Raw genomic sequence first — 57,671 nt, 5'->3', positions numbered from 1 at the left:
CTGTTGTCGACCGCCGTGGCCGGCCACAAGCTGATGGTGGGCGCGGAATACCAGCACGATTACCGGCTGCGGCTCCTCAATTTCGACCTGGCGCCCTACCAGTTGTACCTGAACGAGAACCACGCGGGCCAGCGCTACGGCCTGTTCGTGGCCGATGAGCTGCGACTGGCCGCGCCGCTGCTGCTCAACGCCGGCCTGCGCTACGACCACCACACCAGCACGGGCGGCGTGCTCAATCCGCGCGTCGCCCTGATCGGCCAGCTGGCGCCGGACACCACGCTCAAGGCCATCTACGGCAGCGCCTACCGCACGCCCAACATCTACGAGCGCTACTACGCCTTCATCGGCGACGGCGGCCAACTGGCCAACCCGGCGCTGGCGCGCGAACGCATCCGCAGCACGGAACTGGTGCTGACCCACCAGTGGCAAGCCAGCCGCCGCCTGACCGTGAGCGTGTTCCACAATGAGGTGTCGGGCCTGATTTCGCAAGTGACCGACGCGGCCAGCGGCCTGCCCATCTTCCTCAACACCGGTTCGCCGTCGGCGCACGGGCTGGAAGCCGAATATGAGCATAGCTGGAGTCCCGAGGCGCGGCTGCGCGCCAGCTACAGCTGGCAACGGGTGCAGCGCGATGGTGTCGACACCGTCAATTCGCCGGTTCAACTGGCCAAGCTCAATCTCACGCTGCCGCTGCACGGACCATGGCGCGCCGGCCTGGAAGCCCAGTACGTGGGCCCGCGCGACACCGTGCGCGGTGCGCGCACGGGCGGCTTCCTGCTGGCCAACCTGAACCTGTTCAGCGTCCGCCTGACCCGCCACACGGACCTCGCCATCACCGTCCACAACCTGGGCGACCGGCGCTACGCCGACCCGGTGGCCGACTCGCTGGCCATGGACACCGTGACCCAGGATGGCCGGCGGCTGGGCGCCCGCCTCACCGTCGACTACTGACGCCATGAGCCAGCGCGCCGCCACGTTCCCCCAGACACCCCGCGCCAGCCGCACGCTGTCGCGGCGCTGGCTGCGCGGACTGCTGCTGGCGGCCTGCTGCGGCTGCACCTTCGGCCCGGCCTCGGCACAGGTGACGGAATACGCCGTCAAGGCGGCCTTCGTGTTCAACTTCGCCGTATTCACGGAATGGCCGGCCGAAGCGCTGCCGGGCGGCGCGCCGCTGCAGTTGTGCGCCTATCCGGGCAATGCCATGCAGGGCGCGCTGGCCGCGCTGGGCGACAAGCAGGTCAACGGCCACCGGGTGCAGTTGCGCCAGCCCGGCAGCGGCGCCGCGGCGCGCGCCTGCAACATCCTGTTCCTCGATGGCCAGGACCGCGAACGGTGGAACAGCCTGCGTCCGGAACTGGCCGGGGCCAGCGTGCTGACCGTGGCCGACGACCGCGTGATCGGGGCCGGCGGCGCCGTGCTGGCACTGGCCATGGACCACGCGCGCGTGGTGTTCGACGCCGACCTGGCGGCCGCCCGCCAGGCCCGCCTGACCATCAGCTCCAAGCTGCTGCGCCTGGCCAGGAGCGTGCAATGAAGACGCGCGCCAAGATCACCTCGCGCGCGCTGGGCCGGCGCGTGGCGCACCTGAACATGCTGGCCGCCGGCGCCGCGCTGGCGCTGGCCGGTATCCTGCTGATCGTGGTGCAGTTCATCGCCTTGCGCGGCGCGCTGGTGGACGACCTGCAGGTGCAGGCCCGCATCGTGGGCAGCAACAGCAGCGCCGCCCTGCTGTTCCAGGACCGCAGCGCCGGCGCCGAAACGCTGGCCGGACTGGCCGCCTCGCCCAACGTGCAAAGCGCCGCCATCTACGGCCCGGCCGGCGCGCTGCTGGCCAGCTATCAGCGCCTGCCCGCCAACACCGTGCCGGCCTCCGGCTTGCCGCTGCCGGCGCCGCACCATGAATTCAACGCGCGCCACGTGGAAGTGACGGAACCGGTGGAGGCCAACGGCGCGCGCATCGGCACGGTGCTGATCCGCGCCTCGATGGCGCCGCTGTACCGGCGCCTGGCCAGCTTCACCGGCTTCACGCTGGTGGTGGCGGCCGGCTCCTACGCGCTGGCCTGGCTGCTGGTGGCGCGCATGCGGCGCGCCGTGCAGCGGGCCGAAGACCACCTGCACTACCTGGCCCACGTCGACCCCATCACCGCCCTGCCCAACCGCAACGCCTTCAACGACAAGCTGGCCACGGCGTTGGAACACGCGGACCGGCAGGAGACCAGCGTGGTGCTGCTGCTGCTCGACCTGGACAACTTCAAGGTGGTCAACGACACGCTGGGCCACAACAGCGGCGATGCGCTGCTGCAGATGGTGGCGCGGCGCCTGACCGACACCTTGCGCACCACGGACGTGATCTGCCGCATCGGCGGCGACGAGTTTGTCGTCATCGTCGAGCCGCACGAGGACGAAACGGAACCGGACGCCGTGGCGCGCAAGATCCTGCACGCACTGGCCACCCCGTTCCAGCTCGAACATCACCTGCTGTACGTCAGCGCCAGCATCGGCGTGAACGTCTACCCGCAGTACGCGCGCGACGAGCAGGCGCTCATGCGCGGCGCCGACACGGCCATGTACTACGCCAAGAACAGCGGCAAGAACGATTACGAGACGTTCAAGCCGGAGATGGAACAGCTGGCCCGCAAGCGGCTCAAGCTGGAGGCCAACCTGCGCCGCGCGCTGGAACGCAATGAACTGAGCCTGCACTACCAGCCGCAGATCGACGTGCGCAGCGGCCGCATGACGGGCCTGGAAGTGCTCACGCGCTGGACCTGCCCGGAACTGGGCCCGGTCAGCCCGGCCGAATTCATCCCCGTGGCGGAGGAAAGCGGCGTGATCGTGCCGCTGGGGCGCTGGGTGCTGCAGACTGCCTGCCGCCAGGCCGCCGCCTGGTACCGGGCCGGCCTGCTCGACGAGATCAGCCACGTGGCCGTCAACCTGTCGGCCTGCCAGACCCGCGACAACGACCTGATGGCCGACGTGCACGCCATCCTGGGCGAGACGGGGCTGCCGCCGGCGCTGCTGGAACTGGAGATCACCGAAGGGGTGCTGATGGAGAACGTGCACGCCAACCTGGCGCTGATGCAGCAGATCCAGATGGCCGGCATCCATCTGTCGATCGACGATTTCGGCACCGGCTATTCATCGATGGCCTACCTGAAGCGCTTCCCCATCGACCAGCTCAAGATCGACCGCAGCTTCGTCAACGACGTGCCCGGCGACGGCGCGGCCATCGCCACGGCCATCATCGCCATGGCGCACAGCCTGAACTTGAAAGTGGTGGCCGAAGGGGTGGAGACGGAGCAGCAGGTGCGCTTCCTGCGCGAGGCCGGCTGCGACGTCATGCAAGGCTATTACTTCGCCAAGCCGATGGCGCCGGAGGTGCTGGAACGGCTGTTGTCCGAACGGCGCCAGTTCCTGGCCGCCTGAGCGACATGCGGGGCAAAAAAAATCGGGGACGCACCCCGATTTTTTTTTGCCGCCGTATTTGCGCCGCCGGGTCAGGCCAGCTTGGCCGAGTGCTCGCGCGTGGCGTGGAACTTCAGCTTGGGCCAGCGCTCTTCCGTCAGGCGCAGGTTGACCGACGACGTGGCCAGGTAGGCCATGTTGCCAGCCGCGTCGTAGGCCACGTTGTGGCCGAGCGCCGCTTCGAAGTCGGCCAGCGCCTTCTTGTCGTCGCTCGACACCCAGCGCGCGCTGCTGATGCTGGTGCCTTCGAACACGGCGTCGACGCCATATTCGTTCATCAAGCGGCTGGCCACCACTTCGAACTGCAGCACGCCGACCGCGCCCAGCACCAGTTCACCGCCCTGCACCGGCTTGAACACCTGCACCGCGCCCTCCTCGCCCAGCTGCTGCAAGCCCTTGTGCAGCTGCTTGATCTTGAGCGGGTTGCGGATGCGTACCGAACGGAAGAAGTCCGGCGCGAAGTACGGGATGCCGGTGAAGGTCAGCATCTCGCCTTCCGAGAAGCTGTCGCCGATCTGCATGTTGCCGTGGTTGGGCAGGCCGATGATGTCGCCGGCATAGGCCTCCTCCACCTGCTCGCGCGACGATGCCATGAAGGTGACCACGGACGAGACCTTGATCTCGCGCCCCAGCCGCAGATGCTTGACCTTCATGCCGCGCTCGAAGCGTCCCGAGCACACGCGCAGGAAGGCGATGCGGTCGCGGTGGGCCGGGTCCATATTGGCCTGGATCTTGAACACGAAGCCGGTGAACGGCTGTTCGACCGGGTCCACCTCGCGCACCGTGGCGTCGCGCGGACGCGGTGCGGGCGCCCAATCCACCAGCGCCGACAGGATCTCGCGCACGCCGAAGTTGTTGATGGCCGAACCGAAGAACACCGGCGTCTGCACGCCCGACAGGAATTCCTCCAGGTCGAACGGGTGCGAGGCGCCGTGCACCAGCTCCACTTCCATGCGCAACTGGTCCATCTCCAGCGGGAACATCTCCTGCAGGCGCGGATTGTCGATGCCCTTGATGATCTCGAACGCGCCGTCGGCCTTTTCCTCGCCGGCCTTGAACAGCATGATCTCGTCCTTGAGCAGGTGGTACACGCCGCGGAAGTTCTTGCCCATGCCGATCGGCCAGGTCACGGGCGCGCACTGGATCTTGAGCACCGATTCCAGCTCGTCCAGCAGTTCCAGCGGATCGCGCGTCTCGCGGTCCATCTTATTCATGAAGGTGACGATCGGCGTGTTGCGCATGCGGCACACGTCGAGCAGCTTGATGGTCTGCGCTTCCACACCCTTGGCCGCGTCGATCACCATCAGCGCCGAGTCCACGGCCGTCAGTACGCGGTAGGTGTCTTCCGAGAAGTCCTGGTGGCCGGGGGTGTCGAGCAGGTTGATGACGTGGTCGCGGAATTCGAACTGCATCACCGAGGAGGCCACGGAAATGCCGCGCTGCTTCTCGATCTCCATCCAGTCCGAGGTGGCGTGGCGGCCGCTCTTGCGGGCCTTGACGGTGCCGGCCATCTGGATCGCACCCGAGAACAGCAGCAGCTTTTCGGTCAGCGTGGTCTTGCCGGCGTCGGGGTGGGAGATGATGCCGAAGGTGCGGCGACGCTGCACTTCGCGCGCGATCAGGGCCGGGGTTTTGGCGCTGGTTGAGGGAGTTGCGTCGTCGATCTGGTCAGGTGTTGTGTTTTCGGTATCGTTTGCCATATTGGTGACCATGATATGGCCCCGCAAAAAACCCACGATTTTACCGGCAGTCGGCCCGTTCGTGTGAATTGTTTGCGGGCGCGGGCCGGCCTGCACCGCCCCGCCCGCCCCTTATCTGCCTCCCAGCTGCCCCTCACTCGCCCTTCACCCGGCGCCAGCCCACCCGGTGCGCCTCGGCCGACTTCAATTCCTGCAGCGAGGTGGTCTTGGTTTCGCCGGTGGCCATGGTGGAGATCATCTTCAGCCCACCAGCCGGCAGGCGGATGATGATGAAGCCCACCGCCGCCGAAGTGTTCGACAACGTGGCGCCGGCCGGACTACCGGGAATGGCGTTGCCGGTGCAGACGTCGACCTGGTAGGCATTGCTGGAGCCGCCCACCTGGCACGAGGACGAGGACGACGGGATGTTGGTCACCACGTTGGCCACCCCGCTGACGATCTGCGGGTCCAGGTTCATGCGCTCGCCGGGATTCAGGTTCCAGTCGAAGAACCAGCCATCCTTCTGGGTCAGGTCGACCGGGTTGCTGGTGATGGCGTAGGTGTGGGTGTTGCTGCTCGACCCGGCCACGCTCAGGGTCTGCTGCACCATGGTGGCGCCGCGGATGTTGGTGACGGTGCTACCGCTGTCCTTGAGCAGGTACAGGCTCTGGGTGTCCGTATCGCTGATATCGGGCAGGTCCAGCAGGCGCCCCGTGCCATACAGCACCACGCGCTGGGCACTGGTGGTCGTGGTGGTCACGCCGCCCGTGGTGGTGGTGTTCTGCACCTCGCACAGGGTCACGTCGGGCCGGGTGGTGATGGGCTGGGTGGTGCCGGCGTCGCCCATCTTCAGCACCGTCACGGCGCCGCTCGGGCTGGTCAGGTCGAAGCGCCACATCTGGCCCTGGTTGTCGCCACCGTAGATGTAGGTGGTATTGGGGTCGATATTGGGATCGGTGCTGATCGAGGTGATCTTGGCCAGGCCCGACGGCGTGGTGGTGTCGCCCGAACCGGTGGAGATCTTCTTCAGGATGGCCCCGGTCTTGACGTCGACGATGAACAGATAGCCGAGGCCACTGCCGCCGGCCACGCCATCGACGCCAGGCACATTGTTGTAGCCGGAAGTGAGGAACACCACCCACTTGCCACCCCATACCCCAAATTGCGGGTTGCCGAAGGACAGGCCGATATCGGGATCGCTGTGGGCGCACACGGTCGAATCGGCGCACAGTTCCCACAGCGCTTGCGGGTTGGCCGGATCGGTCACGTCGAGCGCATAGTAGCCGCGCCCGCCCCCGTTCAGGCCCGCCACCAGCACCGAGGCCCAGTTGGTGCCCAGCTTGACGTCGGCCAGCTCGGGCGAGCCGTCCGTGCTGAACTGGTGGTTGGTGCCGTAGGTGGTGCTGGCCAGCGCGTACAGCTTGTGCTGGGTGATGCGCGGCACATAGGCCCACACCTCGTTGCCGCTGGCCGCATCGAACGCGTGCAGCATGCCGTCGTTGGCGGCCGTGAACACGGTGCCGGGACGGCCCGCATGGTCCTGCTTGAACTGGGCGTAGGTGGAGTCCGGATAGTTCTTGCGCGGGTCGCGCAGGTAGGCCGGCTTGGACGAGGCGATGTCGCCCAGCACGATGGGCACGGGGCCGGTGGCGCCGGCCGGCGTGTTGGTGGTCATCGTGTAGGCCCGGAAGTGGGTATTGTCGGCGTACTGCTGGCGCCCGCGCAGCCAGCCGATCAGGTTGTCGCCGGCGTTGACGATGGCCTTGTCGGCGGCCGACAGCAGCGTGCACTGCGACAGGGCCGCGCACTTGTTGTCGAACCAGGCCGTCTGGGTGCCCGACATATTGCTGTAGTAGAAGTCCGTGAGGGCCGTGTTGGACTGGTCCAGCATCAGGATGCGGCGCGTGTCCGTGCTGGCGGCCACCTTCTGGCCCACCGTGTCGGAGCTGATCCAGCTGTAGGCGGAGCCCACGTCGCCGGTGGTGGGATCGATCTTCTTGTCCGACAGTTCGCCATACCATTTCACGGTGGTGAAGGTGTCGGAGAAGATGTCGTTGTCCTGCAGCGAGATGTTGGGCGTGGAGGTGGCCGCGGCGGCCGCCGCGCCGAGGCGGATCTGCATGTTGGCCAGCGCCGCGCTCAGGCCCTGCACCACTTCCTTGGGCTGGGACGCGCTGAAGTACTTGCCGTGGCCATTGATGGCCGCGTGCCACAGGTCGTCCACCCGCTCCTGCACGGTGCTGGCGGTGTTGGTCACGTCCGGGTCGGGCCACACGTAGGCGCCGCCGCCGTTCCACTGGCAGCCCGACGACACGCGCGTGATCAGGTTGTAGAAGTCGCCGCCGGCCTTGGGCGCCGTATCGTAGTTTGGCTCGTAGGTCATCACGCCATCCACGCCCAGGCCCAGCGTGTAGGTGTTCATGTGCAGGTGGGTGTTCTCGCCGGGGCCGGCCGGCACCGAGCCGGGCTTGCTCATGTCCGGCTCCAGCGGCGGGCGCAGCGACACGGTGCTGGTGTCCGACCCGCCGTTATACCAGTGCAGCGACACGTCCGAGATCGAGGGCTGCGACTGGGCGCGCGCGTCCACGCAGCCGCGCGCGTAGGTGCAGAAGCGGCTCGCGTTCTCGACGTTGTCGTTGTTGACGACGTTGTTGGTGGAACTGCCGTTCCAGTAGCCGTCCGTGGTCAGGATCATGAAATTCTGCTGGCACGGGTACTGCACCACTTCCGAACCGGCCGCATAGTTGTACGGGCTGAGGTTGGCGAACATGCGGCCCACATTGTCCATCGCCGTGCGGATCGGGGTCGAGCCGGAGGTGGTGGTGTTGTACAGCGTGGTGTACCAGGTGGCGCGCGACGAACCCGTGAAGTCGGCCGGCACCATGTCGATGGCCGCGCCGGCGCCCGCGTTGGACAGCTTGACGTAGCCGACCTTGTAGTTGGAGGTAATGGCGGAAAACGCGATGCCGACCGAGGTCTTCATCATCTGCAAACGGGTCTTGTAATACACGTACCAGTTGGCGAAGTTGGTCATCTCCTCGTTGTAGGTGCAGACGCCGGGCGAGGCCACGCAATCAACCCGGTCGGTGCCCTTGGGATAGGTCTGGCCCAGCACCAGGTTGACGCGCGTGAAGGTGCTGGGCGCGCCCGAGCCGGTCGACAAGGCGGCCGTGGTGGTGGGGATGGCATCGGGCGCGCTGGTGGCGGCCGTGCCGGTGAAGGTCACGTTGCTCAGGCCCGAGGCCGAGGGCGTGGCGCCGTTGGTGGTGGCCGAGGTGTCGAGCAGGCACAAGGTGCTGGGCGAGGCCGCCGCGCAGATCGACGTGATGGCGTTGCCGCCCGGGTAGGCGCGGTAGGTGCCGGTCGCGCCGATGGCCGTCGCCAGCGTGGACACGATGGTGGTAGCCGGGGCGCTGCGGCCGATGGCCACGTTGCTGATCACGGTGGCCGTACCCAGCTTGACGCTGGAGACGGTGGGGCTGCCGCTGTTGGCCGTGGTCCCCGATACGGCCAGCAGGGCCGTGGGCGGCACGCCCGTAGTGGCCGGGGTCGGCGTGACGGACGGCGCGGTGACGGTGATGCCCCAGCCGGCGCGCGAATTGTCGGTGATCGTCACGCAGTTGCTCAGCGACTTGCTGCCGCTGCAGATGACGGGCACCACGGCCACCACGTTGTCGGCCGTCAGGTTGATGCCGAAGGCGCTGGAACAAGTGGGCACGGACGGCTGGCCGCTGTTGGCTGTTTTGACGCAGGCATAGTACTGGTTGGTCAGGCCGGTCCTGGCGATGATGCTGGCCGCCAGCGCGGCGGCCATGTTCTGCTGCTTGATGGCGGTGTTGGTGCCGGTGCTGGCCGTGACGGTGCCGCTGGTGATGGTGCGCGCCGTGGTGGGGTCGGGGATGGTCACCGACGAGATGGTGAGCGAGGACGAGGAGGCCGAGGCGCCGATGGCGATGGTGCCGTAGGCGGCCACGGCGCCGCTGCCCGTCGAATAGCTGGGATAAATGTAGCTGCCCACGCGCTTGGCCTGGCAATTGGTGAGCAAGGTGTTGTTACACCAGCGCACCTTGGCCGGGATCGGATAGCCGGCCGGCGCGGCCGCCCCCGCCGAAGTCGACACGCAACTGGTCATGGTGGCGTCGGAGCAGTACTGGGCCACGCCGATGGTGTAGTAGTACGGCCCGGTGCTGATGGCGACGGGGCTGGTGAAGGTGCTGTCCGGGTAGGTGTAGGTGGCCGTGTTGGTGTGGCACGAGCTGCTGTTGCTGGGGTCGCACCACTTCAGGTCGGGAAAACCGCTGACCAGGTTGATGGCCGTCGAGCTGTTGCCGTACAAGTCGGTCTTGTGGGCATTGAAGCCGTCGCCACTGACCACGGTCCAGCTGCTGGTGTTGGCCGAGGTCTGTTCCGGGTAATAACTGCCGTCGGAGCGGATCGGCGGCTGGTAGCGGATGGCCGGGTTGTAGTACTGCTTGTTGAAGTCCGGGCTCATGAACGGCGGATGGCCGACGTTGCAGGCCGTCACGCCCTGCGCCAGCGTGGAGCGCGAGCGGCACAGGTTGTCGTTCACGTAGTCGGGCGTGTAGGACTGGTCCATCGAGCCCGAATTATCGAACAGCAGCATCAGATTGGGTTTGACCGTCCCCGTGCCGGTGATGTTAAGCAAAGGCACCTGGGCGATCTGGGTCTGGCCGGCCCATGCCATGAGCGGCGCCAGCAGGCAGGCGCCCAGCGTGGCGCGGATGAGATTGGGCAGGGAGTTCATGAGCGTTCCTATCTGAAAAAGCAGCCTTACGGCCCCATCATCACAACGGCCTGGGTCACCACATTGCCGCCGCGCGGGCCGGCAATGCGGGCCGTGACCACATAGTGCAGTTGCGGCTGTCCCTGGTAGCTGGGCGCGTTCGAGGCCAGGCTGGAGCCCACCGGCGTGGGCGCGGCGACGGCCGACTTGGCCGCGCTGAGCATGCAGTTGTTCTTGGGCGGCCCCACGTCGTTGTACGCACCGGCAAAGTCGCACATGCGGTGGATCACGTATTCGACCTGGTTGCCGGCCGTGTCGGCGATGGTGACGGAGCCGGCCCAGAACGCCGGCGAACTGACGGTCCAGGCCCCGTTCAGGGTGGCCACATAACCTTGGGCTGGCACGTCGGCCGTCAGCACGGCCTTGCTGGGCAAGCCCTTGAGCCAGGCGAAGGCCGTGTGCACGCCCAGGTCGGCCGCCTTGCTGAGCGAGGAATCATAGGCCAGGTTGGCCGTCGTGAGCGTGGTCGAGGTGCTCGACTTGAGCAGGTAGATGCTGCCGATCAGCATCACGGTCAGCATGATCAGCATGACCGGCAAGGCGACGCCGGCCTGGCGGCACGCGCGCGGCATCGTGTGTGGCAATGACATCAGGGCCTCCATTCCGCGTTACGCAGCGATACGATGGTTTCGAACACCCGGTAGCGGTAGCACTTCCAGTCGATGGGGTCGCCGGCGACGGCCACGTTGACGGTGACGGGCACCGCCGTCACCCCGGCCGGGGCGGCGCTGGTGAACACCTGCGGCTGGGCCGTGGTGGCCGAGCAGCGGCCGTGGCTGTCCGGCTTCTCCGCGCTCTTGCTGCGCGCCACCACGGCCAGGCGCACGGCCGCGATGCGCTGGAAGTCGCCGGCGCCGCCCGTGTCGGCGTCACCGTCGGCGTTGATCATGGTGCTGCTCCACTGCCCGACCTGGATGCCATCCTTGTCCGGCGCCGGATCGTAGCTTGGCAGCACGCGCGTGTCGAAGCCGTACTGGGCCTTGATGGACACCACGTTGTCGATCACCGACACCGGCTGCTGCGAGGCGCCGGCCAGGTCGGTGGCGCGTAGCAGCAGGATGCCGTTGTTGACCGACCAGCTGTGGAAGGCCAGCCGGCTGCCCGGTCCCAGGTTGTAGATGCGGGCCTGGCTGGGCTGGAAAGTGGCGCCCAGCCCGGCCGCCGTGTTGAAGCGGTAGGCGCCGCCCGGCGAGAAATCGATCGTGTCATCGTTCGGCGCGGGCAGGATGGACGCCACCTGCGCCAGCGCGCAGCGGTCGGCGCCGGCCGGTTCCGGCGCCACCAGCAGCACGTCGCCCGGATTGAAGTTGTACGGCGGGCGCGAGGTGGTGCGGATGCTGCTGCCGCCCGTGTACTGCTGGGTGTTCTTGACGGAACCGACGGCCGCCGGCGAGCTGCCCGTGTAGAAGCTGATGCGATCGGGATTGGCGCCGCCATCCTCGATGATCACGGCCGACATCGGCGTGATGTCGACGCCGTTGCGCGGCGCCGGCGCCAGCGTGTAGCCATTGGCGTCGGTGAACACCGTGTCGCAGCCGGCCACCAGCGGATCGTTCAGGCCCCAGCCGGCCTGGGCCGCGTCGTTCTGCATCGAGAACAGGGCCAGCATGCCGTTCTGCATGGCGTCGGAGCCGCCCAGCGAGGCGTTGCGGTTGACCTCGGCGTTGGTGATCAGGCGCGTGGCGAACAGCAGCGCCAGCATGCCGACCACCACGCTGACCATCAGTTCAACCAGCGAAAAGCCGCCGCGCCGGCGCGGGAAAAGAGCAGTCGTCATGTCAGAAACCGATGTAGGAGGTAACGCGGTGCACGTTTTCATCGCCGCCATTCTTGCGCGTCCAGCGGATGGCGATGTCGACCTGGTAGCGCCGGTCCTGGCCCGCCACGGCCACCGTGATGATGGCGCCCGGAATATAGCGCTGGGTTTCCTCCACCCATGGCGCCAGCGCCGTGCTGGGCGCGGCCGAACCGTCGAACACGTAATTGCCGGCAGCCACGTTGACCAGGTCGGCGTTCATCACGCCCAGCAGTTTTTCCGTGGCCATGGTGGCCTCGGCCCGCATGCTGGCGTCGGACAGGGCCGAATAGGCGCGCGCCTGCAAGCCTATGGTGCCCAGCAAGCCTATGCCCAGCAGCAGCACGGCCAGCATCACTTCCAGCAGGGCCACGCCGCCCTGGCGGCGCAACGCAATCGTGTTCATGGTGGGCACCCCCGGGAATCGCCGTCGGCCACGGTCGGATCGCACTTGCTGGCCATGCCGGCCAGCGTGACGGCCACCGCCACCGTGGGCACCGCCTTCACGTAACGCGGACCGGGATCGAGCCGCAGGCGCGTCAGGTTGAGCGCATAGCTGGTGTCGACCCAGCCCAGCGCCGTGTAATAGATTTTTGAAGCGCCCTCGGGCGCATAGGTCGGCGTCAGCACCTCGGTCGATGGCAGGCTGTCGGCCGCGCGGAACACGGACTTGAAGCCGTTGGCCCCTTCGGGATCGTTGTCGGCCGGGGTGGTGACAGTGGACCAGCCGCCCGCGCCGTCATTGCACGGCAGGCCAGGCTGGGGAAAACAGATATCGACCTGCCAGTCCATCTGGCCGCTGGTGGCGTTGGTGGTCAGCACGATGCGGCTGGCCGCGTTGTGGCCCACGGCCTGGCGGCGCGCCATGCTGAAGCCTTCCTGGTAGAACTCGCTGGCCGCGCGCGCCTTGCTGCTGAGCACCCAGGTGCTCATGGCCGGGATGCCGACCGCCAGCATCACGGCGAACACCGTGAGCGTGATCAGCACCTCGATCAGCGTGAAGCCCTTGTTCAGTTGGAACATGTGCCGCCCTTGTGGTCGACCCAGCACGTGGTGCTGGTGCCCCAGCCGGCGGGGCTGGCGTCCGTGGTGCGGGTGCCGTTCTGGTCTATCGTGTAGACGAAGCCGGCCACCTTGCCAATGCCGGTGGCCGTCACCTTGTAGGCCGAGGCCGATGCGCCGCTCAGCGCGTAGGTGAAGTTGGCGGTGCCGGCCGGGAAGTTGACGGCCGTGTCAAAACCCACATAGGTGCGGTTGTTGGACCAGAACTGCTCGGCCGCCGGCTGCGCCGTGCCCAGCGCCGAGAACGCCTCCGTCAGGCGGCCGCGGATCACGTAATCGTTGTAGGCCGGCATGGCGACGGCCATCAAAATACCAACGATCACCACCGTGACGAGGACTTCGACCAGGGTAAAACCGTGCTGGATACGCTTCATGTGCCATGCTCCCAAGATTGATGCGGGCCGGCACCGCGCCGGCAAACCATCTGCTTGCGAGTATGGTAGCGCCCCCAGCTTGCATTTCCCTGAGGAAATGCTGACAAATCACTGACAAATGGCAAGCGCTTGCTTTTTTATGCATGCGCCAGTGGTCCCGGCAGGGTTCCAATGGCGGCCGCCGCAGCGGTGCTGCGCCACTCAGGCGGGAAAACGCACCTCGAAACGGGCGCCACGGCCATCGGCGCCGGCGTCGAGCGTGATGGTGGCGCCGTGGGCCTGCGCGATGTCGCGCACGATGGCCAGGCCCAGGCCGCTGCCATGGGTCTTGTCGTCCAGGCGCACATAGCGGCTGAACACCTGGTCGCGCTTGGCCGGCGGGATGCCGGGGCCGGAATCCTCCACCGCCAGCATGCCGCCGCCGGCGACCGGGTGGCAGCTGACGGTGACCGTGCCATGCGCGGGCGTGTAGCGGATGGCGTTGTCGATCAGGTTGTCGATCAGGTCGCGCAGCAGGAAGCGGTCGCCCTGCACCAGGGTCGGCGCCAGGTCGAAGCCCAGGTCGATGTGCTTGAGGGCGGCCTGCTCGACGAAATGCTGGACCGCCTCCTCCACCAGGCTGGCCAGCGCCACCGGCTCCAGCCGGGTCTTCTCGAAGTGGCTCGGTTCGGCGCGCGCCAGCGCCAGCAACTGGTTGGTCTGCCGTATCATGCGCTCGGTGGACGACAGCATCAGCCGCACCGACTGGGCCGTGTCCGGCTCGGCATGGCGCTGGGCCAGCCATTCGAGCTGGGTCTTGAGGCCGGCCAGCGGGGTGCGCAACTGGTGCGCCACATTGGCCAGGAAATCATGCTGGGCCCGCGCGCCATCGCTGACCCGGTCCAGCAAGCCATTGAAGGCCAGCACCACCGGCCCCAGTTCGAACGGCACCCGCTCGGCGCGGATCGGCGACAGGTCGTCGCCAGCGCGCGCGTTCAGGTCGGCGCGCATGCGGTTCAGCGGCGCCAGGCCATTGGTGACGGAAAACCAGATCAGGCCCACCGAGGCCAGCGTGAAGGCCGCCTCCAGCAACAGCAGCACGCGCACGATGGCGGCGCGCACCTGGCCGCGCTTGCGCAGCGTCTTGGCGACCGTGATAACGGGGCCGTCCGGCGCCGGCCGCAGCGCCACTGCCCGCACGGCTTCGCCGCGCATCACCGTGTCGTAGGCCGGCGACACGCCCTGGACCGCGCCGCTCACGTGGGCGGCCGGCGGCGCCGGCACGTCGGCGTCGCCGGCCAGCAGTGCGCCGGCGCTGGCGCCAGCGCCGGCGCGCACGGCGAAGAACACGGCATCGGTCTGGTCGTTGCGCAGCACCTGCTCGGCCTGGCGCGGCAAGTCGATCCGCCAGCGCCCGCCGTCATCGCGCGCCAGGCGCGCGCCGAGCGCGCCGGCCGCATCCGACAGCGACTGGTCGAACGCGGCCTGGGCCGGCATCCACGCCAGCAGATAGGTGAGCGCGCCGCCGGCCAGGTTGAGCAGCAGGATGGGCCCGATCAGCCAGCGCAGCAGGCGCAGGCGGATGCTAGGCATGGTCGGGCGCGACCGCTTCCAGCATGTAGCCAAAGCCGCGGATGGTGCGGATGCTGATGCCGGCGTCGGCGATCTTCAGGCGCAGGCGCGAGATGTAGACTTCCACCGCGTTCAGCGTCAGGTCGTCGCCCCACGGCAGGATGGCGTCGATGATCTGCTGCTTGGACACCACGCGCGAACCATGTTGCAACAGGTATTCAAGGACGGCCCATTCGCGCACCGACAACTCGATCACACGTTCGCCGATGCGGGCGCGCTTGGCCGTGGTGTCGAGCGTCAGGTCGCCCAGCGCCAGCACGGTGGGCTTGGGCGCGTTGCGGCGCGCCAGGGCACGCACCCGCGCCACCAGCTCGGCCGTGGCGAACGGCTTGACCAGGTAATCGTCGGCACCCAGCTCCAGGCCCTGCACCCGGTCCTCGATGGCATCGCGCGCCGTCAGCAGCAGCACCGGGATGGTGCCGCCGCGCAGGCGCAGCCGGCGCACCACTTCAAAACCGTCGATGCCGGGCAGGCCGATGTCGAGCACCACCACGTCGGCCGCGCCGGGCCGCTGCAACAATTGGTCGGCCTGGTCGCCGTGGCGCACCACGTCCACCGCCATGCCGTGCCCGGCCAGCGCGCGCGCCAGCCCGTCGGCCAGCACGGCATCGTCTTCCACTACCAGTACGTGCATGCTCTCGATCGCAGTGAGGGAAATCCAAGGAAAAAGGGGCGCACGCCGGGGACGGCCTGCGCCTGTTGCTCGCATTATGCGGCATTTGTTGCACAGGCCCCAAGCAAAACCACATGACGCGGCGGCGCATGAGGGAAATTCATCATGCTGTCATATTTGCCGTGCATTATTGCATTGAAGAAACACCAATTCAATTATGGAAAATACATGACTGCCCTTCTCCAGCCTGCCATCGCCCTGATGCAGCGCCTGCGCCTGCTGCCCAAATTCACCCTGATCTGCCTCGTGTTCCTGTTGCCGCTGCTGCTGGTGACGGCCATGCTGATGCAGGAACTGCACAAATCGATCGCCCGCACGGAACAGGAACAGCGCGGTGTGGCCTACATCGTGCAATTGCAGGAAATCACCCGGCTGACCCAGCAATTGCGGGCCCAGGAGCACCTGCGCCACGCCAGCCCGGCCAACGCGGCGCCGGCGCCCCAGCGCAACGCCATCACCGAGCGCATGCGCCAGCTCGACACCTTCCAGGCCGACGCCGGCAGCGTCGCCGCCCTGCCCGAGTGGCAGGCGCTGAAGAAACGCTGGGACGAGCTGCTGCAGCGCCAGGCCACGCTGGACGCCAAGGACAGCTTCGCCCTGCACAGCGCGCTGGTGGCCGACATGGCCCACCTGACCACGCTGGTGGCCGACCGCGCCAACCTGAGCCTGGACCCGGAAGTGCAGACCTATTACCTAATCGCCTCCTTCCTCAAGACCTTCCCCGACATCGCGGAAGGCTTGTCGGTGATCGCCGGCCGCGGCGCCGCCTTCATCGACACCGGTCTGCTTGAAGGCAACGAGGATCAGTTGCTCAACGCCACGGCCATGATCGCCCACCACGACCTGGAGCGGGTGCCGGCCCAGTTCGACGCCGTATTCCGCAACAATCCCCAGCTCAAGCCCGTGCTGCAGCCGCAACTGGGCGCCGTGCCGGCCGCGCTGGCCTTCCTCGAACGCGCCAAAAACGAGGTGACCAACTCCTACAACCAGACCTCGGGCAAAGAATTCAACGCCGCCGGCAACCAGGCCATCGACGGCCTGTACGGCTTCTCGTCGGCCTCGGCCAAGGTGCTGGACCAGCTGCTGGCCGAGCGCATCGCGCGCGACCGCCTGCGCCGCAACCTGATGCTGGGTGCCGTGCTGGCCGTGGCCGCGCTGGCCGCCTGGCTGTTCGCCGGTTTCTACATCTCGTTCTCGCGCGACATCGTCCACCTGCGCGGCGCCGTGCAAAGCGCGGCGGCCGGCGACCTGACTGAACGCATCAGCTCGCGCGGCCACGATGAGATCGGCGGCCTGGTCAACGCCTTTGGCGGCATGACGGGCGCGCTGGCCACGCTGGTGGCGGAAATCCGCAGCGGCGCCGGCGCCATCGCCGGCGCCACCGACGCCCTGGCCGCCGGCAACGCCAGCTTGTCGCACCACACCAGCAGCCAGAGCGAAGCGCTGGCCGACACCGTGGCGTCGATGCGCCAGCTGACCGGCACCGTGCAGCGCGGCGCGGCCCACGCCCAGCGCGGCCACGAGCTGATCGTGTCGGCCTCGGAACTGGCCCAGCGCGGCGGCCACACCGTGGGCGCCGTGGTCGACACCATGGCCTCCATCCGCGGCAGCTCGAACCGCATCGTCGACATCATCGGCGTCATCAACGGCATCGCTTTCCAGACCAACATCCTAGCCCTGAACGCGGCCGTGGAAGCGGCCCGCGCCGGTGAACAGGGACGCGGCTTCGCCGTGGTGGCCGGCGAGGTGCGCAACCTGGCCCAGCGCTCGGCGGCCGCCGCGCTGGAAATCAAGCAACTGATCGGCGACTCCGTGGCCCAGGTGGAAGCGGGCAGCGAACTGGTGGCCGTGGCCGGCAGCACCATGGACGAGGTGGTGCAAGCCGTGCGCGAGGCGGCCGCCGTGATCGAGCAGATCAGCGCCGCCGAGGCCGGCCAGAGCGCCGACATCGCCCAAGTGGGCGCGGCGCTGGCCCGCATCGACCAGATGACGGGCCAGAATGCGGCCCTGGTGCGCCAGGCGAGTGACGGTTCGGATCGCCTGCACGCGGAGACGGCCCAGCTGGCCCAGGCCGTCAGCCGCTTCCGGCTGGACCGCGGCGACGACGCCCCCGCCATCGGTCATCCGGCCTCGGGCGCGGCCAGCACGACCGCCACGGCCGGCGCGTTGCCGGCCGTGGCGCCGGCGGGCGCCTGGTCGGCCAACAAACCACGGCTGGCGCCCCGCAAAACGATGCAACAAAAACAACGACAAGCATAACAACCGGGACAGCAGCAGGCGCAACCACGGCCGCCGCGCCTGCGCGGCCATGGCAGGGCCGGGTCTGGCTCTACAGTAGGAATAGGCTGACAAAGCTGCATGTTGCTAGCCTACATGGGGGCGACTAGTCCTCTTATGTTCGCTATCTAACTTAACGCTTAAAGTGACTGCACTACGCAAGGCTCCTCATGCCGGGCCTTGCCTGCCACCTGTACTTTAAGTCTGCGAGGAAGAAAATGAACAACACTCAACTTGTTGCCACCGTCAAAGCGCCGCGCGCCCGTAGCGCCTCCGCCCAGTCCCGGGAGCTCAAGCTTGTGCCAAGGCCGGTTGTCAGCCACAGCGGCGCCCAGCAGAACGAATTGCTGGCCGCCCTCCCGCGCGAAGTGCTGGAATCGCTGTTCGAACACCTGGAACTGGTACAACTGCCATTCGGCAAAGAGCTCTTCACCTACGGCGCCACACTCGACAACGTGTATTTCCCCACCACGGCCATTGTTTCGCTGCTGTACGTGATGGAAGACGGCGCCACCACGGAAATCGCCGTCGTCGGCCATGAAGGCGTGGCCGGCGTGTCGCTGTTCGCCGGCGAACGGGCCATGTGCAGCGCCGTCGTGCAAAGTGCCGGCTATGGCTACCGCCTCAAGGCCCAGCAACTGCGCGACGCCTTCAACCAGGGCGGCGCCCTGCCCCAGCTCCTGATGCGCTACAACACCGCGCTGTTCGCGCAGATGGCGCAAAACACGGTGGGCGGCATGCACAGCTCGATCGAACAGAAACTGTGCCGCTGGCTGCTCGACCGCCTCGATCGTTCGCCCTCGAACGAATTGAAGGTGACCCAGGAAATGATTTCCATCATGCTCGGCGTGCGGCGCGAAAGCATCACGGCCGCCGCCGGCAAGCTGCAGGACGAAGGCATGATCACCTACCGCCGCGGCAACATCACGGTGCTCGACCGTCCAGGTCTGGAACAGTATGCGGGCGAGTGCTACAAGGTGGCGAAGACAGAATATGACCGTCTGCTGCTGGATGTGGCGCGCTGCTGACATGCGCCGGGCCGGGCGCTGGCGTGCCAGCGTTCGGCGTGACGCCAGCCGGCGCGCTTGCCGCCGCGCTGGCGCTGTTGGATACATTGGCCTGCATGGCTGCCTGCATGGCCACCACCTCCGGCGGTTGCGCCACGCCCGCCGCCGGCTTGCGGCGCAGCGGGATATGCACTTCGATACAGGTTCCCGCATCGTTGCGGCCGCGCCGTATGGTCAGGGTGCCGCCCAGCAGCAAGGCCCGCTCGCGCATCCCGAGGATGCCATGCGACATGGGCTTGGCCACCGTGTTGGCCGCGATCCCCACCCCGTCATCGATTACGCGCAGCACCAGCCCATCAACGGTACGGCGCAGCATGACGGACACCCGGCCCGCCTTGGCGTACTTGCGGATATTGGTCAGCGATTCCTGCACGATGCGGAACAGCGCGATCGACAAATCGCCTGAACGGCCGGTTTCCTTTTCCAGCTCGGCGGAAATGTCCACGTCGCAGCGCACCTGGGCCAGGCGGCTGAACTCGTCGCAATAGCTTTCGATGGCCGCGCACAGGCCCAGGTTGTCGAGCAGGCTGGGGCGCAGGTTCTCGACGATGCGGCGTTTCATCTCCACCGTTTCCACCAGCGTGGCGCGGGCGCGGCGCAACTGGGTGGCCAGTTCCGGCGCCGTCTTCTGCAATTGCTGGGTGACGGCCGCGATATCCATGCCGATCGAGGTCAGGTTGGCGCCCAGCTCGTCGTGCAGCTCGCGCGACAGCCTGACTTTTTCCTCTTCGCTGATGCTGATCAGGTGGCGCGACAGCACCGACAACTGCTCGGTACGCTGGGCCACGGTCGACTCCAGGTTCTCGTTCGCCTTCTGCAAGGCATGCTCGACGGCGGCCCGGTTCTGGAAACTGCGCCGCACCAACTGGTAGAACATGATGAGCACGATGATGGCCATGGCGTTGATGCCCATGCCCAGCAGCACGGCCTTCTGGTACTCGTGGTAGAACATGGCGCTGCGCGCGGCCAGCGTTTCATACTGTTCCTGCTCCATGATCACCACCTGCAGTCGGATCTCGTCCATGCTGGAGCGGCCGTCGCTGACCTTGGCGATCTTGACGATCTCGTCCAGCCCGCCTTCGCGGTAGACGTCGATCGACTGGTTCAGCAGCGCCAGCTTGCGCCGCACCAGCGTGTGCAACTGGGCCAGGTTGCGCAGTTGCGACGGGCTGTCGGCCAGCAGTTTTTCCAGTTCCTTGAATTCGCTCTCGGACTCCGTCACGGCGGTGCGGGCCGGGCCCAGGTAGGATTCGCGGCCGGAAATAAAATAGCCGCGCATGCTGCTCTCGGCGTCCAGCACCAGCACGTTCAGGTATTGCAGGCGGTCGGCAACGCGCGAGCTCTGGCTTTGCAGGAAGTTGGCGCCCTTGAGCGACTGCAAATTGTGGAACAGGCTGAATCCGTTGGCGATCAGGATCAGCACGCAGGCGACGCACAATATGGTCTTGTACAACGGCAGACGGTGCAAGGGTGCCGTGGTGGCGGTGAAATACATCCTGATAAGCATCCTTCGAGAGGTTAGTCGCACAGTTGCGCCAAGCTATCCCATTATAGTCTGGGCGGCCAACTGTCGCAGCGCAGCAACCCTACCGTGCGCCCCCTCGCAATCAACTGGTTTCAGTCGAGCAGATTATTTTTCATCGCGTAATAGGTCAGGTCGCTATTGGACTGCATGCCCATTTTTTCCATGATGCGGGTGCGGTAGGTGCTGACCGTCTTGATGCTCAGCGACAGCGCCACGCCGATGTCGCTGACGGTGGCGCCGCGCGCCAGGCGCAGGAATACCTGGAACTCGCGGTCCGACAGCTCCGTGTGGGGCGCCGTGTTGGGGTCGCGGTCGAAGGTCTGGGCCAGCAGCTCGCCCACGGTGGCGCTCACGTAGCGCCTGCCCTGGTACACGGTGCGCACGGCCGTGATCAGCTCGTCGGCCTCGCATTCCTTGTTCAGGTAGCCGTTGGCGCCCATCTTGAACAGGTTGAGCGCGTATTGCTGGGCCGGATAGCCGGACAGGATCAGCACCGGCAAGTCCGGCTGGCCCTGGCGGATGGTGCGCAGCGTGTCGATGCCGCTCTGGTCCGGCATGGCGATGTCGAGCAGCAGCACGTCGCAGATTTCGCGCCGCGCGATGTCGAGCGCCTCGCGCCCGCTGCCGGCCTCGGCCACCACATCGAAATCCTCGGCCGACGAAAAAATTTGCTTGAAGCCCGCGCGGACTATCTGGTGGTCGTCACAAATGGCAACGCGTATCATTGTTTCCCCTCGTGGTGCCGGAACCGGAACCGGCGGTCCCTGGTTTCACACCACCTTCGCCAGTCAACTTGCATACTGGCAAAAAAATTAACATTAATAGTATAGCACTAAAGATTTAACAATGCGATTTAACAATGCTATCCAACACTGCCGCCGACAGGGTGATGGCGGGGACGAAAAAAAAGACGCCTCGTGCGCGCCTTTTCTTTCCGCTGCGCCCGCTCACTGGAGCAGGGTCAGTATCGCCAACAGTTCGCTGCGTATCAGCGCGCGGTCCAGGGGCGGAGCGGCGGCTGGCGGCGCGCTGCCGTCCAAGCCGGAGGCACCATCATACTCCCCTTGCGCGGAATCGGTCGTCCGGCTGTCCAGTTTATTGCGCGCGCCACTGATCGTGAAGCCTTGTTCGTACAGCAGTTCGCGGATGCGCCGGATCAGCAGCACTTCATGGTGCTGGTAATAGCGCCGGTTGCCGCGCCGCTTGACGGGCTTGAGCTGGGTGAATTCCTGCTCCCAGTAGCGCAGCACGTGGGGCTTCACGCCGCACAGCTCGCTCACCTCGCCGATCGTGAAATAGCGCTTGGCCGGTATCGGCGGCAACACAACCAGGTCGGCTTTGGCGGGGCGGTCGTTCATCGCGGATCAGTCCCAGTTCAGGCGGCGCGCGCCATGGCCGGATTGCTTTCCTCGACCATGCCCTTGAGCTTCTGGCTGGCGTGGAAGGTCACCACGCGGCGCGCCGTGATGGGGATCTCCTCGCCCGTCTTCGGGTTGCGGCCCGGCCGCTGCGGCTTGTCGCGCAGCTGGAAGTTGCCGAAGCCGGACAGCTTGACGGCCTCGCCGCGTTCGAGCGCGTTGCGGATCTCGTCGAAGAAGGTCTCGACCATGTCCTTCGCTTCCCGCTTGTTGAGCCCGACTTGCTCGAACAGCAATTCGGCCAGCTCCGCCTTGGTCAGCGTCGGCAAATCTTTTTCCGCTTCCTGGCGTACCTTGGCTACCTGCATGGCCCGATGCAAATCGGCCGCCAGTGCGGATTGAAGGACGGCGGAATCCACGTCGTTGGTAGTAATTTTACAGCCCTGCCTTATCAAAATATGGGGGAATCCGGACCGGGCCGGACTCCCACCGATTGCCCAGGATGCGGCCCGCGCGGGGCCGCCGGGGGCGCTCAGGCACGCAAGCGTGCGCCCTGCTTTTGCTTGACCGCCTTGGCCAGCGCGGCCATCACGGCATCGACCACATCGTCTTGCAGGGTGTTTTGAGTATCTTGCAAGCTAAAGCGGAAAGCAAGCGATTTTTCATCCGCTTCCAGCCCTTTGCCGCGATATTCATCAAACAAAACAATGGCTTGCACAATCTTGCCCTGCGGATTTTCTTGCGCCACGGCATTAAACGCGTCCAGCAGGTCCTGCGCGGGCACGCTTTGCTTGACCACCACGGCCAGGTCGCGCGTGGCGCCGGGGAACTTGGAGATTTCCGCATAGACGGGCACCGTGCGTTGCTCAAGAGCAACAGCATCAACCTCGAACACGACCGGCGCTTGCGGCAGGTCATACTTCTGCATCCAGCGCGGGTGCAGCTCGCCCAGGTAGCCGACGGTCTTGCCGTCGATCTCGATGCGGGCCGAACGGCCCGGATGCAGGGCCGGATGCTCGGCCTTGACGAAACGGGCCACGGCCGGCGCGAACAACTGCTCCAGGTCGGCCTTGACGTCGAAGAAGTCCACGTTGCGCGAGGACTGGCCCCACTGTTCGTCGGCCACCGGGCCGTAGGCCATGGCGGCCACGCGCTTGGGCTGGTGGTAACCGGCCACGGTCAGCGGACCATCGGCCACGCTGGCGTCGCGCAGGTAGACGGCGCCGATCTCGAACACGCGCACGCGGTTGGCCTTGCGGTTCAGGTTGTAGCGCACATTGGCCACCAGGCTGCCGATCAGCGACGAGCGCATCACGCTGAGCTGGCTGGCGATCGGGTTCTGCAGCTTGATCGGCGCGTCGTTGGCGCTGAAGTCCTGCTCCCACGCCGCTTCCACGAAGCTCATGTTGACCACTTCCTGGTAGCCGAGGTCGGCCAGCTGGTGGCGCACGGCGAACGGCGAACGGGTGTTCTCGGGCGCGATGATCATGGTGTTGGCGGCCACCGGCGCGACGGTCGGGATGTTCTCGAAGCCGTAGACGCGGGCCACTTCCTCGATCAGGTCTTCCTCGATCTCGATGTCGAAACGGTAGGTCGGCGCCGTCACGCTGAACACGCCGTCGGCCACCGTGAACGGCAGCGCCAGGCGCGTGAAGATGTCGGCGATGGCGGCGTCGTCCAGTGCCACGCCGATCACCTTGCGGGCGCGGTCGGCGCGCATGGTGACGGGCTGGCGCTGCGGCAGGTTGACCACGTGGTCGTCGACCGGGCCCACCAGCGTTTGCGCGGTGCCGCAGATTTCCAGGATCAGCGAGGTGATGCGTTCGATGTGCTCGACCGTGGTGGCGTAATCCACCCCGCGCTCGAAGCGGTGCGCGGCGTCGGTCGAGAAGTTGTAGCGGCGCGCGCGGCCCTGGATCGCGTTCGGATGCCAGAACGCCGCTTCCAGGTAGATGCTGTCGGTGTCGAGCGAGACGGCGGTGGCGTCGCCGCCCATGATGCCGGCCAGCGATTCGAGTTCCTTGTCGTCGGCGATCACACCGACCCACTCGTCCACGCTGATGGTGTTACCGTTGAGCAGCTTGATGGTTTCGCCGGCCTTGCCCCAGCGCACGTCCAGCCCGCCGTGGATCTTGGCCAGGTCGAACACGTGCGAGGGACGGCCCAGTTCCAGCATCACGTAGTTGGAAATGTCGACCAGGGCCGACACCGGGCGCTGGCCGCTGCGCTCGAGGCGCTGCTTCATCCAGTCCGGCGTGGTGGCCTTGGCGTTCAGGTGGCGGATCACGCGGCCCGAGAAGCGGCCGCACAGGTCGGGCGCCGACACCTTGACCGGCAGCACCTCGTCGCAGGTGACGGCCACCGGACGGCACTGGGGCGCGTTCAGCGGCACGCCCGTCAAGGCCGACACTTCGCGCGCCACACCCAGCACGGACAGGCAGTCGGCCTTGTTCGGGGTCAGCTTGATGGTGAATTTGAGGTCGTTGAGCGCGTAGTAATCGCGGAAGTTCTTGCCCACGGGCGCGTCGTCGGGCAGTTCCAGCAGGCCCGAGCCCTCCTCCGACAGCTTCAGTTCCTTGGCCGAGCACAGCATGCCTTGCGACTCGACGCCGCGCAGCTGGCCCACCTTGATGGCGAACGGCTTGCCGTCCGCGCCGGGCGGCAGCATGGCGCCGGCCATGGCGCACACCACTTTCAGGCCGGGGCGCACATTGGGCGCGCCGCACACGATGTTGAGCAGGGTGCCGGTGCCCACGTCCACCTGGCACACGTTCAGGCGGTCGGCGTTGGGGTGCTTCATCATCTCGCGCACGTGGCCCACCACCACGTTCGAGAACGGCGGCGCCACCGCTTCCACTTCTTCTACTTCCAGGCCGGACATCGTCAGCAGATGGGCCAGTTCGTCCGAAGTCATCTTCGGATCGACCATGGTACGGAGCCAGTTTTCGGAAAATTGCATAATCGAGCTTTCAGCCGCAAAAATTGTTCAGAAAGCGGGAGCGCAGAGGCGCTCGACCGCTCATGGTATAAACCGTTTAGACGATTAGTTGAACTGCTTGAGGAAACGCAGGTCGCCTTCGTAGAACAGGCGCAGGTCGTTGATCCCGTAGCGCAGCATGGTCAGGCGCTCGAGGCCGGAGCCGAACGCGAAGCCGATGTACTTTTCCGGGTCCAGCCCGAAATTGCGCACCACGGTCGGATGGACCTGGCCCGAACCGGAAACTTCCAGCCAGCGGCCCTTGAGGGGACCGGAGCCGAACGCGATGTCGATCTCGGCCGACGGTTCCGTGAACGGGAAGTACGAGGGGCGGAAGCGCACCTGCAGGTCGTCCGTCTCGAAGAAGGCCTTGACGAAGTTCAGGTACACGCCTTTCAGGTCGGCGAAGCTGATGTTCTCGGCGATCCACAAGCCTTCCACCTGGTGGAACATGGGCGAGTGGGTGGCGTCGCTGTCGACGCGGTAGGTGCGGCCCGGCGCGATCACCTTGATCGGCGGCGTGTGGCTGCGCGCGTAACGCACCTGCATCGGGCTGGTGTGGGTACGCAGCAGCAGCGGCTTGCCTTCGCTGTCGTTGCCTTCGATGTAGAAGGTGTCCTGCATGGAACGGGCCGGATGGTTTTCCGGGCTGTTGAGGGCCGTGAAGTTAGTCCAGTCGTTCTCGATCTCGGGGCCGTCGGCCACGTCGAAACCTATGGAACGGAAGATGGCCTCGACCCGCTCCCACGTGCGCATCACGGGGTGGATGCCGCCGCCGGCGCGGCCGCGGCCTGGCAGCGAGACGTCGATGGCCTCGGCATTCAAACGGGTTTGCATCTGGGCGTCGGCCAGCGCGTCGCGCCGGGCCGTCAGGGCCGCTTCGATCTGGCCCTTGGCGGCGTTGATCAGGGCGCCTTGCGCCTTGCGCTGCTCGGGGTCCAGCTTGCCCAGGCCCTTCATCAATTCGGTGATCTGGCCGGTCTTGCCCAGGTATTTGGCTTTGGCGTTTTCCAGTGCGGCCGCGTCATCTTGCGCGGCCATGAAATCCTGCACCGCGGAGGCGACGAGTTGTTCCAGGGAGTCCATGCTTTTCGTTTTCCTCAATCAAAAACGGGGCACAGGTATACACCTTTGCCCCGTTCTTTTGGTCGCCACCCCTGGGGTGGCGCAGACAAAATCAATGCTTACGCAGCGATTTTTGCTTTCACAACGTTGACAATCGCAGCGAAGGCTGGCTTGTCCATCACAGCCATGTCGGCCAGGACTTTACGGTCCAGTTCGATCGAAGCTTTCTTCAGACCGTTCATGAATGCGCTGTAGGTCACGCCATGCTCACGGGAAGCGGCGTTGATACGGGCGATCCACAGGCGGCGGAAGACGCGCTTCTTGTTACGACGGTCGCGGTAGGCGTACTGGCCAGCGCGCATCACTGCTTGCTTGGCAATACGGTATACCTTGCTGCGACGACCGCGGTAACCCTTGGCCAGGTTCAGTACTTTTTTATGACGGGCACGCGCAGTAACCCCACGTTTTACTCGAGGCATAGTAGCTCCTTAAATGAGTGTGAGATTAAGCGGATGGCATCATACGCAGCACGGACGTGACGTCCGAGGCGTTGATGTTACGGGTGCCGCGCAGCTGACGCTTGTTTTTGGTGGTCTTCTTGGTCAGGATGTGGCGTTTGAACGCCATACCCGATTTAACGGTACCACCTGGACGCACGCGAAAACGTTTTTTCGCGGAGCTTTTGGTTTTCATTTTTGGCATAGCAATCTGTCCTCTTACGGACAGCTCCATATCAACAGGATTGCAGGTGGCAACACTACGTTGCACTTAGATGCCTGCTTTCACTTGTTATTGCAGCGGATGCGAGTCCACTACATTACAACAGCCGGCCATTATAGACCAACCGCCGCAATCGTGCACGCAAATTGCAACCGGCGCCCACGCGGGGCGCCGGCTGGCATTGTGCGGCGTGTTATTTCTTCTTCTTGGGAGCGAGCACCATGATCATCTGACGGCCTTCCATCTTCGGGAACTGCTCGACCTGGCCGAACGGTTCCAGGTCGGCCTTCAAACGTTCCAGCATGCGGAAGCCAATATCCTGGTGCGCCATCTCACGGCCGCGGAAGCGCAGCGTGATCTTGGTCTTGTCGCCATCTTCGAGGAATTTGACGAGGTTGCGCAGCTTGATATTGTAATCGCCGTCATCGGTGCCGGGACGGAATTTGACTTCCTTCACCGAGATGACCTTCTGCTTCAATTTCGCTTCGTGAGCCTTTTTCTGCTCCGAATACTTGAATTTGCCGTAGTCCATCAAACGGCACACTGGTGGTTGCGCGGTCGGCGCGATTTCCACCAGGTCGACGTTTGCCTCTTCCGCCAGGCGGAAGGCTTCGGCCAAAGTCACGATACCGAGAGGCTCGTTATCGACCCCAGTTAAACGCATTTCAGGGGCAGTGATTTCGCCATTGATGCGATGCGACTTGTCAGTAGCTATGGTGTTTCCTTTTAATGTCTGAGTATTCGGCCGCGCTGCGAGTTGCCTCGTCAGGCTTTGTTTGCGACATCTTGCTGGAGTCGTTCCACCAGGGCATCGACGGACATGACACCCAGGTCGACGTTGCCCCGTGCCCGCACAGCCACGGTATGGGCATCCCGCTCTTTGTCGCCAACTACAAGGATGTAGGGCAGTTTTTGGACGGAATGTTCGCGTATTTTATACGTTATCTTTTCGTTCCGCAAATCGGTCTGCACCCGGAACCCGCACCGGCGCAGCTTTTCAGCCACTTCCTGCACGTAGTCGGCTTGCGAATCGGAGATGTTCAGGACAGACACCTGCACCGGCGCCAGCCACATCGGCAAGGCACCCGCGTAGTTCTCGATCAGGATGCCGATGAAGCGCTCCATCGAACCGACGATGGCCCGGTGCAGCATCACGGGCACCTGGCGGCTGTTGTCGGCCGCCACGTACTCGGCGCCCAGGCGCTCGGGCATGAAGAAGTCGACCTGCATGGTGCCGACCTGCCATGGGCGGCCCAGCGAATCCTTCAGGTGGTACTCGATCTTCGGGCCGTAGAAGGCGCCCTCGCCCGGCAGCTCGGTCCACGTCACACCACAGGCGCGCAGGCCGGAGCGCAGCGCGTCTTCCGCCTCGTTCCACACCTCGTCGGTGCCGATGCGGTTGTCGGGGCGCAGCGCCAGTTTCACTTCGATGTTGTTGAAATCGAAGTCCTTGTAGACTTCCATCGCCTGCGTGTGGAAGGCCACCACTTCCGGCTCGATCTGCTCTTCCGTGCAGAAGATGTGGCCGTCGTCCTGGGTGAAGCCGCGCACGCGCATGATGCCGTGCAGCGCGCCGGACGGCTCGTTGCGGTGGCACTGGCCGAACTCGCCGTAACGCAACGGCAGGTCGCGGTAGCTGCGCATGTTGCTGTTGAAGATCTGCACGTGGCCCGGGCAGTTCATCGGCTTCAGCGCGTAGGAGCGGTTTTCCGACTCCGTCACGAACATGTTCTCGCGGTAGTTGTCCCAGTGACCGGTCTTGCCCCACAGGCTGGCGTCGAGGATCTGCGGCGCCTTCACTTCCTGGTAGCCGTTGACCTGGTATTTGTTGCGCATGTATTGCTCGACCTGCTGCCAGATGGTCCAGCCTTTCGGGTGCCAGAACACCAGGCCCGGCGCCTCGTCCTGGAAGTGGAAGAAATCGAGCTGCTTGCCCAGCTTGCGGTGGTCGCGCTTTTCCGCCTCTTCCAGCGCGAACAGGTACTGCTCCTGGTCTTCCTTCTTGGTCCAGGCCGTGCCGTACACGCGCTGCAGCATTTCGTTCTTGGAGTCGCCGCGCCAGTAGGCGCCGGCCAGCTTCATCAGTTTGAAGACTTTCAGCTTGCCCGTCGAGGGCACGTGCGGGCCACGGCACAGGTCGGTGAACTTGCCTTCCGTGTACAGCGACACTTCCTGGTCGGCCGGAATGGCTTCGATCAGTTCAGCCTTGTACGCTTCGCCGATGGACTTGAAGTAGGCGATCGCCTCGTCGCGCGGCAGCACCTTGCGGGTGACCGGCTCGTCCTTCTTGGCCAGTTCAGCCATTTTCTTCTCAATCGCCACCAGGTCGTCCGGCGTAAACGGACGCTTGTACGAGAAGTCGTAGTAGAAGCCGTTTTCGATCACGGGACCGATGGTCACCTGCGCGTCGGGGAACAGTTCCTTGACGGCGTAGGCCAGCAAGTGGGCCGTGGAGTGGCGGATCACTTCCAGACCGTCGGCATCCTTGTCGGTGACGATGGCCAGGTCGGCGTCTTTTTCGATCAGGAAGGAGGTATCGACCAGCTTGCCATCCACCTTGCCGGCCAGCGCGGCCTTGGCGAGGCCAGTACCGATGCTGGCCGCCACTTGGGCTACGGTGACTGGGCCGTCGAATTGACGGGCCGAACCATCTGGGAGGCGGACTGAAAGCATATTGATCTCCAAAGCGGCGCGTGCCGAAAAATACTGCAAATAATTTAACTGCAAAAATACGGACGAAAAAAAACGCGGACTAGCCGCGCTTTTTCTTTTTTAGAGCAAAAGAATCCCGTTCGACTAGCGTCACTCCCAATACTTGGTCGTAGTTCGCGGTGTCATAACCGGATTGCCTTTCTCGCTCTTACATGTTCTGGTGGGCGGTGCAGAATTCGAATCTGCGACCCCTTGGATGTCGACCAAGTATTCTAACCAGCTGAACTAACCGCCCGTGGTACTGCAATCTTACCTTTTTTACTGCTTACTACAAGTGTTCTGGTGGGCGGTGCAGAATTCGAATCTGCGACCCCTTGGATGTCGACCAAGTATTCTAACCAGCTGAACTAACCGCCCGAAGACCAGCATTATAGAGAGCCCTCGGCAGAATGACAAGGGCTTTCATCCGGAAAATGTTATTTGGCAGAACTGTTGCCCTGCTGGCTATGTTGGGACCTTGCCACGGCGGCCACGCGATCCGGCTGCGCCATCAAGCCCGGTGATGATTTCACCTGCCCCGGCCACCGTGCTGATGTTAACCTCAGGACAAGAACCATCCCGGAGCATGGCGTGAAGATATTGCTGGTCGAAGACGACACCCGCTTGTCGGCGCGGCTCAAGGAAGACCTGAGCCGGCGCGGCTACGCCGTCGATGTGGCCGACAACGGCGTCGACGCCGAACACCTGGGCACGGAATGGGACTACGACGCCGTGATCCTCGACCTGGGCCTGCCCCAGCGCTCGGGCCTGGACACGCTGCGCCACTGGCGCGCGCAGCACAACCCGGTGCCGGTGCTGATCCTGACGGCGCGCGACGCCTGGTATGAAAAGGTGGACGGCTTCCAGGCCGGCGCCGACGATTACCTGGGCAAGCCCTTCCACACCGAGGAATTGCTGGCGCGCTTGCAGGCGCTGATCCGGCGCAGCCATGCCCAGCCGGGCGGCGCCGTCAGCGTGGCCGGCCTGACGCTCGACGAGAAACGCCAGTCCGTGCTGCTCGACGCGCGCGCCATCGCGCTGTCGGGGGTGGAATTCCGGCTGCTGCGCTATTTCATGCTCCATCCCGGCCAGATCCTGTCCAAGACGCGTTTGAGCGAACACCTGTACGACAATGACAGCGAGCGCGACAGCAACGTCATCGAAGTGCACGTGAACCGCCTGCGCAACAAGCTGGGGCCGGATTACATCGCCACCCGCCGCGGCCAGGGATATGTGTTCGGCGGAGCCGGGTGATGCGCTCGCTGGCGGCGGCCCTGCTGCTGGGGCTTGTGCTCAGCCTGGCCGCCATGTACGCCGTCCAGCGCACGGTGGTGGGCGCCACCCTGCAGACCGTGATGAAGGAATACATCGCCGGCGAACTGGCCCAGGACGCCGATGAACTCTACAGCGGCCTCACGCCCCTGCCCGACCAGCCGCTGCGGCTGGCCATCCGCCATTTCGACCCGGCCTTCCTGTCGCCCGCATCGGGCCGCTATTTCCAGATCATCGCCGAGGGCCAGCCCGCCATCGGCTCACCCTCGCTGGCCGGCGCCACGCTGTCCGTGGTCCGCCAGCCGGACGGTGCGCGCGCCGTGGCCCTGGTGCCGGGGCCGGCGGGTCGCCAGCTGCTGCTGAGCGCGTCGGGCTACACGGTGGACGGGCGCGCCGTCACCATCGCCGTCGCCTCCGACGTGCTGCCCATCGATACCGCGCTGGCCGAACTGATGACGCGCTATACCGGCGCCTCGCTGCTGATGTTCGCGCTGCTGTTGCTGGTGCAGGTGGCCATCGTGCGCTGGGCCCTGCTGCCGCTGGACCGGGTGCGGGCCGACGTGGGCCGGCTTGAACACGGCGACATCGACCAATTGGGTGAACGGGTCCCGGCCGAAGTGCTGCCGCTGGTGCGCGAACTGAACCGGCTGCTGGCCCTGCTCACCCAACGCTTGCAGCGCTCGCGCGCCTCGCTGGGCAACCTGGCGCACGCGCTCAAGACGCCACTGGCCGTGCTGACCCACATGGCCGAGGGCGAGCGGGACCAGCACGATCCGCGCCTGGCCGAACAGATGCTGGCGCAGCTCGACCAGCTGCGCCAGCGCATCGACAGCGAACTGCGCCGCGCGCGCGTGGCCGGCGCCGCCAACGCCGGCGTGGCCGTCGACCTGGCCACCGAGATCGAGGCGCTGGCGGCCACGCTGCGCATGCTGTACCGGGCGCGCGGCATCGCGCTGCGCTGCGAACTGACACCGGGCCTGCGCCTGCGCTGCGACCGCGAGGACTTGCTGGAACTGGCCGGCAACCTGCTCGACAACGCCTGCAAGTGGGCCCAGGGCCAGGTGCTGGTGCGGGTGGCCACCGGGCCGGACGGCGCCATCGCCCTCACCGTCGAGGACGACGGCCCCGGTTGCCCGGACGCCGACCTGCAACGGCTGGCCCGGCGCGGCGTGCGCCTGGACGAGGACACGGCCGGCCACGGCCTGGGCCTGTCCATCGTGGCCGGCATCGCCGCCTCCTACGGCGCCACCCTGCACTACGGCCGCTCGCCAGCGCTGGGCGGCTTTCTCGCCAGCGTCAGCTTCCCGGCGCCCTGAGGGGCGGCCCGCACGGCCAGCTCGCCAACCGCCGTCGCCGGCGCTGGCACCAATACCAACGCCAAAGCCAACGTCAACATCAACGTCTACGGCTACGGCTACGGCTACGCCTACGCCAACGCCAACGCCACCAGCTTGCCGAATTGGCATCACTTTCTTCAGCTTGAGTACAGCTTGCATCCGTATAGTCATCGATGACCAGACGCGGCAGGCCGGCGTGGCCGCCCGTAACCCCACACGACAAGGACGACCACCATGGCAATCTTCACTCCCTACGCGGGCGGCAGCGTCAGCGCGCTCACCGGCGCCCTGCTCGCCGCCAATTCCGGCATCACCATCGTCGACAGCTCGATCGCGCTGCAGGCCTCGGGCGCGGACGCCGTCAACCTGTACGACGGTTCGCTGGCCGCGCTGGGCATCGGCGCCGGCCTGCTGCTGACCTCGGGCACCACGCCCGGCACCGTCAACACCATGCCATGGTTCGGCACCGACAACGGCGGCGCCGGCGACGCCGACATCGACGCCGTCGTCAATACCGTGTTCCAGACCCAGTCCTACGACGCCACCACGCTCGCCTTCGACTTCAACGTGAGCGACCCGAACGCCACCTCGGTCAGCTTTGACGTCGTGTTCGGCTCGGACGAATTCCCCGAATGGGTGGACCAGTTCGTCGATTCGGCCGTGGTGATGGTCAACGGCGTCAACTACGCGCTGTTCAACCACGACCCCAACCACCCGCTCAGCGTCGTCAGCGCCAACCTGGCCGCCGGCTACTTCCAGGACAACGCCGGCAACACCCTGCCCATCGAATACGACGGCGTCAGCCATGTGCTGAAGATCGTCGCGCCCATCGTGGCCGGCGCCACCAACCACATCAAGATCGGCATCGCCGACACGGGCGACCACATCTACGACAGCGGCATCTTCCTGTCCAACCTGACGGCCGGCACCATCCCCGGCTCGGGCGTGGTGGCCACCTCGGGCGGCGGCACGGCCGGCAGCGACGTGCTGACGGGCAGCGCCAAGGATGAATACTTCGACCTGCAAGCCGGCGACGACACCGTCTACGCGGGCGGCGGCGACGACATCATTGTGGCCGGCGCCGGCAACGACACCGTGTACGGGGGTAGCGGCGCCGACCAGCTCAAGGGCGACGCCGGCAACGACAACCTTGACGGCGGCGCCGACAGCGACACCGCCATCTACGCCGGCCACAAGGCCGACTACACGATCAGCTTCGACGCGGCCAGCAGCCACTACACGGTGAGCTCCGCCGCCGACGGCAGCGATACGCTCACCGCCATCGAGCACGTCCAGTTCGCCGACGGCCTGTACAACCTGGGCGCCGACGGCACCGTCAGCCTGGTGGACACGGGCGGCGCCACGACCACGCCGCCCAACCAGCCCGGCATCGTCTTCCTCAGCGGCATAGGCGCGCTGGGCGAGACGCTGACGGCCAAGGTGTCCGACAGCGACGGCGTGCCGGCCGGCGGCGTCAGCTACACCTGGTATGCGGACGGCGTCGACCTCGGCGTCAGCGGCGACACCTTCGTCGTGGGTGAGGCGCAGATCGGCCAGAACATCACCGTCAGCGCCCAGTACGTGGACCTGGCGGGCCAGGCCGAAGCCGTCACCAGCAGCGCCAAGTCCATCGCCGCGCCGGGCAATGGCGACTTCACCATCACGCTGCTGCAACTGAGCGCACCGGTCGGCGCCAGCGTGGAAAACCCGCTCACCACGCTGCTGCAGGACGCCGTGGCGCTGGGCGCATCGCCGGCCGAAGCGGGCGCCATCATCAAGCAGGCGCTGGGCATCGCCGCCAGCGTGGACCTGGCGCACTACGATTCCTGGGCCGCGCTGCAAGCCAATCCGGCCGACGCGGCCGCGCTGGCGGTGGAGAAGAAGCTGGTGCAGATCGCCGTCACCACCTCGCTCGGCAGCGACGAGACGGGCATGGCCGTCACCCAGGCCATCCTGCTTGCGCACAACAACGGCAGCGTGCTCAACCTGGCCGACAAGGCCACCATCGCCGCCACGCTGGGGCTGGACCCGGCCAGCGCGCTGGTCAGCGAAATCTGGGACCGCAACGACACCATCGCCTCGGCCAAGAGCGTCGCGTCCATCGAATCGATCTGGCTGGACATGCAGAGCGGCCTGGACGTGGTGCTCTCGCCGTCCATCGGCACCCTCAGCGTGCACCTGAACCAGGCGCCCATCGGCTCGGCCACGGCCGTGCTGCCCGAAGGCGCGCAGGACAGCGACTACGTGATCAGCGCCGCCAGCCTGCTGCAAGGCTATAGCGATCCGGACGGCGACGCCCTGCAAGTGAGCAGCATCACCACCGACGCCCCCGGCACCTTGCAAGCGCTGGCCGACGGCAGCGGCTGGATCTTCACGCCGGCCAGCCAATACAGCGGCCCCGTGGAACTGAGCTACCAGATCGACGACGGCCACGGCGCCAGCATCAGCGCCAGCCAGTTGTTCGTGGTGGCGCCCGCCGTGACGGTGCCCGTCAACCACGCGCCCACCGGCACCGTCCTGATCGACGGTGTGGCGCAGCAAAATCAGACCCTGAACGCCACCAGCACGCTGGCCGACGCCGACGGCATGGGCACGCTCAGCTACCAATGGCTGGCCGACGGCAGCGCCATCGCCGGCGCCACGGCCGCCAGCCTCACGCTGACCGAAGCGCAGGTGGGCAAGGCCATCACGGTGCTGGCCAGCTACACGGATGGCCAGGGCAACGCCGAGGCCGTGGGCAGCGACGCCACGGCCGCCGTGCTCAACGTAAACGACGCACCCACCGGCGGCGTCGCCATCACGGGCAGCGCCACCCAGGGCCAGACCCTGAACGCGGTGAGCACCCTGGCCGACGCCGACGGCATGGGCACGCTGCACTGGCAGTGGCAGGCCGACGGCGCCAATATCGCCGGCGCCACCAGCGCCAGCCTGGTGCTGGGCAGTGCGCAGGTGGGCAAGGCCATCACCGTGCTGGCCAGCTACGTGGACGGCCACGGCACGGCCGAAATGGCGGGTAGCGCGGCCACCGGCGCCGTGCTCGGCTACCAGGCCGGCACGGCCGGCAACGACACGCTCAACGGCACGGCCTACGGCGACAGCCTGAACGGCCTGGGCGGCAGCGACACGCTGTACGGCAACGCCGGCAACGACCGGCTCGACGGCGGCGCCGGCGCGGACACCATGCTGGGCGGCGCCGGCAACGACACCTACGTGGTCGACAATGCCAGCGACAAGGTGCTGGAAACCACCACGGCCACCAGCAAGACGGACGCCGGCGGCGTGGACACGGTGGAAGCGGGCATCACCTGGACGCTGGGGAACTTCCTGGAAAACCTGCAACTGAGCGGCACGGCCGCCATCAACGGCACCGGTAACGCGCTGGCCAATGTGTTGACTGGCAACAGCGGCGCCAACACCCTGTCCGGGCTGGCTGGCAACGACGTGCTCAACGGCGGCGACGGCGCCGACCTGCTGATCGGCGGCGCCGGCAACGACACGCTCACCGGCGGCAACGGCGCCGACGTGTTCCGCTTCGAGACGGCGCCGGGCAGCGGCAACCTCGACAGCGTGCTCGACTTCCAGGCCGGGGTTGATATGCTGCAACTGGAGAACGCCGTGTTCAAGAAGTTACTGACCACCGGCACGCTGGCGGCCGCCAACTTCCGCGCCAGCGCCGACGGCAGTGCCGGCGACGCCAACGACTACGTGCTGTTCAACACCACCACCGGTGCGCTCAGCTACGACGCTGACGGCAACGGCAAAGGCGCGGCCATCCAGTTCGCCACGCTGGTGGGCGTGCACGCCTTGAGTGCCGCCGACCTGGTCGTGACGTAAAAAAAACAGCCGGGACGGCGCTGGCGCGGTCCCGGCTGGGGTCTGCATCGTTAGGCTCAGGCACGACGCGCTTTGGGCGCCGTGCCGGCGCATGGCCGCGTCGGCGGCCTCAGGCCCGGCGCGCTTCGAGCACGCCGCTCACTTCCGTGATGGACAACAGCGCCTTCTGCAATTGCGCCGTCGAGCCGATTTCGGCCGTGAACGTCATGCGCGCCTGTCCCTTGGCGGACTGGGTGTTCACGCCGATCACGTTGATCTTCTCGCGCGAGAAGATCTCGGAAATGTCGCGCAGCAGGCCCTGGCGGTCGCCCGCCAGGATAAAGATATCGACCGGATACACGGTATCGCGCTCGGCCCGCCCCCATTCCGTGACGATCACCCGTTCGGGCGCCTTGGCCCGCATCTCGGCGAAGTTCTTGCAGGTGGCGCGGTGGATCGACACCCCCTTGCCGCGCGTGACGAAACCGACGATACCGTCCGGCGGCGCCGGCTTGCAGCACTTGGCCAGCTGCGTCATCAGGCCGTCCGTGCCCACCACCAGCACGCCCGACTTGGCGCCCTGCTCCACGCTCGAGGCGCGGCTCTTGCCCAGCACCACCGCATCTTCCGGTTCCGCCGGCTCGGCCTGCTCGTGCAAGGCCGCTTCCACGTGCCGCAGGCTGAACAAATCCTTGCCGACCTGCAGGAACAGGTCGTCCACCTTGGCGAAACCCAGCTTTTGCGCCAGCGCCTCCAGGTTGACGGCCGTCTTGCCTTCCCGCTGCAACGATTTTTCCACCAGCGCGCGGCCGTTGGACACGGTTTCCTGGATATCGATCGCGTGGAACCAGGCCCGGATCTTGGAGCGCGTGCGGCTGCTGACCGTGTAGTCCGGGTTGAGCCAGTCGCGCGACGGGCCGGCCGTGCCGGGCGCACCCTTGGCCGTGATGATCTCGCAGGTCTGGCCGTTCCGGAGCGGCGTGTTGAGCGGCACCATCACGCCATCGACGCGCGCGCCACGGCAACGGTGTCCCACATCGCTGTGCAGGTGGTAGGCGAAGTCGATCGGCGTGGCGCCCACCGGCAACTCCAGCACGCGCGCCTGCGGCGTGAGCACGAAGATACGGTCATCCAGCGCCGCCGCCTTCAGTTTTTCCACCCACTCGCGCTGGGTTTCCTCCTGGCCCACGACGGCGTCCGCCACGTCGGTCTTCCACGCCAGCAGCTGGCGCAGCCAGGCGATCTTCTCGTCGTACTTCTGGCCGGCGAAGTTGGAACCGCCCTCCTCCTTGTAGCGCCAGTGGGCGGCCACGCCGTACTCGGCGAAGTTGTGCATTTCCTGGGTGCGGATCTGCACTTCCAGCGGCCGGCCATCCTCGGCCGTCACCACCGTGTGCAGCGACTGGTAGCCATTGGGCTTGGGGCGGGAGATGTAGTCGTCGAACTCTTTCGGGATCGGGGTCCAGATGTTGTGCACCACGCCCAGCACCGTGTAGCAGGTCTTGACGTCGGCCACGATCACGCGGAACGCGCGCACGTCGTACAGGTCGGTGAAGTCGAGCTCCTTGCCGCGCATCTTGTTCCAGATGCTGTAGATATGCTTGGGCCGGCCGAACACTTCGGCCTGGATGCCCGCCGCCTTCATCTCCGCCTGCAGCCGGGCGATGGCCGAGGTCACGAAGCCTTCGCGCATCATGCGCTTTTCTTCCAGCATCTTGGCGATGCGCTTGTACGTTTCCGGCTCGATGAAGCGGAACGACAAGTCCTCCAGCTCCCACTTGAGCTGCCAGATGCCAAGCCGGTTGGCCAGCGGCGCGTACAGGTCCAGCGTTTCGCGGCCGTAGGCGCGCGTGGCCTCGTTGAACAGCTTGATGTCGGCGAAGTAGCGCAAGGTGGTCACGCACGAAGCCAGGCGCACCAGCACCACGCGCATGTCGCTGGCCATGGCCAGCAGCATCTTGCGCAGCGTTTCCACCTGGGCCACGGCCAGCTGGGCCGCGTTCTTGCCGCGGCCGCCCGTGTCCTTCTGGCCGCGCGTCAGCTCGCGCAGCCGGATCAGCTGGCGCACGCCGGACACCAGGTCGCACACTTCCTTGCCGAAGCGCGGCTCGATGGTGGGCGCCGTCGTGGGGTCGAGCATGGTAAGCTCGAACATCAGGCCGGCGATGCGGGTTTCCGCGTCCGTGCGCAGGAAGGCCAGCGTGCCGGCCACGCCGACGGAAAACTCGAAGGCCGGCTGGCCGCTGCTGCACAGCCGGTCGCCATAGGCCGCGCTGGCCACGTCGAGCGCGGCGAGCACGCGCGCGCCATCGTCGGCCGACAGGCCTTGCACCAGCTGGTCCGACGTTGCGCTATTGAGCGCTGCGATAGAAACCATATGCCGCCTAACGCACTGCGGCGACGACGACCACTTCCACCAGCCAGGCCGGGTCGGCCAGTTGCGCCTGCACGGTGGCGCGTGGCGGCGTGTGGCCATGGGCCACCCAGGCGTCCCACTCCTCGTTCATGCCGGCGAAGTTGGCCAGGTCGCTCAGGTAGATCTGGCAGCTCAGGATGCAGGTCTTGTCGCTGCCGGCCTCGTCCAGCAAGCGGTCGATATGGCCCAGCACTTCGCGCATCTGGCCGTTGATGTCCTGCGTCTTGTCGTCCGCCACCTGGCCGGCCAGGTAGACGGTGTTGTTGTGGATCGCCACTTCGGACAGGCGTTTGCCCACATGCAGTCGTTTGATTTCCATGATTCTCGGTTCTTGTTGCAGGTTATTTGTTCAGTAAGAATTGCTTGACGATGGCGATCTGGTCATCGTGCACGAAGGTGGGCGCGTGGCCCACGCCCGGCACTTCCACCAGCGTGGCGCGCGGGCCGCGCTGCGTCATGATCTCGGCCGTGGCGCGCGACAGCAGGTCCGATTCGCCGCCACGGATCAGCAGGGTCGGGCAAGTGATTGCGTCGTAGGAGTTCCACAGCATCGCCTGGTCGGCCGCCACCGATTCGGGCGTGGCGGAACGGAACGGCTGGGCCAGGCCCATGTCGTAATGGCGCACCCACATGCCATCCTTGTCCTGGCGCAGCACGTCGGCCGCCAGCTTGTGCCACTCGGCCTCGGTGTGCGGGCCAAAGGTGAGCGAGACGTCGCGCACGAAGCGCGCGCCATCCTCGAACGTGGGGAAGCGCAAATCCTGGCCGATGTAGTCGCCGATGCGCTGCAGGGCCGGCGCTTCCAGCGAGGGGCCGATGTCGTTCAGGATCAGGCGGCCGATGGGGTTGCCCGGCAGCGAAGCCAGGCCCAGGCCGATCAGGCCGCCCATCGAGGTGCCGAACCAGTCCACGCTCTGGCGCTCGTTATTGGCCAGCACGCGGGCCAGCAGCGTGACCATGTCGCTCACGTACTGGGGAATCACATACAGCTGCGGATTGCGCAGCCGGCCCGAACGGCCGCGGCCCACCACGTCGGGGCAGATCACACGATAGTCGGCGGCCAGCGCGCGCGCCATGGCGTCGAAGTCGTCCGACACCCGGGTCACGCCGTGCACGCACACCAGCACGTTCGGATTGTCCGCCGCGCCCCATTCCTTGTACGCCATGTGATGCAGGCCGGCCATGGACAGGCACTGAACAGACTTCAATTTTGCTTCGAACATGCCACTTCCTTGTCAAATGCGGATTCGTTTCCAAATACCGCAGGTGGATTTTTATGTAATGATGACGGCAGATCACATTTTACCGGGCGTTGCGCTAAAAATCTTACCGCAGTGTAGCGCAGCATGCTCCAGACCACCAACCCGCGAACTTTTATCACAGAGGACATCATGGCAAGCACACTCCTGGCAGGCAAAACCGCACTGGTCACCGGCTCCACCTCCGGCATCGGCCTGGGCATGGCGCGCGCGCTGGCCGCGGAAGGCGCCAACATCGTATTCAACGGTTTCGGCGACGCGGCCGAGATCGACAAACTGCAGGCCGACGTGGCCCGCGAATTCCAGATCAAGACGGCCTACCACAACGCCGACATGTCGAAACCGGCCGAAATCGAAGCCATGATGGCGTTCGCGGCCGACAAGTTCGGCGGCGTGGACGTGCTGGTTAACAATGCCGGCATCCAGTATGTGGCCAAGGTCGAGGACTTCCCGGTCGAGAAATGGGACGCCATCATCGCCATCAACCTGACCTCGGCCTTCCACACCACGCGCCTGGCGCTGCCGGGCATGCGCGCGAAAAACTGGGGCCGCATCATCAACCTGGCCTCGGTGCACGGCCTGGTGGGCTCGGAGCAGAAATCGGCCTACGTGGCGGCCAAGCACGGCCTGCTGGGCCTGACCAAGGTGACGGCGCTGGAGACGGCCACCACCGGCATCACCGTCAACGCCATCTGCCCGGGCTGGGTGCTGACCCCGCTGGTGCAGAAGCAGGTCGACGCGCGCGCCGCCAAGGATGGCCTGAGCAACGAGGACGCCAAGCGCGCGCTGCTGGCCGACAAGCAGCCGTCGGGCGAATTCGTCACCCCCGAGGAACTGGGCGCGATGGCCGTGTTCCTGTGCAGCGACGCGGCGCGCCAGGTGCGCGGCGCGACCTGGAATATGGATGGCGGCTGGGTGGCCCAGTAAGCCGCCGCAACAGGGCGCAAGCCCTGGCGCAGCGAGGGCCAGGCCGGCGCGCCTGGCCCTGGTGTGACTTTCCCGCCGCCGCCCACCGATTTCCCCCACCGTGGCAGCCACGCCACAGCCCGCCCTCCCCCAGTTATCACCGCGCTGATTTGCGGTTAACCACAATAGTGATAACTGAACCTTTCATCCATCATGGAATCCTCAAATTACCCGCCACGAGGAGTCACCGTGAAAAAGCCGTTTTATAAAATACTATACGTGCAGGTGCTGTTTGCGATCGCCTGCGGCGTGTTGCTGGGCTACTTCCTGCCCGCCAACGCCGTCGCTATGAAGCCGCTGGGAGACGGCTTCATCAAGCTGATCAAGATGATCATCGCCCCGGTGATCTTCTGCACCGTCGTGTCCGGGATCGCCGGCATGCAGGACGTCAAGAAAGTGGGCCGCGTGGGCGGCAAGGCGCTGCTGTACTTCGAGGTGGTGTCCACCTTCGCCCTCGTGATCGGCCTGTTCGTGGCCAACATCCTGCGCCCGGGCGCCGGCTTCAACGCCGACCCCGCCACGCTCGACACCAAGGCCATCGCGGAATTCACCACCAAGGCCAAGTCGCAGTCGACCGTCGACTTCATCATGAACATCATCCCCAACACGCTGGTCGATGCGTTCGCCAAGGGTGAGATCCTGCAAGTGCTGCTGGTGGCCATCCTGTTCGGCTTCGCGCTGTCCATCATGGGCGAAAAGGGCAAGGCCGTGACCCGCCTGATCGACGAGATCGCCACGGCCATCTTCGGCATGGTCAACATCATCATGAAAGTCGCCCCTATTGGTGCGTTTGGCGCCATGGCCTTCACCATCGGCAAATACGGCATCGCCTCGCTGCTGCCGCTGGCCAAGCTGATGGGTTCGTTCTACCTCACTTGCGGCCTGTTCGTGTTCATCGTGCTCGGCACGGTGGCCAAGCTGACCGGTTTCTCGATCGGCCGCTTCATCCTCTACATCAAGGAAGAACTGCTGATCGTGCTGGGCACCTCCTCGTCAGAAAGCGCCCTGCCCTCGCTGATGACCAAGCTGGAAAAACTGGGCTGCTCCAAGTCCGTGGTCGGCCTGGTGGTTCCCACCGGCTACTCGTTCAACCTGGACGGTACCAATATTTACATGACGATGGCGGCCCTGTTCGTGGCCCAGGCCACCAACACCGACCTGACCCTGATGCAGGAACTGACCATCCTCGGCGTGGCCATGCTGACCTCGAAAGGCGCGTCCGGCATCACCGGCGCCGGCTTCATCACCCTGGCCGCCACGCTGGCCGTGGTGCCCACCATCCCGGTGGCCGGCATGGCGCTGATCCTGGGCATCGACCGCTTCATGAGCGAATGCCGCGCCCTGACCAACTTCGTGGGCAATGGCGTGGCCGCCGTGGTGGTGTCGAACTGGGAAAAAGAACTGGACCATGACCGCCTGAAAGCGGAACTGGCCAACCCCGGTTCGGCCGCCTACCCCGCCTATGGCGAAGACGGCGTGAAAGTCGCCCAGCACTGATCCTCCGCCGCTTCAACGGCATGGCCCCGCACCGCAAGGTGTGGGGCCTTTTTATTGGGCAATTTCCCAACGCAGAAAACAACACGGCGCGCCCAGGGCGCGCCGTGTTGTTTTCCTTCCTGCCAGACCGCTTACACGGCCGACATATCCAGCTCCACGCCCGTCGCGGCCTGGATCTGCTCCTTGGTGACGCCAGGCGCCAGTTCGGTCAGCTTCAAGCCCTTGCTGGTCACTTCCATCACGCCCAGGTCGGTGATGATCAGGTCGACCACGCCCACGCCCGTCAGCGGCAGGTCGCAATGCTTGAGCAGCTTGTGCGAGGTGCTGCCGTCCTTGGCCGTGGCCACGTGTTCCATCAGCACCACGACGCGCTTGACGCCGGCCACCAGGTCCATCGCCCCGCCCATGCCCTTGACCATCTTGCCTGGAATCATCCAGTTGGCCAGGTCGCCATGTTCGGACACTTGCATCGCGCCCAGGATGGCCAGGTTGATCTTGCCGCCGCGGATCATGCCGAACGAGTCGGCCGAGCTGAAGTAGGCCGCGCCGGGCAAGGCCGTCACGGTCTGCTTGCCGGCGTTGATCAGGTCGGCGTCCACTTCCGCGTCGGTCGGGAACGGACCGATGCCCAGCAAGCCGTTTTCCGATTGCAGGAACACTTCGATATTGCTGGGCACGTAGTTGGCCACCAGCGTGGGCAGGCCGATGCCCAGGTTCACGTAAAATCCGTCCTGCAATTCCTTCGCCGCGCGCGCGGCCATTTCGTCACGAGTCCATGCCATAGTAATCTCCGTCTTGTTGTGGTGGCGCGCGCATCAGGCGCGCACGGTGCGCTGTTCGATGCGTTTTTCCGGCGTCGCGTTGACGACGATGCGGTGCACGAAAATGCTGGGCAGATGCACCTGGTCCGGGTCGATCTCACCCGTCTCCACCAGTTGCTCCACTTCCACCACGGTGATCTTGCCGGCCATGGCCACGTTGGGGTTGAAGTTGCGGGCCGTCTTGCGGAAGATCAGGTTGCCGGCCTTGTCGGCCTTCCACGCCTTGACCAGCGACACATCGGCCACCAGGCTGCGTTCCATCACATAGGTCTCGCCGTCGAATTCACGGATTTCCTTGCCTTCGGCCACGATCGTGCCCACGCCGGTCTTGGTGAAGAAGGCCGGGATGCCGGCGCCGCCGGCGCGCAGCTTCTCGGCCAGCGTGCCCTGCGGGGTGAATTCCAGTTCCAGTTCGCCGGCCAGGTACTGGCGCGCGAATTCCTTGTTCTCGCCCACGTAGGACGAGATCATCTTGCGGATCTGGCGCGTCTCGAGCAGCTGGCCCAGGCCGAAACCGTCCACGCCGGCGTTGTTGGAAATGGCCGTCAGGCCTTTCACGCCGGAATCGCGCAGCGCGCCGATCAGGGCTTCGGGAATGCCGCACAGGCCGAAGCCGCCGACGGCGATGGTTTGACCATCCTGGACGATACCGGCCAGGGCGGCGGCGGCATCGGGATAAACTTTATTCATACGTGTCCCTTTTCTTTTGATAAGCTGTGTCGCTCGCTGTAGTGTGCGAAGAGCGTATGGAGCATAGAATACGCCCTTCAAAAGCACAATACCGTAGAACTACCGGCGCGCCGTGCTCCTTTTTACCCTGTCTGGATACCATCCGAGTTGATACGCCCCACATGAACGTACCGCCCGCCATCGACTACGAAACGATCTTCCTGCACGCGCCGGTCGGCATGTGCATTTCCGAGAACCGCGTGATCCAGGCCTGCAACGAGGCGCTGGCCGCCATGTTCGGCTATACGCGCGAAGCGCTGCAAGGCTTGTCGTTCCGCGCCCTGTATCCGACCATGGATGAATTCCTGCGCACGGGCGACCGCATCATCCCCATCATGAACGCCAGGGGCCGTTATTCGGACGAGCGCATCATGCGCCGCGCCAACGATGAGCTGTTCTGGTGCCACGTGACGGGCCACGCGCTCAAGCCCAACGAACCGCTGGGGCCGGGCATCTGGACGTTCGAGGATGTGAGCGAGAAGCGGCCGGTGACGGCAGAGCTGACGGCGCGCGAGCGGGAAATCGCGGCCCTGCTGGTCGAAGGCAAGACCAGCAAGGTCATCGCGCGCCAGGTCGACCTGAGCCCGCGCACGGTGGAGATGCACCGCGCCAAGCTGATGCGCAAGTTCGGCGCGGCCACCTCGTCGGAGCTGGTGCACAAGCTGGTGGGCTTGCAGCAAGCCTAGCCCGCAAGAAAAACCGGGGTCAGGTCATGCCATCGCACAACATGCGCGAAGGCATGACCTGACCCCGGTTGTTGATTACATGGCCAGCATGCCGTCGTCGGCCGAGATGATGGCGCCGTTGATGAAGTGCGACTCGTCGCCGGCCAGCAGCAGCATCAGGCCGTCGAGGTCTTCGGGCTTGCCGGGGCGCTTGCGCGGCAGCATGTTGATCAGCTTCTGGCCCTGCTCGCTGGCGAAATAATCCTCGTTGATCTCGGTCGAGATGTAGCCGGGACAGATGGCGTTGGTGTTGATGCCGTACTTGCCCCATTCCACCGCCATGGCCTTGGTCATCTGCACCACGCCGGCCTTGCTCATGCAGTACACGCCGATCTGCGGCAGCACCCGCAAGCCGGCCACGGAGGCGATGTTGATGATGCGGTGTTGTTTTTTTGGATCACCCTTGGCGCGCGCGATCATGCGCTTGGCCGTCTGCTGGGCCACGAAAAACGCGCCGCGCAAGTTGGTGTCCATGATGAAGGCGTAGTCTTCCGGCGTCACGTCGACCAGCCGTTGCGTGGTCGATACACCCGAATTATTGACCAGGATGTCGATCGGCCCCGCTTCCGTCTCGGCGTGGGCGATGGCCGATTTGATGCTGGCGTAATCGGTCACGTCCAGGCTCACGACGTGGGCCGCGCCGCCGTCGGCCTCGATCTCGGCCCGCAATTCCTTGAGCCGCTCGGTACGGCGCGAGGCTAGCACGACCTGGGCGCCGGCCTGGGCCAGCACCTTGGCGAAACGCGCGCCCAGGCCACTGGAGGCGCCGGTGATCAGCGCGATTTTTCCCTCAAAATTGACTTCAATACCCACGAGCTGCTCCCTGTGTTTGGTGGTGTCGGACTGCGTCCACAGTCCAGGCGTAATCATTACACAAATTGCCAGTATTAGATTGCAGCATCTAATAATGTGCCTCAAAATGTCGCCGGCGTTGCATTCGGCAGCAAAAAGAAGCACACTCGTGCTAAAATTTTCTCTCTCCTCCTCATAAGAACAGACCATGACCCAGCCCCAAACCCTAGTTGAACAGTACGGCCCACGCGATGCGATGGAGTATGACGTCGTGATCGTCGGCGGCGGCCCTGCCGGCTTGTCGGCCGCCATCAAGATCAAGCAGATGGCTGCGGAAAAAGGCCAGGAAGTGTCCGTCGTCGTGCTGGAAAAAGGCGGCGAACTGGGCGCGCACATCCTGTCGGGCGCCGTGATGGACCCGAAAGCGCTGACCGAGCTGATCCCCAACTGGAAGGAACTGGGCGCCCCCCTCAACACCGAGGTGACGGAAGACCGCGTGCTGTTCCTGACCGAAAAGAAAGCCTACAAGACGCCCAACTTCGCGCTGCCGGCCTGCTTCGAGAACCATGGCAACTACGTGATCTCGCTCGGCAACGTGGTGCGCTGGCTGGGTCAGCAGGCCGAGTCGCTGGGCGTGGAAATCTTCCCCGGCTTCGCCGCCGCCGAAGTGCTGTACAACGATGATGGCTCCGTCAAGGGCGTGGCCACCGGCAACATGGGCGTCAAGCGCGACGGCGAAGCCGGCCCTGACTTCCAGCTGGGCATGGAACTGCACGGCAAGTACACGCTGTTCGCCGAAGGTGCGCGCGGCCACCTGGGCAAGCAGCTGATGGCCAAGTTCGACCTGAACAAGGGCAAGGACCCGCAATCGTACGGCATCGGCATCAAGGAACTGTGGGAAATCGACCCGGCCAAGCACCAGCCCGGCCTGGTGATCCACACCACCGGCTGGCCGCTCGACAGCAAAACCTACGGCGGCTCCTTCCTGTACCACCTGGAAAACAACCAGGTCATGGTCGGCTACGTGGTCGGCCTGAACTACGCCAACCCCTACCTGTCGCCGTACGAGGAATTCCAGCGCTACAAGACCCACCCGGCCATCCGCGGCTTCTTCGAAGGCGGCAAGCGCATTTCCTACGGCGCCCGCGCGATCACGGCCGGCGGCCTGCAATCGCTGCCCAAGCTGGTGTTCCCGGGCGGCGCACTGATCGGTTGCGACGCCGGCTTCCTGAACATGAGCCGCATCAAGGGTTCGCACGCGGCCATCAAGTCCGGCATGCTGGCGGCCGAATCCGTGTTCGCGGCGCTGGGCGAGAACCGCCAGCACGACGAGCTGGTCAGCTACCCGGTCGCCTTCGAGCAGTCGTGGCTGCATGAAGAGCTGCACGTGGCCCGCAACGTCAAGCCTTACCTGAACATGGGCCTGTACGTGGGCGCCCTGATGACCGGCATCGACCAGATCGTGTTCCGTGGCAAGGCGCCGTGGACGCTGCACCACAGCCACGCCGACCACGAATGCCTGAAGCCGGCCACCGACTTCGCGCCGATCAACTATCCCAAGCCGGACGGCAAGCTGACCTTCGACCGCCTGTCGTCGGTGTTCATTTCCAACACCAACCATGCGGAAGATCAACCGATCCACCTGACGCTGAAGAACGCCAGCGTGCCGGTGGACGTCAACCTGCGCAAATATGCCGGTCCGGAATCGCGCTACTGCCCGGCCGGCGTGTATGAATTCGTCAAGACCGACGAAGGCCAGGACCGCCTGCAGATCAACGCCCAGAACTGCGTGCACTGCAAGACCTGCGACATCAAGGACCCGACCCAGAACATCGTCTGGATCACGCCGGAAGGCGGCGGCGGCCCCAACTATCCGAACATGTAAGCGGCATAGTTACCAAAAAGACAGCGCGGCGTGCTTGCACCCCGCGCTGTTTTTTTCCGCCGCGAGCGGCCGAAAGCGCCCATAATCGCGGGGTGGAGAGGCGCTGGCGGTGCGCTGCGGCGCCGGTTACAAATATTTTTCAAAAAATTTCCACATGGAATTTAATGTCCCATCCGAAACGGTCGTCTTGTACTTAGGAGAGCACAAAGAGTCCGATGCTCCGAACTGAATCCACCTACCAGGAGTAATTTCATGCTGAGCCTTCACACCAACGCCGCGGCCCTTTCCGCCCAGAACTCGATCACCCGCACCCAGGGTAGCCTGTCGACGTCGCAGACCCGCCTGAGCACCGGCTATCGCATCAACTCGGCAATGGACGACGCCGCTGGCCTGCAGATCGCCACCCGTCTGAAAGCCCAGACCAGCGGTATGGCAGTGGCCATGCGCAACACCCAGAACTCGATCTCGATGCTGCAAACGGGCGAAGGCGCACTGGACGAGACCACCAACATCCTGATGCGCATGAAAGACCTGGCCACCCAGGCAGCCGACGGTTCGTCGACCACCAACGACCAGACCGCGATGCAAGCTGAATTCGACTCGCTGACGAGCGAACTGAGCAACATCATGACCAACACCAAGTTCGGCGGCACCGCCCTGCTGACCAACGGCACCGGCAAACTGGCCACCGCTGTCGACTTCCAGATCGGCGCCGGCTCGTCCGAGAAAATGAGCGGTGACGTGACCACCGAACTGACCCAGGTGCACACCGACCTGGCCGCCGCCACCACCGAATACGACGGCGCCACCGGCGTCGCCTCGACCGGCGGCACGGAAATCAAGACCGGCGCGGCTGCCAACGCCACCATCGACAAACTGGCCACCGCCATCGACTCCGTCGGCGCGCTGCGTTCGAAGCTGGGTGCGATCTCGAACCGCCTGGACCACGTCTACAACAACTTGTCGAACATCTCGACCAACACCAAGGCTGCAACCGGCCGTATCATGGACACCGACTTCGCGACCGAATCGTCGAACATGACCTCGAGCCAGATGCTGCTGCAAGCCGGTACCGCGATGCTGAAGCAGTCGAACAGCACCTCGTCGCTGGTGATGTCCCTGCTGCAGTAATCGTAGCGCCGCCCTGCCCGCCTCGCGGGCAGGCGCAACAGGAGCCAACCGGCGATCCGGTTGGCTTTTTTTTGGTCCGCTAGACCCGAGTTAGCACGATGGCATTTGACCGTATCGGCCCCACCACCGCACCGCTGAGCGTGCCCGACCGCCCCACCCCGCTGCCGCAGTCGCAGACGGGCGCGACCAGCGGCGGCGACGGCGGCGGCGACTATCCGCTGGCGCCCGTCACGCCGGCCGCGGTCGAATTGCTGACCGACACGGCGGAAAGCCTGCCGCTGCCGCGCGCCGGGCTCGACACCCTGGCCGCCCAGCTGGCGGCCGACACCCCGAACGCGGCCGATCCGGCCGCCATGCATCCCAACCAGGTGTTCCTGTCGCGCCAGCTGGTGTGGGCGCCGCCCGACACCGCCAGCCTGGCCAGTTCCTGGCTGGTCATGGTGCACACCTACGGCCAGCAGCGGGCCGCCCTGCAGGAGCAAGCCCAGGGACAGCATGTGCCCTCCAGCCTGTTCATGGCCGACCACACCCCGGCCGTGCTGCGCGAAGGCCGCGGCGCCGCGCCGCTGGTGACGGAACTGGAGCCATGGCGCTTCGCCGTCTATGCCTGGGGCGCGGAACAACTGGTGTTACGGGTGGTCAACCGCGATCAGGAACAGGACGACGACCATCCGCGCCGGCGCGCACCGCGCATCGCGCTGCGGCTGGAACTGATGTTGCCCGGCATCGGCCGGGTCGTGATCCAGATGGAACCGCTCAGTGGCGGCGTGGTGCTGGAAGTGGGGGCGCAGCAGAGTTCGGCCCTGCAGCACATGCGCGAAATGCTGCCGCAACTGGCCGCCACGGTCAGCCGGTCCGGCCTGACCATCATCCGCTGCCGCGTGATGCGGGAAATTCCACTGGCGGCCCAGCACTACCCCGAGCGCTCGCAGCTGGCCGCGCTCACCCCGGCCCTGTTCAAGGCCATGGCCGAAGTGGCCGTACTGCTATCCCACCCGCTGCCGCCGGACGAACTGTAAACCGGTCAACCGGGGTCAGGTCATACCATCAGGCAAGTTGCGTGCAACTTGCCTGATGGTATGACCTGACCCCGGTTGGGCGCCCTGCGGCGCCTAGCCCACCGTGCCGATGATGCTCACTTCACGGTTCTCGGGAATCTCGTTGTAGGACAACACGTGCAGGCCGGGCGCGAACAGGCGCGCGTAACGGGCCAGCAACGGCCGGATCTGCGGCAACACCAGCAGCAGTGGCGGCGTGGCCTGCTGTTTCATCTGCTCGCGCGCCACCGGCATGTTCACCTGCAGCTGGGCCAGCAGGTGCGGGTCGATCGGATAGTTGTCCAGCACCACCTTGCCGCCCTGGCGGGCCTGGTTCAGCGAGCCCAGCAGCATGTTCTCCAGCTCGCCGCCGAGGTTGAAGGCCTGCATCTCCGTCTTCTGCCCGAACAGGCCCGTGACGATCTGGCGCCGCAGCGCGCAGCGCACTTCGGCCGCCAGCAGGATGGGGTCCTTGGTGGTTTCGGAACTGTCGACCAGGGTGGTGGCGATCGGCACGATATCCTTGAGCGACACGTTCTCGGCCAGCAGCACGCGGAACACGCGCAGCAGCTGGGTATGGGTGAGCGCCTTGTCGAGCGCGCCCGCCAGCTTGGGCGACAGCGCCGTCAGCCGGTCCATCATGGCCGGCACGTCCTCGTGGCGGAACAGTTCCGGCAGGTATTCGCGGATCAGCTTGGACAGGTGGGTGGCGATCGCGCTGGGCGCCTCCACCACCTGGTAGCCCAGCCCCAGCGCGTTGGCCTTCTCGCCCTGCTCGATCCACGTGACGGGCATGCCGTAGGCCGGCTCCACGCCAGGGATGCCGTCGATCTGGCCGTACACATTGGGCGACGGGATCGCCATCAAGCGGTCCGGGAACACTTCGGCCTGGGCCACCACGCTGCCCGACAGCACCACCGCGTACTGCGACGGCTTCAGGCCCAGGTCGTCGCGCACGGTGATGGGCGGCAGCAGCAGGCCCATCGCTTCGGACAGGCTCTGGCGCACACCCTTGACGCGCTTGGCCAGCGGCTCGCCGTGGGCCTTGTCGATCAGGCTGACCAGCTTGTAGCCCAGCGTCACCTGCAGCGGCTGCACGGCAGGCAGGCTGTGCCAGTCGAGCTCGGCCACCTTCTCTTCGCGCAGCGCGGCCTCGATGGCGGCCAGCGCGTCCGTCTCCGGTTGCTTGACGCGCTGGCCGAGCCGGTAACCGACGTAGGCCAGCACGGCCGAGAACGTGAGGAACATGGCCCATGGCATGCCGGGCACCAGGGCCAGCACGAACATCATGCCGGCCGCCGACAGGATCACCGGCGGCGAGGCCAGCAGCTGGCTGCCGACCTGCTGTTCGAAGTCGCCGGCGTCGCTGATGCGGGTCACCAGGATGGCGGCGGCGGCCGACAGCAGCAGCGCCGGGATCTGGGCCACCAGGCCGTCACCGATCGTCAGCAGCGCGTACTGGCGGAAGGCGTCGCCGAAGCTGAGATCGTGCATCAGGGCGCCGATGGCCACCCCGCCCACCATGTTGATGATCAGGATCAGGATGCTGGCCACGGCGTCGCCGCGCACGAACTTGGAGGCGCCGTCCATGGCGCCGTAGAAGTCGGCCTCGGCCGCCACTTCGAGTCGGCGGGCCTGGGCTTTTTCCTGGTTGATCAGGCCGGCGTTGAGGTCGGCGTCGATCGCCATCTGCTTGCCGGGCAGCGCGTCCAGCGTGAAGCGGGCCGACACTTCCGAGATCCGCTCCGCGCCCTTGGTGACGACCACGAAGTTGATGATCATCAGGATCACGAACACCACCATGCCGACCACGAAGTTGCCGCCGATGACGACCTTGCCGAACGCCTCGATCACCAGGCCGGCCGCCGACGTGCCTTCATGGCCATGCAGCAGCACCACCCGCGTGGACGCCACGTTCAATGTCAGCCGCAGCATGGTGGTGGCCAGGATCACCGTCGGGAACACCGAGAAGTCCAGCGGCCGCCTTGCCGTCACGCTGACCAGGATCACGATCAGGGCCAGCACGATGTTGAAGGTGAACATGATGTCGAGCACCGTCGGCGGCAGCGGCAGCATGATCATGGCCAGCACCACCATCAGGAAGGCCGGGGTGGCGAACTTGTGGCGCCGCGCTTCGGCGACCAGGCGGTTCAGGAAATTCATGACGGGACAACCTCACTCATGGAAGGTGGCACGACCACCTCGTTGGGGAATGCTGGCTGGACGGCGCGCCGCCCAGTACGGAATGCCTGCAGTTGCAGCACGTAGTTCAACACCTGCGATACGGCCTGGTACAACTGCACCGGGATCTGCTGGTTGACCTGGCTGGTGTTGTAGATCGCGCGCGCCAGCGGCGGCAGCGGCAACACCTCGATCTTGAATTCGACGGCCAGCTGGCGGATGTAGAGCGCCATCTCGTCCACGCCCTTGGCCACCACGTAGGGCGCCTCGGCCTTGCTGGTGTCGTACTTCAGGGCCACGGCGTAGTGCTCGGGGTTGACGATCACCACGTCGGCCGTGGGCACCGTCTTGCGGGCGCTGCGCCGGGCCAGCTGGCGCTGCAACTGGCGGATGCGGTTCTTGACCTCGGGCCGGCCTTCGTTGCTCTTGTGCTCCTCCTTCATGTCCTGCTTGCTCATGCGCTGGTTGCGGGCGAAGAAATACGCCTGGGCCGGCACGTCGATCACGGCGAAGATGATAAACACGGACACCAGCGACATCAAGCCGTCCAGCATCAGGCTGGAGCCGGCCAGCATGGCCTGGCCCATGGCCATGTGTTCGAGCTGGGTGTAATCCTTGACCGTGGAGCGGGCCACGTGCACCAGCACCCAGATCAGCACGCTGGCCTTGCCGATCGACACCAGCAATTCAAAACCATGCTTGGCCGAGAACAGCCGGCCCAGGTTGGCGGCCGGGCTCAGGCGTTCAAGCTTCGGTTCCCAGTGGCTCATGCTGATCACCCAGCCGCCCGGCACCATGGCGCCCAGCACGATGAACAGCGGCACCACGAACAGCGGCAGCACCATCTGTACCAGCAGCCACATGGCTTCGCCGAACACCACCGACAAGGCATTGTCGATGGCGCCGGCGCTGCCCAGCGGCGCGAAGCCGAGCTGGAAGATCGCTTCGAACTGGCGAAAATACGACGGCAGCAGGTAGACGAACAGCTTCAGGCTGACCAGGATGCCGATCGCCGTCGACAGGTCGCGCGAGCGCACCACCTGCCCTTCCTGGCGCGACTTCTTCAGCTTCTGCTGTGACGCCTTTTCTGTTTTATCGCCGGTGCTCGATTCAGCCATGGCCCGCCGCCTGCATCTGTTGCCGTATCAATTCCAGTACCTGGCCCGTCATGCGCACATAGTGCTCGGGGATGAAGCGCACCACCTGGCCCAGCATCAGCAAGCCGAACAGGGTGATCACGGAGAAGCCCAGCGCGAACAGGTTGAGCGTGGGCGCCACCCGGTTCAGGAAACCGAAGCCCAGCTGCACCACCAGCGTCGAGAACACCACGGGCATGGCCAGCAGCATGGCGGCCGAGAAGATCCAGGCCGCGTTGTAGGCCACGCTTTGCAGCAGCAGCGGGCCGTAGCCATGGCCCAGCGGCCAGGCCTTGAAGCTTTGCCCGATCACGCCGGCCACCACCAGGTGGCCATCGATGGAAAAGAACACGATGATGGCCAGCACCGACAGCAGGGCCGACACCACGTCCGACGACTGGCCGTTCATGGGGTCGTTCATGACGGCCATGGAAAAGCCGACCTGCGACGACACCAGGAAACCGAGCACGCCGATCACCGACATGGCGAAGTGGAACGCCAGCCCCAGCACGCCGCCGATGATGGCTTGCTCGAACGTGGCCAGCACGCCCTGCAGCGACAGCGGGTCGATCACGGCCGCCCCTTGCGTGAGCGGCAGCATCAGGATCGCCAGCACCAGCGCGGCCAGGATGCGCACCGTGACGGGCGTGACGGCCTCGCCCAGCACCGGCACGGCCGTCAGCATGGCCAGCACGCGGCAGAATGGCCACCACAGCGCGTTGAGCATGGGCAGCAGCTGGTCCAGGAGGTGTTCCATCGGGCTTGCGGGGCGGCTAGCCGACCAGGGTGGCGGCGCGCTGGAAGATGGAGACGCAGAAATCCATCAGGTAGCCCGACATCCAGCGTCCCATGAGGATGATGGCCAGCAGCGTCACCAGGAGGCGCGGCAGGAAACTGAGGGTTTGCTCGTTGATCTGGGTGGCCGCCTGCACCAGCGCCACCAGCAAGCCCGTCACCAGGCCAGGCACCACCAGCAGCACCACCAGCAGCATCACGATGTGCAGCGCTTCCACGACCAGATCGACGGCGACTTCAGGAGTAAGCATGGGGTCCGCCTGTCAGTAAGCCTGGATGCTCGTCACGAGCGTGTTGACGGTCAGGGTCCAGCCATCGACCAGCACGAACAGCAGCAGCTTGAACGGCAGGGAAATGACCAGCGGCGACAGCATCATCATGCCCATCGCCATCAGCACCGACGACACCACCAGGTCGATCACGAGGAAGGGGATGAACAGCATGCAGCCGATCTGGAACGCCGTCTTCAGTTCCGACAGCACGAAGGCGGCCAGCTTGACGGTGAAGGCGTGCTCGGCCGGCGTGGCCACCTTGTCCTCGCCGGCCAGGTGGGCGATCTGGGCCAGCGCGGCCTTGCTGGTCTGGGCCAGCATGAAGCGCGACACGGGCTTTTCGGCGATCTTGAGCGCCTCCTCCAGGCCGATCTTGTCCTTGTCGTAGGGCACGAACGCTTCGGTCCACACCTGGTCGCCGATCGGGCGCATCACCAGCAGCGTGAGGATCAGGGCCACACCCGTGATGATGCGGTTGGGCAGGCCCTGCTGCAAACCGAGCGCCTGGCGCAGCAGCGACAGCACGATGACGAAGCGGGTGAAGCTGGTCATCATCATCACCATCACGGGCAGCAAGCCCAGCAAGGTCATGATGATCAGGATCTGGGTCTTGACCGTCAGTTCGGTCTTGGCCCCCGGCACCACATTGGCCAGCAGGTCAACGGCCTGGGCCGGCCCCCAGCAGCACAGCAGGAACAGCGACAAAGCGGCGGCCGCCAGCGGCCGGCGATGCCGGCGCGCCCGTTCCTGCCCCATCCGGCACCACGTCATGGCGCCATCATGTCGAGATTGAGTCCATCCAGGTCGATCACTTTGAGCCCGTAATTCTCGCCTGCCACCACCACTTCCGCGCGGCCGATGGCCGTGCCGTTGACCTTGATGACCAGCGGCTCGCCGGCCAGCACGTCCAGTTCCACCACGCTGTCGGGGCCGATGGCCATCAGCTCCTGCAGCGAGATGCGGGCCGAGCCGACTTCCAGCGTCAGCGTCACGGGGATCTTGCGCATCATCTGCGGCAAGTCGCGGCGCGGCTTGGGCTCGGGCACATCGTGCAGCTCGCCGCCGACCTGGTCGATGATCATCTCATCGGACAAATCCTCCAGCAGGGCATCGCTCGGGGTGTTGGCGTTCATATTCATCATGTTCATTCGACATCTTCAAAAGAGGTTAAGCAGAGTTTGCCCTTGTGCTCCGTTACGGCCGCCGTGAACAGGCGTGAATCGTCGAGCAGGACATCGGCTCGGTGCAGGCTGATCGGGATGATGTCGCCCACCTGCAGGTCGAACAGGCTGCCCAGCGCCACTTCCTTGCTCACCAGCCGGCCTTGCAGCCCCACTTGCAAACGCTGGGCCAGCGGCCCGGCGCTCTTGTTCTTCTTGGCCTGGTCCCGTTCGGGCAGCAGGCCGCGCAGCACGCTGGCCATCAGGCTCTTGTCGAGCGCGAACCAGAAACGGCCGCGGCTGGCCCCCTCGCCGTCGCCTTCGCTGACGGTGACGGTGATGATCCAGGTGCCCTTGGGCGGGTGGTTGCCCGTGGCCGGCTTGAATTCGTCGGCCGGCGCCAGCGCCGCCTTGTCCGACACCGGCAGGTTCAGCTCGATGCGCCCGGCCAGGGTGCCGGCCAGTTGTTGTCCCAGCACCACAGCGAGGCGCTCCTCGGTGGCCGTGACCCGCACCGCGCTCTCGTCGATGGGCGCGGCGGCCTCGCTCTTGTTGCGGCCATAGCGGAAGTTGAGCACGCTCAGCAGTACCTTGCGCTCGAGCGAGAAGGCGATGCTGCCGGCCGGCGCGGCGAAACTGAGCCAGCGGGTGCGCGGCTCATGTCCTTCGAGCCGGCTGAAGGCCACGTCCTCCACCTGGAACGCACCCCAGTAGCGGCGGTTCATGTTGAGCCGCATGGCCTGGGCCAGGTCGTCGCGCAACTGGGCCGCGAAGATGTGCAGCAAATGCACGGGCCGGCCCAGCAGGCAGGGGTCGAGCACTTGATACGGCGCAGTCTGTTTCATGGTCATCTTCTAGTGGTCTTGTCGGAGCACACCCATGCCGGCCTGCGGGCCGGCGCGCCCAGCCCGCTTTCCCCGGGGAAAACGGCTGTCAGGTATATCGTACTTTAAGTAGGACGATCTCGGTAGCATAGGATACATGATATTTCATAGTCTTTCCATAGATCAATATTTTAATCCGTCTGGGGGCTTTACAGGAAAGTTGCCGACGGGTAAGCTGGCGCAGCCTGTGCAAGGTAGCCGCAATTTCTCATCCATTACCGCGCATATTGGCGCTTGATGGATGATTTATAACGATATTTGCCTTGCAAGAATAGTTTCTACCCAAGAGAAACGGAATGACGGGCCGCCTGGCGCGGCGCCGCCGTTCCCTACGCAAAATCAAGGCGACGATCATGGCGGCCGGCAGCCGGTGCGGCCACCATGTCAGACTTTAACCGACGCACGCTTTCCAGCCGTCCGACGCGCGCGCGACACGGACGCCGGACGCGCAGCACGCCGGAGCTGAGCCCGTCCAACGGCCGCTCACTTGGTGCTTGCTGCCGGCAGGCATTCTGGCTATGGTAACGATGCGTGACTAACGTTGCACGAATGGAGGTGGCAAGATGAGTAACACGATCTCGACCCTGATCCAGGCCGACCTGGCGTCACTCACCAACGCGGCCGACCAACTGGCCCAGGCCACGATCGCCCCGGCCGCCCAGTTCGCCGGCGGCCACGCCCAGCCCACTTTCTCATTCGCCCAGACCATGCATGACGCGGTCGGCAAGGTCAACGACGACGACCGCCTGGCGGCCCAGCGCATGTCCGACGTGGACGCCGGCAAGAGCGACGACCTGGTCGGCGCCATGCTGGCCAGCCAGGAAGCGAGCCTGTCGTTCTCCATGTTGATGCAAGTGCGCAACAAGGTGATGGGCGCCGTCGACGAACTGATCAAACTCCCCCTGTAAGCCTGCGGAAGCCACAACGTGATCGACACTCTCAAGTCCGCCTTCGGGCGCTGGCGCGCCAACCCGGCGCCTGCCCTCCCCCCCACCCTGCTCAAGAACCTGTATCCGATGCTGCTGCTGGCCATCGGCATCACGGCCATGGTGCTGATGTACCTGTGGAGCGACCAGTCGTCCTACAAGCCCGTGTTCGGCGCCCACGAAAAGGTGGCCGCGTCCGACATGATGAGCGTGCTCGACACCGACCACATCCCCTACCGTTTGCATCCGGACAGCGGCCAGGTGCTGGTGCCCGGCAGCATGCTGGGCAAGGTGCGCATGCTGCTGGCGGCCAAGGGCGTGACGGCCCAGCTGCCGGCCGGGCTGGAACTGATGGACAAAAACGACCCGCTGGGCGTGTCGCAGTTCGTGCAGGACGTGCGCTTCCGGCGCGGCCTGGAAGGCGAACTGGCGCAGTCCATCATGACGCTGGACGCCATCGCCCACGCCCGCGTCCACCTGTCGATCGCCAAGTCGACCTCGTTCGTGTCGTCGGACGGCGAGAAATCGTCGGCCTCGGTGGTGGTGGCCGTCAAGCCCGGCCACACCATGTCGCCCGAAGCCATCGCCGCCGTCGTCAACATGGTGGCCGGCAGCGTGGCCAGCCTGAGCCCGCAGCGCGTGAGCCTGGTGGACCAGAACGGCAACCTGCTGTCCTCGCACGTGGACCTGAGCGAAGGCTACGACGCCACCAATTCTGGCGGCGAGAACGGCAAACGCTACCAGGACGACGTCAAGACCAACGTCAAGAACCTGCTGGGCCCCATCATTGGCGAGGATAATTTCCGCCTGTCCGTGTCGGCCGCCGTCGACAACGACAAGGTCGAGGAAACGGTGGAGAAATACGGCGCCGATCCCAAGGTCACCAGCGAAGCGATGCGCGAGGAGCAGGACCGCAACCGCCTCGTGATGGGCGTGCCGGGCACGCTGTCGAACCGGCCGCCGGTGGCCGCCGCCGACCCGGCCGCCGCCGCCAAGCCCGGCGACACCACCCCGCCCAACGATGGCACGGCCCACAAGAACGCCACCACGCGCCAGTACGCGTATGACCGCAGCATCATCCAGACCAAGCGCAGCCGTGGCCGCCTGCAAAAGCTGAGCGTGGCCGTGGTGCTGGCCCAGGCCGCCGCGCCCTTCCCCAAGACCGGCTGGAGCCCCGCCGAGATCGCCAACATCGACAAGATCCTGCGCAATGGCCTGGGCATCGACGCCGAACGCGGCGACCAGCTGGTGGTGTCGGCCATGAACTTCCCGCCCAAGGCGCCGCTGACGCCGTGGTGGCAGGAACGCGACAACGTGGTCGACTTCAGCTCGTGGATCCTGTACGCCGTCGGCGCCCTGCTCGGCTACCTGCTGCTGCTGCGCCCGCTGATGCGCTTGCTGACGGTGCGCCTGACGCCTAATCCGGCCACGGCCGTGCGCATCGCCGCCGAGCGCCGCATGGCCGAGGCCGCCGCTGCCCAGGCCGCCGCCCAGGCG

48 protein-coding genes and 2 tRNA genes (1 of these 50 running past the window's edge) are annotated in these 57,671 nt (G+C 65.6%); 16 read left to right on the top strand and 34 right to left on the bottom strand.

All coding sequences use genetic code 11. The features are described from left to right. The 3 genes in view from H3H37_RS10815 to H3H37_RS10805 are tightly spaced (at most 4 nt apart) and all read left to right on the top strand, a layout consistent with a single transcriptional unit that may run on beyond the window. A protein-coding gene (locus H3H37_RS10815) for a TonB-dependent receptor plug domain-containing protein (RefSeq protein WP_182162254.1) crosses the window boundary here: on the top strand, positions 1-951 show its 3' end. The gene continues 1,080 nt to the left of window position 1, outside the view; 951 of the gene's 2,031 nt are visible here — the last part of the coding sequence; its start codon lies off the left edge, out of view; its stop codon occupies positions 949-951. A gap of 4 nt (positions 952-955) precedes the next feature. Beyond that, the gene (locus H3H37_RS10810; RefSeq protein ID WP_182162252.1) at positions 956-1,534 is read left to right on the top strand and encodes a YfiR family protein; all 579 of its coding nucleotides are present in this window, start codon (positions 956-958) and stop codon (positions 1,532-1,534) included. Beyond that, the gene (locus H3H37_RS10805; protein WP_229218773.1) at positions 1,531-3,423 is read left to right on the top strand and encodes a putative bifunctional diguanylate cyclase/phosphodiesterase; all 1,893 of its coding nucleotides are present in this window, start codon (positions 1,531-1,533) and stop codon (positions 3,421-3,423) included. The genes H3H37_RS10810 and H3H37_RS10805 overlap by 4 nt, the downstream gene beginning before the upstream one ends. A 71-nt stretch (positions 3,424-3,494) precedes the next feature. Here H3H37_RS10805 and H3H37_RS10800 read toward each other — a convergent pair whose 3' ends face one another. The 9 genes from H3H37_RS10800 to H3H37_RS10760 all read right to left on the bottom strand — a co-directional run bounded on the left by H3H37_RS10800 (position 3,495) and on the right by H3H37_RS10760 (position 15,421). After that, on the bottom strand, positions 3,495-5,162 hold the full coding sequence (locus tag H3H37_RS10800; RefSeq protein WP_182162250.1) for a peptide chain release factor 3: 1,668 nt from the start codon (positions 5,160-5,162) through the stop codon (positions 3,495-3,497). Positions 5,163-5,295: 133 nt separating this feature from the next. After that, on the bottom strand, positions 5,296-9,906 hold the full coding sequence (locus H3H37_RS10795) for a PilC/PilY family type IV pilus protein (protein ID WP_182162248.1): 4,611 nt from the start codon (positions 9,904-9,906) through the stop codon (positions 5,296-5,298). 26 nt (positions 9,907-9,932) lie between these two features. Further along, positions 9,933-10,535 carry a pilus assembly PilX family protein gene (locus H3H37_RS10790; protein ID WP_229218772.1) on the bottom strand — a complete coding sequence of 201 codons (603 nt, stop codon included), beginning with the start codon at positions 10,533-10,535 and terminating at the stop codon, positions 9,933-9,935. Continuing rightward, positions 10,535-11,722, bottom strand: a complete 1,188-nt coding sequence (locus H3H37_RS10785) for a PilW family protein (protein WP_182162244.1) — start codon at positions 11,720-11,722, stop codon at positions 10,535-10,537. Before H3H37_RS10785 ends, H3H37_RS10790 begins: the two co-directional genes overlap by 1 nt. A gap of 1 nt (position 11,723) precedes the next feature. Further along, complete coding sequence (gene pilV, locus H3H37_RS10780) at positions 11,724-12,146, bottom strand: type IV pilus modification protein PilV (RefSeq protein ID WP_182162242.1); 423 nt, start codon at positions 12,144-12,146, stop codon at positions 11,724-11,726. Then, positions 12,143-12,763: a pilus assembly FimT family protein gene (locus H3H37_RS10775; protein WP_182162240.1), complete on the bottom strand. Its 621-nt coding sequence runs from the start codon at positions 12,761-12,763 to the stop codon at positions 12,143-12,145. Before H3H37_RS10775 ends, pilV begins: the two co-directional genes overlap by 4 nt. Then, the gene (locus H3H37_RS10770) at positions 12,751-13,176 is read right to left on the bottom strand and encodes a type IV pilin protein (protein WP_182162238.1); all 426 of its coding nucleotides are present in this window, start codon (positions 13,174-13,176) and stop codon (positions 12,751-12,753) included. The genes H3H37_RS10775 and H3H37_RS10770 overlap by 13 nt, the downstream gene beginning before the upstream one ends. Positions 13,177-13,377: 201 nt before the next feature. Continuing rightward, a complete protein-coding gene (locus tag H3H37_RS10765; RefSeq protein ID WP_182162236.1) occupies positions 13,378-14,748 on the bottom strand; it encodes a sensor histidine kinase in 1,371 nt (456 codons plus the stop codon). Continuing rightward, positions 14,741-15,421, bottom strand: a complete 681-nt coding sequence (locus tag H3H37_RS10760; RefSeq protein ID WP_182162234.1) for a response regulator transcription factor — start codon at positions 15,419-15,421, stop codon at positions 14,741-14,743. The genes H3H37_RS10765 and H3H37_RS10760 overlap by 8 nt, the downstream gene beginning before the upstream one ends. 207 nt (positions 15,422-15,628) lie before the next feature. On the opposite strand from H3H37_RS10760, the gene H3H37_RS10755 reads away from it, so the two are divergent. Continuing rightward, positions 15,629-17,719, top strand: a complete 2,091-nt coding sequence (locus H3H37_RS10755; RefSeq protein WP_182162232.1) for a methyl-accepting chemotaxis protein — start codon at positions 15,629-15,631, stop codon at positions 17,717-17,719. Positions 17,720-17,955: 236 nt separating this feature from the next. After that, positions 17,956-18,765, top strand: a complete 810-nt coding sequence (locus H3H37_RS10750) for a Crp/Fnr family transcriptional regulator (RefSeq protein ID WP_182162230.1) — start codon at positions 17,956-17,958, stop codon at positions 18,763-18,765. Here the strand turns inward: H3H37_RS10750 and H3H37_RS10745 are convergent. The 12 genes from H3H37_RS10745 to H3H37_RS10690 all read right to left on the bottom strand — a co-directional run bounded on the left by H3H37_RS10745 (position 18,662) and on the right by H3H37_RS10690 (position 29,518). After that, complete coding sequence (locus tag H3H37_RS10745; RefSeq protein ID WP_182162228.1) at positions 18,662-20,299, bottom strand: CHASE3 domain-containing protein; 1,638 nt, start codon at positions 20,297-20,299, stop codon at positions 18,662-18,664. The two genes, H3H37_RS10750 and H3H37_RS10745, sit on opposite strands and share 104 nt — an antisense overlap. A 122-nt stretch (positions 20,300-20,421) precedes the next feature. Beyond that, positions 20,422-21,054 carry a response regulator gene (locus tag H3H37_RS10740; RefSeq protein ID WP_182162226.1) on the bottom strand — a complete coding sequence of 211 codons (633 nt, stop codon included), beginning with the start codon at positions 21,052-21,054 and terminating at the stop codon, positions 20,422-20,424. 222 nt (positions 21,055-21,276) lie between these two features. Further along, on the bottom strand, positions 21,277-21,687 hold the full coding sequence (locus H3H37_RS10735) for a MerR family transcriptional regulator (RefSeq protein ID WP_182162224.1): 411 nt from the start codon (positions 21,685-21,687) through the stop codon (positions 21,277-21,279). Positions 21,688-21,704: 17 nt separating this feature from the next. Then, positions 21,705-22,055: an integration host factor subunit alpha gene (locus tag H3H37_RS10730; protein WP_182162222.1), complete on the bottom strand. Its 351-nt coding sequence runs from the start codon at positions 22,053-22,055 to the stop codon at positions 21,705-21,707. A gap of 164 nt (positions 22,056-22,219) precedes the next feature. Next, a complete protein-coding gene (gene pheT / locus H3H37_RS10725) occupies positions 22,220-24,646 on the bottom strand; it encodes a phenylalanine--tRNA ligase subunit beta (RefSeq protein ID WP_182162221.1) in 2,427 nt (808 codons plus the stop codon). A gap of 84 nt (positions 24,647-24,730) precedes the next feature. Then, positions 24,731-25,750 (bottom strand): phenylalanine--tRNA ligase subunit alpha, encoded by a 1,020-nt coding sequence (gene pheS, locus H3H37_RS10720; protein WP_182154760.1) that lies wholly within the window; start codon positions 25,748-25,750, stop codon positions 24,731-24,733. A gap of 98 nt (positions 25,751-25,848) precedes the next feature. After that, positions 25,849-26,208 carry a 50S ribosomal protein L20 gene (rplT, locus tag H3H37_RS10715; RefSeq protein ID WP_092271776.1) on the bottom strand — a complete coding sequence of 120 codons (360 nt, stop codon included), beginning with the start codon at positions 26,206-26,208 and terminating at the stop codon, positions 25,849-25,851. 25 nt (positions 26,209-26,233) lie between these two features. Next, positions 26,234-26,431 (bottom strand): 50S ribosomal protein L35, encoded by a 198-nt coding sequence (gene rpmI, locus H3H37_RS10710; protein WP_057262756.1) that lies wholly within the window; start codon positions 26,429-26,431, stop codon positions 26,234-26,236. 211 nt (positions 26,432-26,642) lie between these two features. After that, complete coding sequence (gene infC / locus H3H37_RS10705; RefSeq protein WP_182162641.1) at positions 26,643-27,164, bottom strand: translation initiation factor IF-3; 522 nt, start codon at positions 27,162-27,164, stop codon at positions 26,643-26,645. Between the two features lie 50 nt (positions 27,165-27,214). Next, on the bottom strand, positions 27,215-29,122 hold the full coding sequence (gene thrS / locus H3H37_RS10700; RefSeq protein ID WP_182162219.1) for a threonine--tRNA ligase: 1,908 nt from the start codon (positions 29,120-29,122) through the stop codon (positions 27,215-27,217). A 197-nt stretch (positions 29,123-29,319) separates the two neighbouring features. After that, positions 29,320-29,396: transfer RNA gene (locus H3H37_RS10695), tRNA-Val, on the bottom strand. Between the two features lie 45 nt (positions 29,397-29,441). Next, positions 29,442-29,518, bottom strand: a tRNA-Val gene (locus H3H37_RS10690). Between the two features lie 213 nt (positions 29,519-29,731). On the opposite strand from H3H37_RS10690, the gene H3H37_RS10685 reads away from it, so the two are divergent. The 3 genes from H3H37_RS10685 (at position 29,732) to H3H37_RS10675 (ending at position 35,583) form a co-directional block, all read left to right on the top strand. Next, positions 29,732-30,394, top strand: a complete 663-nt coding sequence (locus tag H3H37_RS10685; protein WP_182162217.1) for a response regulator transcription factor — start codon at positions 29,732-29,734, stop codon at positions 30,392-30,394. Further along, positions 30,394-31,728, top strand: a complete 1,335-nt coding sequence (locus H3H37_RS10680; protein WP_182162215.1) for a sensor histidine kinase — start codon at positions 30,394-30,396, stop codon at positions 31,726-31,728. Before H3H37_RS10685 ends, H3H37_RS10680 begins: the two co-directional genes overlap by 1 nt. Positions 31,729-31,983: 255 nt before the next feature. After that, positions 31,984-35,583, top strand: coding sequence for a choice-of-anchor L domain-containing protein (locus tag H3H37_RS10675; protein ID WP_182162213.1), 3,600 nt, complete (start codon positions 31,984-31,986; stop codon positions 35,581-35,583). Positions 35,584-35,692: 109 nt separating this feature from the next. Here the strand turns inward: H3H37_RS10675 and H3H37_RS10670 are convergent, their stop codons facing one another. The 3 genes from H3H37_RS10670 to H3H37_RS10660 are packed head-to-tail and all read right to left on the bottom strand — an operon-like array spanning position 35,693 to position 39,201. Next, positions 35,693-37,939 (bottom strand): RelA/SpoT family protein, encoded by a 2,247-nt coding sequence (locus H3H37_RS10670; protein ID WP_182162211.1) that lies wholly within the window; start codon positions 37,937-37,939, stop codon positions 35,693-35,695. A gap of 7 nt (positions 37,940-37,946) precedes the next feature. Further along, positions 37,947-38,297: a RidA family protein gene (locus tag H3H37_RS10665; protein WP_182162209.1), complete on the bottom strand. Its 351-nt coding sequence runs from the start codon at positions 38,295-38,297 to the stop codon at positions 37,947-37,949. A gap of 22 nt (positions 38,298-38,319) precedes the next feature. Then, positions 38,320-39,201 (bottom strand): alpha/beta fold hydrolase, encoded by an 882-nt coding sequence (locus H3H37_RS10660; protein WP_182162207.1) that lies wholly within the window; start codon positions 39,199-39,201, stop codon positions 38,320-38,322. 168 nt (positions 39,202-39,369) lie between these two features. Between H3H37_RS10660 and H3H37_RS10655 the strand changes: the two genes are divergently transcribed. Together H3H37_RS10655 and H3H37_RS10650 are read left to right on the top strand one after the other, a co-directional pair. Continuing rightward, positions 39,370-40,164 carry a 3-hydroxybutyrate dehydrogenase gene (locus H3H37_RS10655; protein ID WP_182162205.1) on the top strand — a complete coding sequence of 265 codons (795 nt, stop codon included), beginning with the start codon at positions 39,370-39,372 and terminating at the stop codon, positions 40,162-40,164. Between the two features lie 228 nt (positions 40,165-40,392). After that, positions 40,393-41,700 (top strand): dicarboxylate/amino acid:cation symporter, encoded by a 1,308-nt coding sequence (locus tag H3H37_RS10650; protein WP_182162203.1) that lies wholly within the window; start codon positions 40,393-40,395, stop codon positions 41,698-41,700. 131 nt (positions 41,701-41,831) lie between these two features. On the opposite strand, the gene H3H37_RS10645 is transcribed toward H3H37_RS10650, so the two are convergent. Together H3H37_RS10645 and H3H37_RS10640 are read right to left on the bottom strand one after the other, a co-directional pair. Beyond that, positions 41,832-42,482: a CoA transferase subunit B gene (locus H3H37_RS10645; protein ID WP_182162201.1), complete on the bottom strand. Its 651-nt coding sequence runs from the start codon at positions 42,480-42,482 to the stop codon at positions 41,832-41,834. A gap of 33 nt (positions 42,483-42,515) precedes the next feature. Then, entirely contained in the window at positions 42,516-43,211 is a 696-nt protein-coding gene (locus H3H37_RS10640) for a CoA transferase subunit A (RefSeq protein WP_182162199.1), read from the bottom strand. 161 nt (positions 43,212-43,372) lie between these two features. Here H3H37_RS10640 and H3H37_RS10635 point away from each other — a divergent pair, with 161 nt between their 5' ends. Continuing rightward, positions 43,373-43,936 (top strand): PAS and helix-turn-helix domain-containing protein, encoded by a 564-nt coding sequence (locus H3H37_RS10635; protein ID WP_182162197.1) that lies wholly within the window; start codon positions 43,373-43,375, stop codon positions 43,934-43,936. Between the two features lie 75 nt (positions 43,937-44,011). Here the strand turns inward: H3H37_RS10635 and H3H37_RS10630 are convergent, their stop codons facing one another. Next, positions 44,012-44,788: an SDR family oxidoreductase gene (locus H3H37_RS10630; RefSeq protein WP_182162195.1), complete on the bottom strand. Its 777-nt coding sequence runs from the start codon at positions 44,786-44,788 to the stop codon at positions 44,012-44,014. Positions 44,789-45,023: 235 nt separating this feature from the next. Here H3H37_RS10630 and H3H37_RS10625 point away from each other — a divergent pair, with 235 nt between their 5' ends. From H3H37_RS10625 to H3H37_RS10615, 3 genes are all read left to right on the top strand, one after another. After that, positions 45,024-46,652, top strand: coding sequence for an electron transfer flavoprotein-ubiquinone oxidoreductase (locus H3H37_RS10625; protein ID WP_375539996.1), 1,629 nt, complete (start codon positions 45,024-45,026; stop codon positions 46,650-46,652). 252 nt (positions 46,653-46,904) lie between these two features. Further along, positions 46,905-47,783, top strand: coding sequence for a flagellin N-terminal helical domain-containing protein (locus H3H37_RS10620; RefSeq protein ID WP_182162191.1), 879 nt, complete (start codon positions 46,905-46,907; stop codon positions 47,781-47,783). Between the two features lie 98 nt (positions 47,784-47,881). Next, positions 47,882-48,802 (top strand): hypothetical protein, encoded by a 921-nt coding sequence (locus H3H37_RS10615; protein ID WP_182162189.1) that lies wholly within the window; start codon positions 47,882-47,884, stop codon positions 48,800-48,802. Between the two features lie 93 nt (positions 48,803-48,895). On the opposite strand, the gene H3H37_RS10610 is transcribed toward H3H37_RS10615, so the two are convergent. Genes H3H37_RS10610 through H3H37_RS10580 form a run of 7 tightly spaced genes read right to left on the bottom strand, consistent with a single transcriptional unit; the run spans position 48,896 to position 55,209 of the window. Further along, positions 48,896-50,983: a flagellar biosynthesis protein FlhA gene (locus H3H37_RS10610; protein WP_182162187.1), complete on the bottom strand. Its 2,088-nt coding sequence runs from the start codon at positions 50,981-50,983 to the stop codon at positions 48,896-48,898. Continuing rightward, positions 50,980-52,119 (bottom strand): EscU/YscU/HrcU family type III secretion system export apparatus switch protein, encoded by a 1,140-nt coding sequence (locus H3H37_RS10605; RefSeq protein WP_182162185.1) that lies wholly within the window; start codon positions 52,117-52,119, stop codon positions 50,980-50,982. Before H3H37_RS10605 ends, H3H37_RS10610 begins: the two co-directional genes overlap by 4 nt. Beyond that, positions 52,112-52,894, bottom strand: coding sequence for a flagellar biosynthetic protein FliR (locus tag H3H37_RS10600; RefSeq protein WP_182162183.1), 783 nt, complete (start codon positions 52,892-52,894; stop codon positions 52,112-52,114). Before H3H37_RS10600 ends, H3H37_RS10605 begins: the two co-directional genes overlap by 8 nt. A gap of 16 nt (positions 52,895-52,910) precedes the next feature. After that, positions 52,911-53,183 carry a flagellar biosynthesis protein FliQ gene (gene fliQ / locus H3H37_RS10595; RefSeq protein WP_182154793.1) on the bottom strand — a complete coding sequence of 91 codons (273 nt, stop codon included), beginning with the start codon at positions 53,181-53,183 and terminating at the stop codon, positions 52,911-52,913. A 12-nt stretch (positions 53,184-53,195) separates the two neighbouring features. Next, positions 53,196-53,975 (bottom strand): flagellar type III secretion system pore protein FliP, encoded by a 780-nt coding sequence (gene fliP / locus H3H37_RS10590; RefSeq protein WP_182162180.1) that lies wholly within the window; start codon positions 53,973-53,975, stop codon positions 53,196-53,198. Then, the gene (locus H3H37_RS10585; protein WP_182162639.1) at positions 53,972-54,346 is read right to left on the bottom strand and encodes a FliM/FliN family flagellar motor switch protein; all 375 of its coding nucleotides are present in this window, start codon (positions 54,344-54,346) and stop codon (positions 53,972-53,974) included. The genes fliP and H3H37_RS10585 overlap by 4 nt, the downstream gene beginning before the upstream one ends. Before the next feature lie 2 nt (positions 54,347-54,348). Next, on the bottom strand, positions 54,349-55,209 hold the full coding sequence (locus tag H3H37_RS10580; protein WP_182162178.1) for a FliM/FliN family flagellar motor switch protein: 861 nt from the start codon (positions 55,207-55,209) through the stop codon (positions 54,349-54,351). A gap of 602 nt (positions 55,210-55,811) precedes the next feature. Between H3H37_RS10580 and fliE the strand changes: the two genes are divergently transcribed. Then, positions 55,812-56,156 carry a flagellar hook-basal body complex protein FliE gene (gene fliE, locus H3H37_RS10575; RefSeq protein WP_182162176.1) on the top strand — a complete coding sequence of 115 codons (345 nt, stop codon included), beginning with the start codon at positions 55,812-55,814 and terminating at the stop codon, positions 56,154-56,156. Positions 56,157-56,174: 18 nt separating this feature from the next. Continuing rightward, on the top strand, positions 56,175-57,671 hold a 1,497-nt coding region (fliF, locus tag H3H37_RS10570), incomplete at its 3' end, for a flagellar basal-body MS-ring/collar protein FliF (RefSeq protein ID WP_182162174.1).

The organism is Rugamonas brunnea (genome assembly GCF_014042345.1).
Lineage (GTDB): Bacteria > Pseudomonadota > Gammaproteobacteria > Burkholderiales > Burkholderiaceae_D > Rugamonas > Rugamonas brunnea.
Note: the sequence above shows the minus strand (reverse complement) of the source record. Positions and strands in the feature narration are given on the sequence as shown.

Bases quoted from the DNA above. Each gene is read 5' to 3' on its own strand.
- H3H37_RS10810 (WP_182162252.1), top strand. From the start codon at position 956: ATGAGCCAGCGCGCCGCCACGTTCCCCCAGACACCCCGCGCCAGCCGC.
- H3H37_RS10805 (WP_229218773.1), top strand. From the start codon at position 1,531: ATGAAGACGCGCGCCAAGATCACCTCGCGCGCGCTGGGCCGGCGCGTG.
- H3H37_RS10800 (WP_182162250.1), bottom strand. From the start codon at position 5,162: ATGGCAAACGATACCGAAAACACAACACCTGACCAGATCGACGACGCA.
- H3H37_RS10795 (WP_182162248.1), bottom strand. From the start codon at position 9,906: ATGAACTCCCTGCCCAATCTCATCCGCGCCACGCTGGGCGCCTGCCTG.
- H3H37_RS10790 (WP_229218772.1), bottom strand. From the start codon at position 10,535: ATGTCATTGCCACACACGATGCCGCGCGCGTGCCGCCAGGCCGGCGTC.
- H3H37_RS10785 (WP_182162244.1), bottom strand. From the start codon at position 11,722: ATGACGACTGCTCTTTTCCCGCGCCGGCGCGGCGGCTTTTCGCTGGTT.
- pilV (WP_182162242.1), bottom strand. From the start codon at position 12,146: ATGAACACGATTGCGTTGCGCCGCCAGGGCGGCGTGGCCCTGCTGGAA.
- H3H37_RS10775 (WP_182162240.1), bottom strand. From the start codon at position 12,763: ATGTTCCAACTGAACAAGGGCTTCACGCTGATCGAGGTGCTGATCACG.
- H3H37_RS10770 (WP_182162238.1), bottom strand. From the start codon at position 13,176: ATGAAGCGTATCCAGCACGGTTTTACCCTGGTCGAAGTCCTCGTCACG.
- H3H37_RS10765 (WP_182162236.1), bottom strand. From the start codon at position 14,748: ATGCCTAGCATCCGCCTGCGCCTGCTGCGCTGGCTGATCGGGCCCATC.
- H3H37_RS10760 (WP_182162234.1), bottom strand. From the start codon at position 15,421: ATGCACGTACTGGTAGTGGAAGACGATGCCGTGCTGGCCGACGGGCTG.
- H3H37_RS10755 (WP_182162232.1), top strand. From the start codon at position 15,629: ATGACTGCCCTTCTCCAGCCTGCCATCGCCCTGATGCAGCGCCTGCGC.
- H3H37_RS10750 (WP_182162230.1), top strand. From the start codon at position 17,956: ATGAACAACACTCAACTTGTTGCCACCGTCAAAGCGCCGCGCGCCCGT.
- H3H37_RS10745 (WP_182162228.1), bottom strand. From the start codon at position 20,299: ATGTATTTCACCGCCACCACGGCACCCTTGCACCGTCTGCCGTTGTAC.
- H3H37_RS10740 (WP_182162226.1), bottom strand. From the start codon at position 21,054: ATGATACGCGTTGCCATTTGTGACGACCACCAGATAGTCCGCGCGGGC.
- H3H37_RS10735 (WP_182162224.1), bottom strand. From the start codon at position 21,687: ATGAACGACCGCCCCGCCAAAGCCGACCTGGTTGTGTTGCCGCCGATA.
- H3H37_RS10730 (WP_182162222.1), bottom strand. From the start codon at position 22,055: ATGCAGGTAGCCAAGGTACGCCAGGAAGCGGAAAAAGATTTGCCGACG.
- pheT (WP_182162221.1), bottom strand. From the start codon at position 24,646: ATGCAATTTTCCGAAAACTGGCTCCGTACCATGGTCGATCCGAAGATG.
- pheS (WP_182154760.1), bottom strand. From the start codon at position 25,750: ATGGACTCCCTGGAACAACTCGTCGCCTCCGCGGTGCAGGATTTCATG.
- rplT (WP_092271776.1), bottom strand. From the start codon at position 26,208: ATGCCTCGAGTAAAACGTGGGGTTACTGCGCGTGCCCGTCATAAAAAA.
- rpmI (WP_057262756.1), bottom strand. From the start codon at position 26,431: ATGCCAAAAATGAAAACCAAAAGCTCCGCGAAAAAACGTTTTCGCGTG.
- thrS (WP_182162219.1), bottom strand. From the start codon at position 29,122: ATGCTTTCAGTCCGCCTCCCAGATGGTTCGGCCCGTCAATTCGACGGC.
- H3H37_RS10680 (WP_182162215.1), top strand. From the start codon at position 30,394: ATGCGCTCGCTGGCGGCGGCCCTGCTGCTGGGGCTTGTGCTCAGCCTG.
- H3H37_RS10675 (WP_182162213.1), top strand. From the start codon at position 31,984: ATGGCAATCTTCACTCCCTACGCGGGCGGCAGCGTCAGCGCGCTCACC.
- H3H37_RS10670 (WP_182162211.1), bottom strand. From the start codon at position 37,939: ATGGTTTCTATCGCAGCGCTCAATAGCGCAACGTCGGACCAGCTGGTG.
- H3H37_RS10665 (WP_182162209.1), bottom strand. From the start codon at position 38,297: ATGGAAATCAAACGACTGCATGTGGGCAAACGCCTGTCCGAAGTGGCG.
- H3H37_RS10660 (WP_182162207.1), bottom strand. From the start codon at position 39,201: ATGTTCGAAGCAAAATTGAAGTCTGTTCAGTGCCTGTCCATGGCCGGC.
- H3H37_RS10655 (WP_182162205.1), top strand. From the start codon at position 39,370: ATGGCAAGCACACTCCTGGCAGGCAAAACCGCACTGGTCACCGGCTCC.
- H3H37_RS10645 (WP_182162201.1), bottom strand. From the start codon at position 42,482: ATGGCATGGACTCGTGACGAAATGGCCGCGCGCGCGGCGAAGGAATTG.
- H3H37_RS10640 (WP_182162199.1), bottom strand. From the start codon at position 43,211: ATGAATAAAGTTTATCCCGATGCCGCCGCCGCCCTGGCCGGTATCGTC.
- H3H37_RS10635 (WP_182162197.1), top strand. From the start codon at position 43,373: ATGAACGTACCGCCCGCCATCGACTACGAAACGATCTTCCTGCACGCG.
- H3H37_RS10625 (WP_375539996.1), top strand. From the start codon at position 45,024: ATGGAGTATGACGTCGTGATCGTCGGCGGCGGCCCTGCCGGCTTGTCG.
- H3H37_RS10620 (WP_182162191.1), top strand. From the start codon at position 46,905: ATGCTGAGCCTTCACACCAACGCCGCGGCCCTTTCCGCCCAGAACTCG.
- H3H37_RS10615 (WP_182162189.1), top strand. From the start codon at position 47,882: ATGGCATTTGACCGTATCGGCCCCACCACCGCACCGCTGAGCGTGCCC.
- H3H37_RS10610 (WP_182162187.1), bottom strand. From the start codon at position 50,983: ATGAATTTCCTGAACCGCCTGGTCGCCGAAGCGCGGCGCCACAAGTTC.
- H3H37_RS10605 (WP_182162185.1), bottom strand. From the start codon at position 52,119: ATGGCTGAATCGAGCACCGGCGATAAAACAGAAAAGGCGTCACAGCAG.
- H3H37_RS10600 (WP_182162183.1), bottom strand. From the start codon at position 52,894: ATGGAACACCTCCTGGACCAGCTGCTGCCCATGCTCAACGCGCTGTGG.
- fliQ (WP_182154793.1), bottom strand. From the start codon at position 53,183: ATGCTTACTCCTGAAGTCGCCGTCGATCTGGTCGTGGAAGCGCTGCAC.
- fliP (WP_182162180.1), bottom strand. From the start codon at position 53,975: ATGACGTGGTGCCGGATGGGGCAGGAACGGGCGCGCCGGCATCGCCGG.
- H3H37_RS10585 (WP_182162639.1), bottom strand. From the start codon at position 54,346: ATGATGAATATGAACGCCAACACCCCGAGCGATGCCCTGCTGGAGGAT.
- H3H37_RS10580 (WP_182162178.1), bottom strand. From the start codon at position 55,209: ATGAAACAGACTGCGCCGTATCAAGTGCTCGACCCCTGCCTGCTGGGC.
- fliE (WP_182162176.1), top strand. From the start codon at position 55,812: ATGAGTAACACGATCTCGACCCTGATCCAGGCCGACCTGGCGTCACTC.